Genomic DNA, 57,046 nt, shown 5'->3' on the forward strand with positions numbered 1-57,046 from the left:
ATGGACAACCTTATCGCGACGGCCCGCGAAAAGCAGTTCAGCGGTATGATGTGGCAGGTGCTCGACTGGAACGAACCGGCCATCGGCTTTTACCGCAAATACGGCGTGCAGTTCGATCCGGCCTGGGTAAACGTAAGCCTGGAGCTGTAAATTTTTTTCCGGTAAAATAATGCAGGCATAACAGAATAGCAGTATTTTAGCAGCCAACTAATATTCGTGTATGGAAGTAGAAATCAAATCGCTCGGTAAGTTCAAATTCGTCGAAGAGGGCGAAGGGGAGCCGCTTATATTACTGCACGGACTTTTTGGGGCCCTGAGCAACTTCAAGGATCTTTTCGATCACTTCAAGGCGAAATACAGGGTTATTATTCCTATGCTGCCCTTGTTCGATCTCGGCCTGGATACCGGTGTCGGCGCATTGGCCAAGTATGTTCAGAAATTTATCGAAACCCGCCAGTTTGACAAGGTGCATCTGATGGGCAATTCGCTGGGTGGCCATGTAGGCCTGATCTATACCCTGCATAACCAGGAAAAAGTAAAGACGCTGACGCTGACAGGAAGCTCCGGACTGTTTGAAAATGGTATGGGCGAAACCTATCCCAAGCGTGGCGATTATGAATATATCCGTAAGAAAACCGAGCTGACCTTTTACGATCCCAATATTGCGACCAAGGACCTGGTAGATGAAGTCTATTCCATTGTGAACAATCGCCTGAAAGCGATCAAGATCATAGCCCTCGCCAAATCGGCCATCCGGAACAACCTGAGCGAGGAGCTGCGCGATATCAAGGTACCTACCTGCCTCATATGGGGTAAGAACGATACGGTAACGCCGCCAATGGTAGCGGAAGAGTTCAAGCAGCTGTTGCCCAATTCGGAGCTGTATTGGATCGACAAATGTGGCCATGCACCCATGATGGAAGTTCCGGCCGAGTTTAACCGCCTGCTGTCTGACTTCCTGGCGCGCCATAGCCATAACTAATGCAATAATGCTATCAGTATTCCTTATGTGCTGCAATGCATCTCTGGAACGGATTTTGTCATAGCTAAAGTAAGTGGCAGAAGTACCTGTAGCGTAAAAAATGTCAATCATGTTCATTCAGCAGTTTATTTCACCGGATATACCCGTACTGCACCCCGAGGATTCGGGCGATAAAGCCCTGCAGCTGATGCAGGAGTTTCATCTGCCGCATCTGTCCCTGGTGGAAGGAGAGGAATATAAAGCCCTGATCAGGGAAGATGACCTGTTGAACTGGGAAACTCCCGAAGCGCCTTTGTCCTCAGCCGATTTCCTGCAGTTCAGGCCGGTTGTCTACGGTAACCAGCATCCTTATGAGGCCGTACGCCGTGCCGTACAGCAGCATATTACCATCGTGCCCGTGATCAATGAACAGAACAAATACCTGGGCGCCGTAAGCGGGCATGATCTGCTCGAGTACCTGGGCAATAATTCCGGCCTGGATCAGTCCGGCGGTATCGTGGTGCTGGAAATGAAGCCGGTCAATTATTCGCTTTCGGAGATCGCCCGCATCTGTGAGAACAACGATGTGATCCTGCTCAATGTGCAGGTATTTACTTATCCCGGCAGCGAGCTGATGGAAGTGGTGTTGAAAACGAATACCAAAGAGATACAATCCCTGATCGCCTCTTTCGACCGCTATGAATACACGGTGAAAGAAGTATTCGGCGATATGCCGGCTATAGAAAGCATGATCGATCGCTACCAGTCGCTAATGCACTATATCAATATGTAAGCAACACCGGCGCAATGCAACGCCTGGCATAACTGAAAAGAGCATAAGCTTTTGCTTTTTGTATAAATGCCGCACCTGCCGGTGCAGCATTTTTTTTATTTTGGCCGCCCTTCAGGACACTATCGTACTTCGCCGGCCCGCACAAATCTTTGTACATTTGTGGCAGCAGCAGGAGAACAAAACCTGCCGCGACCGCATATGGCAATCATCAGCGTGCAGGACCTGGTCAAGAAATACGGCGACTTCACCGCCGTGAACGGCTTGAGCTTTGAAGTGGAAGAAGGCGAGATATTTGGTTTGCTGGGCCCCAATGGCGCCGGGAAAACGACGACGCTCGAGATCATCGAAACGCTGAGAACGAAAACTTCGGGTACCGTGATCGTCGATGGCAAGAACCTGGATAGCCACCCCCAGGAGATCAAAAAAGTGATCGGGGTGCAGCTGCAGGCTGCCGGCTTTTATCCCAACCTGAACCTGAAGGAGCTGATCGAGCTGTTTTCGGGCTTGTACAATGCCCCTGCAGATCCGCTCGCGCTGCTGCGCAGCGTTAACCTGGAAGATAAGGCACGCAGTAAGTTCAAGGAGTTATCTGGCGGGCAGAAGCAGCGGTTCTCCATCGCCACGACGCTTATCAATAAGCCCCGCATTATTTTTCTTGACGAGCCGACCACCGGCCTCGATCCCCAGGCCCGGCGCAACCTTTGGGACCTCATCCGGCAGCTGCGGCAATCGGGCACTACTGTCGTGATCACCACGCATTATATGGATGAAGCGGAAGAGTTGTGCGACCGTGTCGCCATTGTCGACAGCGGCCGGATCGTATCCCTCAATACGCCTGACAACCTGATCGATAACCTCATCGCTTCGGGCTTTGAACGGAAAAAGAAAGTAAAGGAGGCCAACCTGGAAGATGTATTCATCGCGCTTACCGGCAAGGAGCTTCGGGAAGGCTGATTATTTGCTGCTTCATTGCAATCATGTCATCAATCACCTATACAACCATATCCTATGAGAACAATCCTGAGCTGCCTGCTGCTGCAGGCTTGCAGCCTGGCCGTAACGGCACAGCCTGTACCGGCGCCCCAGGGCGGCGGATCTTACCGCACAGAGGCTTTGCCTTGCCTGCTACCGGCCGATTACCAGCGCATCAACAGCATGCTGGAAAAGAATATTGCACAATTGAAAGCGGAAGGAAAACTGGCCGCTGACTGGGGAACATCTCAACCTGCGGATGCCAAGCCGACTGCAGGCACTTTTATCTGGCCACTGCGCCAGGAACCCGGCTTCAGCTACAACAGCTATTATGGTATCAGCAATTATGTAGACCTTGACCCTCTTTATCCCAACCAGGTAAAGGACTGGAATTGCGGCGCACGTACTTACGACCAGGCCTCGGGATACAATCACCAGGGCGTGGATATTTTTCTTTGGCCTTTTTCCCAGCAGATGCAGGAAAATCAGCAGGTGGCCATCGTCGCTGCTGCCGATGGCGTGATCATCGGGAAAGACGATGGTAATCCGGATCACAGCTGTGCGCTCAATAATGCGGCATGGAATGCGGTATACATCGGTAACAGCGACGGGACTATATGCTGGTACGGACATATGAAGACCGGCTCGCAAACGGCTAAAGGGCCAGGACAAAGTGTAGTAGCGGGCGAATTCCTGGGTTATGTTGGTAGCTCCGGCAACTCTACCGGGCCACACCTGCATTTTGAGACCCACACGGGATCAGGCGATATCCTTGATCCTTTTGTCGGGCCCTGTCGTCCCGGCGCCAGCTTATGGGCCAACCAGAAGCCTTATATTGAGCCTACGATCAATACCCTGATGACGCACGGCCATGCACCTGTATTTCCCGATTGCCCGCAGCTGGAAACGATCAATGCGCAAAGTCTTTTTCATCCCGGTGATACGCTGTTCGCAGCCGCCTATTATCACGATCAAAATCCCGCATCGCCCTCAATCTACACACTTTACCGGCCGGATAATTCCGTGTTCCAGACCTGGACGCATTCCTCACCGCAATATTACAATGCCAGCTACTGGTATTGGTACTGGAAGGTAGGAGCCAGCTGGCCTTCCGGCGACTGGCGGTTTGAAGTGAGCTATGAAGGCCATACTGTCAACCACGTCTTTAAGGTGGAAGCCGGCAGCGGTATTGCCAGGATTAATGCGGGCAGCGATGCGTTGGTTATTGTGCCTAATCCCAACCACGGTATCTTTACCATAGAAGGCCTGGCCTCTCAGCTGGAGACCCTGTCTTACCGGGTAACCAATGTAGCCGGCAGAACAGTGGCAACGGGCCATATCGCTAAGGGATCGGGCAGAGTGGCGCTGGCACAGCAGCAGCCGAAAGGTATTTACATCCTCCAGCTTGATGAAGCAAAAGGCCACAGGTCTTATCTCCGTTTCCTGATCCGTTAAAGTGACCGCTCCTGGATAGCAAAACCGGCTTCAGATACCTGCTATAAGGTTGATCTGAAGCCGGTTCTTAATAGGTACGTAAAAAAGTTAACGCGCGATCCAGTCCGAAGGGTTGACGGTAACCGGGCTGTTGTTGCTGCCTACTTTCCATACCTGGAAGTTAAGTATATTCTCGCCGTCGTCGTTTTTACCGGCGCGGCCGATCACCTGCCTGCTGCTGACCTTATCGCCTTCCCTTACCGAAGTGGAAGCCATGTTGGTGTATACCGTAAAATATTCGCCATGGCTCACCATGACCATAATACCGTTGATATTGGCTACGGTGCGCACCACGCCTTCAAACACGGTGCGTACCGGCGCACCTTCGCCGGTGGTAATGTCGATGCCGATATTGTTCTCAATCACGCTGGGGAAAAGCTTGTTGGGGTGCCGGCCGTAATTGCCCGATATAAACCCTTTCTCTACGGGCCAGGGCAGGCGTCCGCGGTTGGCCGCAAAATTGTTGGACAATGCCTGTACCTCCGGTGTAAGGCTTAGCTTGTACGACGGCTTTTCTACCGATGCGGCCGGAGGCGGTGTATAGGATGATCGTGTCGCTTCAGATGCATTGGTTGCGGGTTTCGTATTGCCTGTGGCCGGCGGTTTGGAGGCGTTGTTGCCACTTGAAGAAGGTCTACCGGTATTGAGTGTTACGGTCTGGTTGCCGGCCTGGTAAGTATTGCCGTCGTTGCGTGCTGCCTGCTGTTGTGCGGCGGCCCGGCGGCGCGCCTCTTCTTCTGCGGCCTTCTTACGGGCCAGGGCAGCTTCTTCCGCGGCTCTCCGGCGGGCTTCCTCTTCTGCTTTCTTACGCGCCAGCTCAATCTCACGCCTGATCTGGTCCTTGATAGCGGCTTCCAGCTTGCGTGCTGTCTTTTGGTTTTGCTGTATTTGCGCTACCAGTTCTTTCTCGCGACCTTTCAGCTCTGTAACCAGCTGATTGGTCTGTTGGGTTTCCGCCTGGATCTCGTTTTTCTGTATCTCTTCGGCCTGCAGCAATTTACCTTTTTGTGTCTTCTGGGTGTTGAGCACGCCGATCTTCTGTTTCAGCTGAGCCTGGGTAACACGGATTTTTTCCGCCTGCTCTTTACGGTAGTCGCGGTATTTGCGCAGGTATTGCATGCGCCGGATCGCATCATTAAAGTCATTGGCCGAGAACAGGAAGGCCATCATATTCTGGCTGGTGCGGTGCTTGTAGGCATACCGGATCGATTGCGCATAGCTGGCCTTCAGCTTTTCGAGGTTGCTGTTGAGGGTGTTAATCTCCTGCGAGGACAGCTGGATGCTGCCATCGATGCCGGAGAGCTCGGTATTGATATTGCTGATCAGCTTTTGCCGGGCCTCGAGCTTGGCCGTAAGCGCCCTCAGCTCGCCCATAGTGGCTTTTTTATCCTGTTTGGTCGCTTCAAGCTGCTGCTGGGTGCTGGCAATCTCGTTCAGCAGGTTGGCCCTGCGCTTTTCGAGATCGCTCCGGGAGGGCTGCTGCGCCCGTACGCACAGGGCGCTCAGGAGCAGGCAAAAAGAAAAAATATATAAACGCATGAAGGGTGAATCTGTTTTTAGGCCGAAGGGCAAAGCTAATAAAAGGATGCCAAAATGCACGGATAAACTATACGGCGATTGCCTGCCGGGAATATCCCGGCGCCGTATCCTCATCGCTTTCCCCATCTGATGAGCGAATTTGCAAAATTCCATAAGGGAACAGGCTTTCTTTCCTATATTTGCGCATTGCAGAGATGATCTGCTCAATGAACTATCAGATGAAAGTTGTCATTTTTGCCGGGGGGCGCGGCACCCGCATTTCAGAAGAATCCATGCTTCGTCCCAAACCGATGATCGAGATCGGGGGTAAACCTATCCTGTGGCATATCATGAAGATCTATGCCGCTTACGGACATACGGAATTTATTATTTGTCTGGGCTATAAGGGCTGGATCATCAAAGAATATTTTGCCAACTATTTCCTGCATAATGCGGATATGAAAGTGGACCTGGCCAGCAATTCCATGGAGATACTGCAAAATAACGCGGAGCCGTTTAAGATATCGCTGATCGAGACGGGGCTGGATACCATGACGGCCGGAAGGCTGAAACGGGTGTTGCCCTATACCGGCAACGAACCTTTTATGCTTACCTATGGGGATGGTGTCAGCGATGTGGACCTGGACGCGCTGCTGGCCTATCACCGTAACAGCGGTAAGGTATGCACAATGACGGCCATACAGGCAACCAGTCGTTTTGGCGTACTGAAAATGCAGGAGGACGGCACCATCGATTCTTTCGAAGAAAAGCCGGAGGACAGCGGTACCTGGATCAACGGGGGCTTCTTTGTCATCAATCCTGAAATCAGGGACTATCTGGATGGGGATATGGACGAAGTGATGTGGGAGCGGGATCCGATGGATCGCCTGGCTGCAACGGGGCAAATAGGCGCTTATAAGCATCACGATTTCTGGAAATGTATGGATACCCTGCGCGATAAAGAAGAGCTGGAGCAAATGTGGGAAGGCCGGCCGGCCTGGAAAAAGTGGTAGGACCAGAAATAGCTTAGCATATTTCAGCAAGAACAAGATCAATCAAACGAGGAATGGCCTTAGACGCGACCTTCAGAAACAAAAGAGTGTTCCTTACCGGGCATACCGGCTTTAAAGGCGCCTGGCTGTTGCAGATGCTGCACCACTTCGGCGCCGACGTGAAGGGCTATGCCCTTGCCCCGGAAGAGGAAAAAGACCTGTATAACCAGATCAACGGCGATAAGCTTTGCTATGCCTCCGTCATCGGCGATGTACGGGATAGCCAGCTGCTTAAAGGGGAGATTGTACGCTTTGAGCCCGATTATATCTTTCATCTTGCTGCACAGCCCCTGGTACGCCGGAGCTACCAGGAGCCGGTCTATACTTTCGATGTCAATGTGATGGGTACCATCAATGTGCTGGAGGCTATGCGCAGCCTGGAAAAACCCTGCACCGGCATTATGGTAACTACCGATAAGGTATACGAGAACAATGAGAAAGGCCAGCCCTTCGGCGAAGAGGAAAAGCTGGGCGGCTACGACCCTTATTCCGCCAGCAAGGCGGCTGCTGAGATCGCCATCGCTTCTTACCGGCATTCTTTTTTTAATCCCGGTCAGGTAACAGTACATCATAAATCCATTGCATCGGCACGGGCGGGCAATGTGATCGGCGGCGGCGATTATGCTGCTGACCGCATCATCCCGGACATCGTAAGGGCAATAGAACGGAATGAGCCGGTTTCGCTGCGTAATCCTAAAGCCATACGCCCCTGGCAGCATGTCCTGGAGCCACTGTTTGCTTACCTGCTGCTGGCAGAAAAAATGACGCAAGATCCTGTACGTTATGCTACGGCTTATAACATTGGTCCCAACAAAGAGGATGTACTGGATGTGGAAACCGTGACCCGGCAGTTTATCGACGCTTATGGCAAAGGCAGCTACCAGGTCGAAGGCAATGCCGGGCAGCCGCACGAAGCCCAGCTGCTGATGCTGGATAACCATAAAATTTACGAGGCCCTGGGCCAGAAACCGCACTATACCGCTGCTGAAGCCGTGCAGAAGACAGCGGCCTGGTATGCCGATAAAGAACGAAGCGCAACAGAAAAATGCCTGGAGCAGATCGAAGCCTACCTGGCACCTGTAGCGGCTGCGGATAGCCAATAGTCTTACTGTTATGAGTTCCACCGAAAACACGATCCTGGGATTGAAGCTGCCTACCGATCCGCGCTGGGTCGATATTGCAGCTATATCCCTGCAGGATATCCTCACCGATCATGCTTTTTGCGAGCAAAAGGCCGCCACGCAATTTATTTCATTGATCCAACGCTATCCCGAAAAAACGGAGCTGGTGGAGGCGCTGGCTCCCGTGGTTACAGAAGAGTGGGGGCACTTCCGCATGGTGCTGGCCGAGCTGAAGAAGCGCGGTCTCAGCCTGGGAAAGCAGCGTAAGGACGAATACGTAAACCAGCTGCTGCTGCATGAGCCGAAAAATATTTCGGGCGAAGTGCGGTTGCTGCATAAGCTGATGATCTGTGCCCTCATTGAAGCACGTAGCTGTGAACGTTTCCGCTTGCTCAGCCTCCATATTGAAGAAGAGGCCCTGCGCACCTTTTATCATAAGTTCATGGTTTCTGAAGCGGGGCATTACCGTTTGTTTCTCGACCTGGCCAAGGTTTACTTCGATGAGACCTTGGTACGGCAGACCTGGCTTGACTGGCTACAGATCGAAAAGAATATCCTTAAGGAACTGAAGCCGAGGGGTGATCGCATGCACTAATTGATGCAGCCCGTCCCTACCATATCTCAATTGATTTAAAATACCATGCAACTGAATACTTTATTCCAGCAAAAAAGCAATCCGGATCAGTTTTTCCTGATGGCCGGCCCCTGTGCTGTAGAAGGCGAGGAGATCGTAATGCAGATCGCCGAGCGCATTGTAGCCCTTACCGATAAGCTGCGTATACCGCTTGTATTTAAGGGCTCTTACCGTAAAGCCAACCGTACGCGGCTGGATAGCTTTACCGGCATCGGCGATGAGAAAGCGCTGAAAATACTGGCCAAAATAAGGGATACCTTCGGTGTGCCCGTGGTTACCGATATCCATGCCGCCAACGAAGCCGATATGGCTGCTGCTTATGTGGACGTATTGCAGATACCGGCTTTCCTGTGCCGGCAAACCGATATCCTGGTTGCTGCCGCGCAAACCGGGAAATATGTCAATGTGAAGAAAGGCCAGTTCCTGGCGCCGGAATCGATGCAGTTTGCCGTGGATAAGATACAGCAAAGCGGCAATGATCAGGTGATCCTGACCGACCGGGGAACGACCTTTGGTTACCAGGACCTGGTGGTCGATTACCGTGGAATTCCTACCATGCGGCAGATGAAGGTTCCTGTCGTAATGGATTGCACTCACTCCCTGCAGCAGCCCAACCAGACCAGCGGCGTAACGGGCGGCAATCCTGCCATGATCGAAACCATAGCCCGTGCAGCTATAGCCGTGGGTGCAGATGGCTTGTTCATAGAAACACATCCTGATCCGAAACATGCGAAATCAGATGGTGCCAATATGTTGCATCTCGATTTGCTCGAAGGCCTGATGCAGAAAATGGTAATCTTGAAAACGGCTGTAAATACGCTGTCTGGCTTATAGCCTACATTTTTAGGAATATGGATACTCGAAACGTTACAGCGCAGCCCCTGATCTCGATCTGCATACCAACGAATAAAAGCCGTGATTTTCTCAGGAGACTCCTGGATAGTATTCTCGAGCAAACATTCAAGGATTTTGAGATTATTGTTACAGACAATAGCGTGGATGATAATCTATACGAGCTGCTTCGGCAGTATGCCGACCGTTTGCCAATATTACATGTAAAGAACGTACCTCCGGTAAGTATGGGAGAAAACTGGAACCTGGGCCAGGAAAGGGCCAGGGGGGAGTGGATAAAAATAATGCATGATGATGACTGGTTTGCCACTCCCGAAGCTCTTGAAGCATTTGCCCTGGCGACAAAGAATCCCTTGCAGACCACGTTCATTGTAGGAGGCTACCAGAGTTATAATGAAACGACCGGGATTTATAAAAGTATGCTTGTCAGGGAACGGGAATTTAAGCAATTAATGACCGATCCCTTTAGGCTGGTAAAAGAAAATAAGATAGGGCCTCCCAGTGTGATCATGGTCAAGAACGGCCTTCAGGCCCGGTACGACCCACGATTGAAATGGCGCATTGATATTGACTATTACTGGGCATTGCTGCGCACGGAAAAAGCGTACTATATTCCCGAAACGCTCATCAGCTATAGCTACAATGTCGTTCAAACTACGAATGAATGCTATAATAACAGGATTGTGGAAATTCCGGAAGCCTTGATCCTTTACAGCAAATATGGCACGCGGCTAACCCGTAAACCGTTATTATATGATGTATGGTGGCGCTTGATGCGAAACCTGGAAATACGGGATGTCGCCGAATTGGAGGCACATGCGTCGGGTTATATAGTGCCGGATTTTTTCAGACGGATAGTACGCTTCCAGCAGAAATTCCCGTTAAGCATAATCAAGAACGGCTATTTTTCAAAGTGCCTTATGTTGCTTTCCTATATATTTAACCCAGCCAAAAGCTGAGCAAAAGATGCAGATCATTTATGGGCTTGGTTTTTCGACAATCTGTAAAAGCAACTGTAATTATTTTTACCGGCAATCTGATCGGCGCCCTTATAAATTATTTCAGCACCTATATCTTTAAAGACGATTTCCAGCAATTCGGCTTCGTAAGAACCTTCCTGAATATTTCCGTTATTTGCCAGACTTTCGTCCTGCTTGGTTGTGTTCCTACATTGCAAACCTTTCAGCAACGGTACACCGACCGCCAGGAAAAAGGCAGGGTGTTGATTACGATCTGCACCCTTATTCCCCTTGCAATGATGCTGCTTCTGCTGCCTCCGTACCTGCTGTTCCAGGATCACATTGTGCAATTGTTTCAGGCTGCGGACAGGCCGTACTTCAGGCAGTTTTATTTTTGGTTACCCCCATTGGTTTTGTTCTGGTGCTATATATCCCTTTACGAAGGATACATCTTGTCCCTGCAGAAGACCGCAGTTGCATTATTGACACGGGAAGTGATATTGAGGATATTCGGCTTGCTGATCCTGATGGTATTTTATTTCGGCTTTATATCCTTTTCCGGCTTTTTTATTCTTACGATCTTCAGCCACCTTTTGTCAGCGATATTGCTGCTATGGTATTCTTTCAGAGCAGGGGGGTTCGGCTTCAGCAACAACTGGCGTACTTTCACCGTTGCCGAATACAAAGAGCTCGTCCACTTTTCATGGTATCACCTGCTGATGGGATTATCTCTTTTCGTGATCGGCTTCCTGGATTCCCTGATGCTAGCCGCATTAAGCGAAGATGGCGTATCGTCGGTGCCTGTGTACACTATTGCTGTATTTATTACAACACTAATGACGATACCCTATAGGGCTATCATCAACGCAGTATTCCCCGTATTGAACCGTGCTTATATCGATCAGAAGAAAGATGAATTTTATGATCTGTTTGCCCGCTCCAGCGTCAATATACAGATCGTTGCTATTGCCATGGTTATTATAATCGGCTTCAATCTTCCTAATGCTGTGCGCGTATTGCCCAAAGGATATGAATCGGTGTTACCGGTGGTTTGGATACTAATGCTGGGCAGAATGGCGGATATGGCTACTGGGATGAATAACGAAGTGATCAGCATCTCCAGTCTATATAAATTCAATTTCAGAATTTCGGTTTTTCTTATCGCGCTCCTTGTTTTGCTTAACAGGATCTTGATCCCCATATATAGCATTTACGGTGCAGCCTGGGGCACAACGATTGCTATGATACTTTTCAATACCGCCAAAACCATTTATCTCAGGAGAAAAATGAACCTCTGGCCTTTTAGTATTCGGAGCTTGGCCATCTTGTTTGCCGGGGGACTTGCCGGGGCTGTGGCCTATTGTATGCCGTATATAGGAAACCCGGTTGCCGATGCCATCATTAGGTCGCTGGCTATATTGATCGTTTACATACTACTGTTGCTGCGGCTACGGCCCTCACCAGATTTGAATAACTTTGTAACGAAGATATTCAACAGGATAAAGACGCATTAAGAGGACTGTCTGATAAAGTTACCGGGTTAGTAGCTTTACGGCATATATCCCCTTTGTCTTTAGGGTATATAGGATAGCGAAGAGATAATAATATACGGATTTACCCTTCCGGGCGCTCATGATCCTAAGCTCGTGCCTGAGCATCGTTTTCTCCAGCTGCAGCCGCTTTCGTGTATCCGTACTGGCATTGGCTATGTGTACTACAGCAGTCGCAGCCGTAAAATAGGAGGGTATGCCCAGCTGCTGAAACTGGTAGCACCAAAGCTGATCTTCACCATACATAAAAAAACGTTCATCCAGCTTCTGTCCGGGCAGCTTTTCCAGATCCCTTCTGTAAAACATCATGAAAGCGCCGCTGACCCAGTCGCACTCTGTATCAAAATCGCCCTTGAAATACTGGTTCAGCATCAGCTGCGCCCGCTTCCGGTAAGGAAGCAGGTATAGCAGGGGCCTGCACAGGTCCAGTAGCTCGTTGCGAACACTCCTGAACTTCCGGGCATTTTTCTGGTAAACACCGTTTTCATAATTGAGCCGGCAGCTGAGGATATGACTGCCGGCAAGGCCGTTCAGTACAGAGATGCTGCGGCTCAGGCTGTCCTCCGTAAGATAAGTATCCGAATTTAGCAGTAAGACGATATCGCCGGTAGCTGCCGAAAGGCCCAGGTTGTTTCCTTTCGCAAAGCCGTTATTCAGAGGATTGCAAATTAGCTTTATGTCCGGAAACATGGCCAGAAATGCTCCTGGGGGGCACTCAGTCGAAGCATTATCAACTAGGATAATTTCATAGGCTAGCTGCCGCGTATATTTTCTGATACTGGCAATACAGTTGCAGGTAATCTGAAAGGTATTGTAATTTACGATAATGATGGATAGTAACATGAGGATTAACCTTTCTCCTTGTACGGACGGCGGTAATGCAATGTTGCAAATGTAAAGAATTCCAACGGGGCTCCGTGTGTGCCTGCCAACCGATTTCTTCAGAAATTTCTTGCCTGTAACCAAACGTATGTTTATGTTTGCTTTCTTCCGGGTACGACGAATGCCCGCTTGCTTTACCTTTTGTACGTGCAATGGCAACAATTTTAAGCGTAGCTCCATATCCGTTTCTGCCGCCTGTAAACGGTGGCCATTGGGGTATTATCAATGTAGAGAAGCTGCTCTCGGTATTCAATGAGGTGCACACAGTCACTACAGACAACAATGTCTTCGGACAGGAACGTTATCCTTTCCGGGTACACACAGTACTCAGCAGCAGCAAGCTGAGGTATCTTCCATACAGCCAGTATCGAAAAGTATATCGCCTGGCAAAGACGCTGCAGCCACAATATCTGTTCTGCCATCATCACTATATGTTTCCAATGGTGGCGAAGCTCGGGCGTAAACTGAACGTGCCGGCGTATATCCGTTGCCATAATATCGAAGCCGAACGGTTCAAAAGTACCGGCAAGTGGTGGTGGAAAGCTATGCAGTGGTTTGAGCGTTCCGCTTTTCTGCGCTCTGCTGGCGTTTTCTTTGTTACCCGGGAAGACCGGGATTGGGCTGTAGCACATTATGGTCTTCCCGAAAGTAAAGCGCTGGTCATGCCTTTCGCTATCGATCGGCAAAGCAGGCCGCCCGCGCCGGCAATATCCAAAAAGGAGCTGGCCGCCATGCTGAACCTTGATGCGGAGGTCCCCTGGCTGTTCTTTATGGGCAAGCTGGACTATGCTCCCAACGAGGAAGCAGTCACCTTCATTGTGAAGGAAATACTTCCGCGCTTAAGGCAAAAGCGGGATCGCTTTCATATTCTTATCTGTGGCAAAGGGTTGCCGGCAATCCTGCAGCAGGAGATCGCCGCTGCAGGCAGGGACATTCATTACCTGGGCTTCGTTCCCGAGATCGAGCCTTTGATCGCTGCCTGCGATCTGATGATCAATCCGGTGATATCGGGAGGCGGCGTTAAAACCAAGGTAGTGGAAAGCCTGGCCTGGAATAAGACCGTGGTGTCGGCGCACAGTGGCGCCATCGGTATAGAAAAAGCGGTTTGCGGTAACAAGCTCCTCATTGCGCCGGATAAAGACTGGCAGGCATTTACAGGCTTGATATGCGCTGTCCTGGATCATCCTGAAGCAACGATTCCTGACACTTATTTTGATCACTATTACCTCGGCAATGTCGCCAAAAGGCTTCAGCCGCATTTTAGCGGCAACAGCTTGTAGCTGCGGGCATACTTTCCACCCCATGGAAACCGTTTATCTTTGTATGATGAAACGGAGCTCAAGCCTTTGCCATGCTGTTTACTTCTTTTTTACCATTTGTATCTTGCTTGCCGGAAATGTACTGTGGGCGCAGGCTTCGGATGACAATTCCTTGTTTGGCGGCGAACGGACGTTTATCGGCGGCCTGGTGCTGGGCGGAAATATAACACAGGTGGATGGCGATTACCTTAACGGCTACCACAAGTTTGGGCTCAACGCCGGTGCCGTGGCCTACGTCAACTTTTCGCCGAAGGTGGGCACCAGCATAGAGCTGCTGTTTTCTCAGAAAGGCAGCCATAGCGTGTCGACGCTGGAGTCGCCTTATTACGGCAGCTATTTTGCCAAGTACACTATCCGGCTGAATTATGCCGAAGTCCCGGTAGTGCTGCACTATTACATCACAGAGAAAACCCATATCGGTATCGGGGCAGCATATAACCTGCTCGTCGGCTCTAAGGAGGAGTATAACGATGCCAGCTACAATACCGTGGTCGACGACAGGCAATATCCTTTTGAGCGGCACACTATCGACGGTTTGCTGAGCGCCAGCAGGGTGCTGTGGCGGGGGCTGGTCGCCAATGTCCGTTTCCAGTATTCGCTGACCACGATCCGTAAATTTTCAAATATCCCGCCAGGCCTGGGGTTCGAGAATCAGAAGAACAATATGCTTACTTTCCGGCTGATGTACCTGCTTTAGCAGCAAGGGCGCTTAAAGCGATATAGCTCATGAGGCCGGCGCCGGTTGCCAGCGCCGGCTCATCGATATCAAAACGGGAATTGTGCACCGGAAGTGTGTATCGTTCACCGTTCTGGCTGGTGCCGATACGGAAGAAGCAGCCTTTGATCCTTTGCGTATAAAAGGCGAAATCCTCGGCGCCCATGCGCAGCTCAAGATCCTTTACCTGTGCGGCGCCCAGGAAGTCCGTAGCAAAAGCGCGGGCCTGCTTCGTGGTCTCCGGATCATTGAACAGGGAAGGATAACCGTCGGGTATATCGATCAGGGCTTCGGCGCCATAAGCAGCGCAGATCTGGCTGGTGATCTGCCGTATGTAGCCAAGGGCTTCCCGCCGCCAGTCTTCGTCGAACGTGCGCAGGGTGCCTTCCAGCTCCACTGTATTGGGGATCACATTGGTGGTATGTCCGCCGGCTATTTTTCCAAAAGTAAGCACGGTAGGAGAGAGCGGGTTGCTTTTGCGCGATACGACCTGCTGCAAGCCGGTGATCACCATAGCAGCTACCGCTATAGGGTCGACCGTTTGCTGGGGTAAGGCGGCATGACCGCCTTTTCCTTTGATCGTAATATAGATCTCATCGGCGCTAGCCATATACTGACCGCCCCTGAAACCTGCTGTGCCGGCTGGCAGCTGGGGATATACATGCAGGCCGTATATCGCATCGGGAGCGGGGTTGTCGAGCACGCCGGCCTTAATGAGCAAGCTGGCACCTCCGGGATTCTTTTCTTCGCCGGGCTGGAAGATGAGCTTGATAGTACCTTCAAACCGGTCTTTGTATTCCTGCAATATAGCAGCGGCGCCCAGGAGGCAGGTAGTGTGCACATCGTGGCCACAGGCATGCATGATGCCGTCGTTGCGTGAGCGGTAGGTTGTTTCGTTATCTTCCTGTATCGGTAGGGCGTCCATATCGGCCCGCAGCGCGATACAATGTTTGTCCGGGTTACGTCCAGGGATCAATGCAACCACACCGGTATCGCATATGCCTTTTTGGTACGCAATACCGAGCTTGTCCAGCTCCGATGCTACAAATGCAGCAGTCTCATATTCGCGGAACGAAAGCTCGGGATGCTGATGCAGATGTCGGCGCATGCCGATCAGGCCGGGCAGCAACGCTGCCGCGCGTTCTTTTATAGCGTCAATCATTGTCCTCGCTGCTTTCCTTGTTTTTACGCACAGTATTGATGTTCACCACATCGGGTACCACCATGCTCGGGTTGAACTGCGCCGATAGCTTGTTGTACAGGTCCAGCGCATCTTTCCGGGAGCGGAAATCACCGACGCGCACCCTGAACTGAGGATTGTTGTACACCAGGTAGGAGCGTATGCCCGAGAACTGGCGCATAAACTCAAGCTTGATCTGGGAAGCCTTCTTCCGGTCGTTACCATTATAGATCTGTACCCGGAACCCCCTGACCTTACCGATAAAAGGCCGGTTTGCGCTGGCTGGCTTATTTACTACCAGCGCCAGTCTTGGATCGGCATGTACATTGACATAGCCGGTGTCGCTCTCCTGGGCCGCAGCACCAAGGGTGCAGCCCAGCAGCAAAACAAAGAAAAGGTATTTCATAAGCTAGGTTTTTATCAGGAACCGCCGGCGATCGTGACGCTGGCGGAGGCGCCGATACGGGTAGCGCCCGCATCGACCAGCTCCTGTGCAAAAGCAAAGGTACGAATCCCGCCCGATGCTTTGATCTGTATCTCCGGAGGCAGGTGGCTGCGCATCAGCTGCACAGCATGCACGCTGGCGCCTTGTTCGGAGTATCCGGTAGATGTTTTTACGAAATCGACCTTGTGCCTGGCGTACAAGGCGCAGCAGGCAATGATCTCGTCGTCGGTCAGCACGCCGCTTTCGATGATCACCTTAACGATGCCACGGTTGAGCCGGATAGGCTGCAGGCAGGCCGTGATCTCGCGGGACAAATAATCCCAGTCCCCGCTTTTGACAGCGCAGAGATTGATCACGATATCCAGCTCCAGAGCGCCATCGGCGATCGCTTTACGGATCTCCGCTACTTTGGCTTCAATGCAGCTGTAGCCAAAGGGGAACCCGATTACGGTAGCAGTGGCCACTGCGCTGCCGGCGGTATGCTTATGCGCCAGCGAAACATAATGCGGGGGTACGCATACGGCAGCAAACCCGTACCGGACTGCTTCTCCGCAGAGCTTTTCAATGTCGGAGGGAAGGGTAGTGGGCTTCAGTATCGTATGGTCGATATAAGAGGCTATATTCATATCTGCTGTTTAAAAAAGAGTCCGGTGGTCGATGAATTTTACCGGCTTCCGGTTATGATTGGGGAATTGTAATTGCCTGATCTCTTCCGCGCTGCAGTAATGAATATGAGGAATCACCCGCCATTTGTGCCGGAATACCGGGTGCAGCAACTCGTTGCAGGAGGCTGGATCCATATCGCTGTACAAGTAAAGCGATACCTGGTCCTGCTCATCAGCTCCTGTGCTCACTTCAACCACATACTCGCGTATGGCGGGAATGCTGTTGAGCGTATCGAAGATCGCCGGCGGATAAAGCGAAGTGCCTTTGAATTTGATCATTTGCTGCTTGCGGCCGAGTACAGGTCCCAGGCGCATCGTGTGCCTGCCGCAGCTGCAAGGCTCGTAGTAGCCGCGGCAGATATCGCCTGTGCGGTAACGCAGTAACGGCATGCCTTCCACACCGAGCGTGGTAATGGTTAGTTCGCCCTGCTCACCCGGGATTACCGGTTGTCCCGAATCATCCAGCAATTCAGCAATGATCAGCTCCGGATGATGATGGCCGCCTTTGCCGGCGCTGCATTCTGTAAAGGCCGTTTGCAGCTCGGTGGCGGCATAGGTGCCGTACAGCTGTATGTTCCAGTCACGGGTGATCTGCTGTGCCAGGGCATTGGGCCTAAGCTGGTCGTCGCGGAGGCTTTCGCCTATGGCCAGCACTTTTTTTACGGTGGTATCATTGGCCGAAAAGCCGCTGGCTTCCGCCTCGGCAATCATCTTCGGCAGGAAAGAAGGTACTGCGACCAGGCCCGTGGTATTCAGCTGCCGTATAGTATCCCATTGCATGGCCGGAAGACCAGGGCCGGTACGTACCGATGCCGCACCCAGCAACGACAGCCCGCTGTAATAAGCCACACCCGCCATGAACTGCCGGTCAAGCGTCAGCATCAGCTGGAAAATATCATGCTCTGTGGCGCCGATGCAATGGAAAGAAAGGTATTCGTTGTAAGCGAGGCGCAGCAAATCGTTCTGGGTGAGCGCTATGCTTACCGGCCGGCCCAGTGTGCCGGAAGTGGCTACATATTCCCGTATGGCCCGGGGCGCTACGCACAGAAAGTCGGTATTGTACCGCTGCAGGTCTTCTTTGGATGTTGTGGGCAGCTCATTAAAATCCTGCCAGGAGCGTAGTGCCTTCGGATCGAATTGATGCTGCCGGAATAAGCGTTTGTAAAACGGGGAATGCTGCTGCAGGTACACCAGCGCCGGACCCAGTTTTTCCCACTGGAAATCGGCCTGCTCTGACAGTTTTTTTTGTTCTATTGCCGGTATGAATGCCATCGGGCGGTGAAGATAAAGATATTTGGCTGCCCGGAGAAGAGCGCCCGCTGCCATAAGGCAGGGGCTGTATCTGGTTGGTTATGCCTGTTCCGGTTTCGACATATTGCTGGCCAGCTGGTTGATCAGGTTATACAGCTTTTCAATGTCTATTTCCAAGCGGCTGATGGTCTGCTCATACATCCTTTTTTCAAAAGAGCTGAGGCTTGGCGGGATATTGGAATGCTGGCTTTCCACACCTGTGGGATTATTGTAGAAATTATCATTGATATTGATCAGCTCCGATGGCGAAGTCTTATAGAGCTCTGCCAGCACCTCAATGCGGTCAAGCGTTATTTTGGTGGTTCCTTTCTCAATAAGGCTGTAGGCATTCTGCGATATATCGAGTACGCGGGCTACGTATTCCTGGGTATAATTATTGATCTCTCTTAATATCTTCAGTTTCTTGGAAAACTTCTGGGTAAGGTTCATCTGCCAAATGAGTTGAATACGCGAATTTATAAAAAGCTCTGCAACCGGAAAAACAACATCGTTGTTTCCCGAACCGATCATGCCCGCCAGTAATATCCTCTTTCTATTTCCTTCGTTATTATGGTTTTCTTAAAATATTTCCTGGACAAAAGTACAATATTATAGATCAAGCGAGTGAATATCTTTTTACCTGCTAAAGTATATTTCGCATCGATGGATCATCAATGGAACGTGATATGTTTTTTGCAAAAACGAAAGATTTTTGCGGAGCTAAATCATGCTTCTATATTGAATAATATATGCTTATTCTGTTTCCTTTTAATCGAATCAGAATCTATATTACTCTCTTTCAATGCTTAAAAGTCGTAAGAGATGCTGGTAAATATACTAAAATTGTATGAATAAAAAAATCATGATAATTCATAGATAAATTTAAAAAATACTTTTAATAAAAAATTCAAAATAAACAATTTATAATTTCGAAAATGTAATCAAACCAATCAAACAAATCCCTAAACTTTTATCAATGAAAAAAATTTTATGCTTTGCCTTGGCAGGATTGCTGCTGGGCGTTGCAGAGACATCGGCCCACCGGATTGAGTATTACACCACAAATGGCTGTATCAACCCGGGGCAAACGCTGAAGATCGATGCCAAAGTAGTAGCGGCCCCTTCCAACACCCGTTATGCCTGGCAATACAAAACGGCTACCGGCAGCTGGACCTGCTTTGACAACAATACCAACAACACCATTAACGGTACAGCGTTCTATGTAACCAATGCCTCCGGTTCGGGCGCCGACAATGCGCCGGAACTGAACATCGCCAATCCGACCTCGGCACTGGATAATGTGCAGATCCGTTGCCTGATGCGTGAAAATGGCAACCCTTGCGGCGCACCGCCCAATACTACTTATGGCGGCGACGATCTGAACCCTAAAGAAGCAAAAATGCTTCGCCTTCGTTACAATGCTGTCGCCGGCGCCTGTTCTATCTCCTGTGAAGACAATATGCTCAGCAATGCCAACGGCTTCTATGGCGGCTTTGAAGCAGTAACTTACAGCAGCGGCAGCTTTACGGACAAGAATTTCCTCTCCGGCGCAGGCAGCTCCGACTTTATCGCCAATGGTTCGGGCAACGGTGCTTATAAGTCCAAAAACAATCCTTACGATGCCTATGGTTTCAGCAGTGCGCGCTTTGCACCACACAGCGGCAACTACCAGATGGTAATAAAAGGTAATAGCACTGCTTCAGCCAAAGTATGGTACAAGACAGTATCGGTGCTGCCCGGCGAGGTGTATAGCTTTTCCGTATGGGTATCGAAGGTTGATGGCACCACACCCAATATACAGCTGCGCGCCGGCAACAGGGAGCTGGCCGCTATGCAGCCCGCTGCAACCATTGGCGAATGGACGCAGCTTAACGGCACTTACGGTGTACCGCCGGGTGTCACCTCGATTACCTTTGCCATCAGTGACAAGGCAGCAGGCTCCGGCGCGCACAATTATGTGCTCGACGATATCTGCCTGGTAAAGACTGCCGATCCTATTGCCATTGGTGATAAGGTATGGTTCGATATCGATCGCGACGGCCGACAGGATGCCGCAGAGCCGGGTATCGACGGTGTTACGGTAAAGCTGTTCTACGACGGCGATATGAACAACGTGGCCGACTCGGCCAATGCGGTGTATACAGCAACGACAAGCGGTGGCGGAAACTATAGCTTTAACGGCGTGATCCCGGGCAAATACTTTGTGCAGTTCACCCTGGCGGCCGGCTACAGCGGCTTTACCACACAGGACGCGGCCAACGTACCGGTTGGAGAGCATTCAACAGCTAACGTGAACACCGGCAAAACAGGTACGCACAATTTCACGGCCAATTATATGTTCAAAGATGCCGGTATGGTGAAGAATTTCACTATTTCGGGCAAAGCCTTCAACGATGTGAACGGCCTTACCGACAATACCGTCAACGGTGTGCTGATCTCCTCGCTGGGCAGTGCGCCTTTGTATGCCAACCTGTACAGGGGCAATACTTTTGTTGCCTCCACGCCCATAGCGTCAGGCAGCTATACCTTCAGCAACCTGGCGGGCAACACAGCTTACACCATAAGCATCAGTACAGTGGCTGCGACTTCCGGCAGCCCGGCATCTGTACTGTCATCCGGTTGGGTCAATACCGGTGAGTTTGTGGGTACCGGTACCGGTAGCGACGGTGCTGTGAATGGTCTTGTTGCCGTTAATCTCGGCGCCGCTTCTGTGGGCGATGTTAACTTTGGTATAGAGCAGCTGCCCACACCTGTCGGCTCAACAGCGACCAGCCAGGTCAACCCCGGTGGTAGTGTAAGCATTACCGTTCCCCCGGCTACCTTCGGCGGTACCGATCCTTCCGGCGGCACCATTACCTCCCTGCGCATTACAGCCTTTCCCGGCGGCGCTGCCAGCATCACCGTTAACGGCACAACTTATACTTCTGCCAATTTCCCTCCGGCAGGCATTACTGTGCCCGCCGGTCCTAACGGGCAGCCGGCACAAACGATTACCGTCGATCCGGCAGCTGATGGTATTACCTCTGTAACGATCGCCTTTAAAGTGACAGACAATGCAAACAAGGAGTCGACTACGACCAGCACGGCAACAGTACCTTTCTCAGCACTGACCATCAGCGGAAAGGTGTTTAACGATGCCAACGGCATGACCAATAACCTTGTTGATGGTACAGGCATCAATACCGCTTCCGCAGCGCAGCTGTATGCTTACCTGGTGCTGCCTTCAGGGATCGTTTCCGATTCGATTCCGGTTGCAGCCAACGGCAGCTTCCAGCTGGATAACGCTTCTGCCAATACGAATTACACCGTTGTGGTTACCACAACACAAGCCCTGATCGGCAGCAGCAACCCCGCGGTAACACTCCCTTCAGGATGGGTACGCACCGGCGAGCAGCTGGGAACCGGTAACGGCAGCGATGACAATGCCAACGGCCTGCTGAGCGTAGCTACAGGCAGCGGTAACGTGAGTAATGCGCTGTTCGGTATCGAGCAATTGCCTGTGGCCGGTACTGCTACGGCTGTAAGCCAGGCTAACCCCGGCGACACAGTCAACGTAACGATCCCCCCTGCGACCTTTGTGGCTACCGATGCGTCTCCCGGAACGGTTACCTCTATTAAGATCACGGCTATGCCTTCCAATGCAACCAGCCTTTCGGTGAACGGCAATAAGTACACCACTGCCAATTTCCCTTCAGGTGGTATCGTACTGCCGACCGGAACCAATGGCCAGCCGACAGTTCCCGTTGCGGTAGATCCGGTGAGCGGTACCGTTACTGTTGGTATCCCTTTCCGCGTGAACGATAACGCCAACATGCTTTCGACCAATACAGGCATGGCCAACGCTCCGGTATACGAGGTGCCAGATCTGACGCCGATCATCACTGTTGCACCTGCAACCATGTACGGCAGCACCAGCTTCACTGCAAGGGTGGATATCTGGAACCTCAGCAATGTACCCAGCAACGGAACGATCACCGTATACGTGACCAAAAGCGCCCTGATCAACTACACTTACAACAGCGCACTCTCCTCTGCGATAAGCATACCGGTGCAGAACAATGTATGGACCATGGATGCCACATCCAGCGCGAGCTATTACATTTTCACCACCAATGTATCTATTGAAGCACAGGGAAGGTCTTCGTTCGGTATTAACGGCGTGCTGACACCGGGTGCTACCAAGGGCCAGCTGACCAATACGGCGATCATCAACCCCGGCAGCGGCGGCGAATCGGTGATCACCAATAATACCGACGCCGAGATTATCCGCTATTTTCCTAACTAATCAAACCGAAACACACAACCTCCTTAAATCGAAACAATGAAAAAATCTTTAATCGTATCCGGCCTCATGCTACTTGCTGTGCCGTCTTTGTTTGCCCAGCAAAACCCCGCAGCCGCTAATCCCATACTGTCGCCCGCGCCCCTGGCCAATATCGGCTCGCAGTTCAACCTGAGCTTCGATGTGGGTAACGCCGGTACGCTGGATATCAGCGGTGCAAACGAGCCGCAGAAGATGAAGTTCACCATCAGCCTGGGTAAATGTGCGCCCAGCGTGAACGGTGTGGTTTCGGCCACAGGTACCGACGCCCTTACCGGTACTGCCCTGAATTACTTCGATGTGACCTACGATGCGGCGATCAAAATGTACTCCTTCACACAGAAGGCCAATGTGCCCCTGGGTATCGTACCCAACGGCATGCATAACATCATTGTGCACGCCCAGGTGACCGCTTTGTCTGCTCCCGGCAATACCGACGATATCGGCGCCAACCTGAACGTGCAGCCTAATGCTGCTGCTGCAGGCGCCAGCCAGCCGACCGATGATGATCGCGTGGAGATCTTTACCCATACCACGGGCGCACCGCTGCCCGTGGTGCTCAACAGCTTCCAGGCCCATGGTGCGGGTTGCAGCGTAGCGCTCGACTGGAATACCGGTAAAGAGCTTCAGTTCGATCATTTTGATATCGAGCGGGGGGCCGGTAAAAGCTTTATTGTTGTAGGCCGGGTAAAGGCTACCGGCGACAACAGCCGTTACAGCTTCACTGATAAGCAAGCTGCCAACGGACTGAATACCTATCGCCTGAAAATGGTAGATGCCGACGGCGCCGCTACCTATAGCGATATCGCCACGGCCAAAGCCGATTGCGGAACAGCAGCAACGATTGCGGTATTCCCCAATCCCACTAGTTCTTCGGTACAGGTAAGCGGCATTCCCGCCGGCGCTACGCTGCGCCTGATGGATATTACCGGTCGCCTGCTGTCGGAGACGGTTGCTAACGGCAGCACCGAACGCATCGACCTTTCTGCTTTACCTGCAGCATTATACCATGTGCAGGTGATCAAGGATCATACGCTGATCGCTACAGCTAAAGTAAGCAAGCAATAAGCAGCTTACCCACAGAACATAAAAGATCCCCGGTATTGTGCCGGGGATCTTTTTATATCGGAAATTTTTTCAGGAGGATTAAGGTTAGGACAGTAGCTTCTGACGCAGCAGGAATTCCAGCTGGCTGTTGGATATCTCCAGCTTCTCATTCATTTGCTTGATCTTTTCCCGCTCCATGAAGATCGCATAAGCCCTTTCAATTGTTTTGTCCAGCTCTTCTTCGTTCCAGGGCTTGGTCAGGTAGTGGAAGATCTTGCCTTTATTGATAGCGTCGACCACAGCGTTCATATCCGTAAAGCCGGTAAGCAATATCCGTATGGGATCAGTAAACTTTTCGATTACTTTTTCCAGGAATTCAACCCCTGTCATATTGGGCATGCGCTGATCGGTAATGATGACATGTATCAGGTTCTTTTCCAGAATTTCAATTGCTTCTGCTCCGCTAAGCGCGGTGAACACCTTATACTTCAACCTGAAAGTTGCCTTAAAGGAGATGAGGTTGTTCTCTTCATCGTCTACATAAAGAATTGAAATTTTATCATTGTTCATCACTGAGATGTTTTTGTAATTGAGTATGAATTGGCTTGGAAAAAGGCTTTGGTTAACGGTATGGTAAAGGTAAGCGATAATCTCATTATTGTATCTAAGTTACAAAATCATAGATAAATATTAATTCATGATATAAGATTATGTCGTGATTTTTAATAATCTATGAAGAAAAAGCAAGGTGGTGCTGCCTTTCAGGTCATTTTCTCTTTTGTAAATAGTATGCTTTATTTTTTTGATGCTATGGCTTGTTTTTTTAAAATGCAAAAGCTTTAACTGTTAGTTGCACCGCTTGTTTCTATAGCATTAACCGGTATCTGTAAGTGGAAGGCGCTGCCTGCTCCCAATGTTGAGGTTACAGAGATGCTGCCGTTATGCTTTTGTATGGTGTTAAAGGCAATAGACATTCCAAGGCCGGTACCCTGACCTACATCCTTGGTGGTGAAGAAGGGGTCGAAAACCTTTCTGCGGGTGTCTTCCGTCATGCCTGTTCCATTGTCGCTGATGGTTATATACACCTGGTCGTCAGTACAGCGGGTGCTTACTGTTAATTCGCCGCCCGGGGCTTCGCCGAATCGCTCGTTGATCGCGAACAACGCATTGGAAATGATATTGAGAAACACCTGGTTGAGCTTGCCGGGATAGCAATGCACCAGGGGCAGGTTGCCGTAATGCTTCGTGACCTTAATGTGGCCCAGCAGGTTGTTGACAATAACAATGGTGGATTCGAGCCCTTCGTTGATATCGGCCAGCTTCAGCTCCGCTTCATCCAGGCGCGAAAAGATACGAAGGCTCTTTACGATCTCGGCAGTGCGGGAGGCGCCCTCGTTGATCCCTTTCAGCAGGTGCCCGATTTCCATTTTCAGGTAGTCGAAGTCCTGCTCTTCCTTAAAACGGTTGGTGGCTTCGATGCGGTCCTGGTCGCTGATGTTGCTTGTATTAAGCTGATCCTGCAGCTGGATGATCTGGAGCAGGATGTCGACATCCCGTTTCAGGGGGCCTATATTGCCTGTAACAAAGTTGATGGGATTGTTGATCTCATGTGCGATACCCGCAGTAAGCTGACCCAGCGAAGCCATTTTTTCGGCTTCGACCAGCTGCATCTGGGCCTGCTGCAGGTCGGCCAGTGTGGTTGCGATCTCAAGATTCTTGCTTTCCAGCTCCTCCGTGCGTTTCTTCACCTTTTGCTCCAGCACAATATTCTGCTCTTTGATGATACGGCTGTTCTCTTTGGCAATGCGCAATGCAGCCAGCCGCGATTGTTCCTTTTCCTTCTTGAGGATGTTGATCCTGTTGGCCAGACCGAAAGACAGCAAGGCCATTTCGATGGCTGAGGCCATTTGCATGGAATAGGTCGTGGCCATGTTATAAGGCAATATGCTGAAGTCTTTCAGGATAAAGACAAGTGAACCTGCGATCAATACGGTCCATGCAACCAGGAAAAACCGTGCGGAGGAAACGGAAGGTTGCTTCCATACCACGTAGCAAGCCGTAAGAAAAAGGCCCACGGAAGAAAGCGTGGTGGCCGATTGCATGATGACGAAAGCCCTGTTGGCATCGAAGAACACGACAACCAATGCAATGAAGAACAGGACCGCCAGGAACAGCAGCATAAAATACAGCTTCCTGAAATGCTTTCGGACCTCGAGGAACCCGATGGTAAAGAAGATGGCCGATATACCGCTGATGCAAGCAAAGAGTACGACGCTGATGTTCTCAAACCAGGGCGCATCGGGCCAGAGGAACTGGTAGTTAAAGCCTTTCAGACCGATTTGCGTCAGGCCCACAAACAATACGTAAGAAACATAATAGAGGTAGGCCTTGTCTCTTATCGAAAGAAAGAGAAAGAAATTGTATACCGCCATGATGATCACTACACCGATGTACGCGCCTGAGAACAAATATTCCCAGGCGACCTCTGTCAGCTGCTGCTGCGGCTGTGTCGTGTACACCGGCAGGATTACCGGCATCTTGCTGCGGATCCTGAGATAATAGGTATTCGTTTGGCCGGTAGGGATATCCAGGTCAAAGATATAATTGGGATCCTTGAACTTTCGGTCGGAGAAGCGATGCGTTTTGCTGATAAGGATACTGTCGGTAAGCATGCCGTTATGCGTGGCGTAAAGGCACACCTCGTCAAAGGTGGCATTGGCTACTTTCAGCAGGTGATTGGCATTGGTACCCGGATTGGAAAGGCTGAACCTTGCCCATACATCATGGTCATTAACACCCAGGTTGGGTATAGCATTCCCGGCGCTTTCGAAGGATGCTTTCATCACCTGGTCCAGCGACTCATTTTGCTTTGGCTTATAGACCTCTAGCTTTTTGCCGATCAGCACCTCTGTTACAGTGTCGTTGAGATAAGCCGATTGTGCTGAGCCCCTGGCAGCCGTCAGCAGGACAAGGATGATGAGCCAGAATGGTTTTCCTTTCATTGAAATAAGCGCTATTTTATCGCAGTGGCAACGACAAGATTGATCGAGCAGGCAAAATAACGATTCCTGTCTGCATCTTCAAGCGCTTGCTTAAAAGAATTATGCTCTTCTTCAGAGATGAGTCCTTTTTCCTGCATCATCAGCAGGGCGTGGTCGGTCCGCAGCATCTGCACCACCTGGTCGAGCGATCGTAGCACGAAGGGATATACCTCGATGCCGGGTGCTCTGAAGCCGGCCTCTGTTAAATAATCCAGCAGCTTTACTGCTGCAGCGCCATTGTTGACATTGCCATTGCCCAGGTAATCCCTTAAACGGAAGCCGACGCTGGTATCACCATTGTAAAAGGCGATGCTGCTCCAGGCCGTCTCTACACATACAACAGGACTTTGGGGGCTCAGCACGCGGTAAAATTCTGAAAAGGCCGCAGGTGCATCCGTAAGGTGCTGTATCAGCCTTTCGTTGCGCAGGCCCGACAGCTCATTGTCTTTAAAAGGAAGCTGTCCGGCAGTTGCCTGGATAAAATCTGCGTTCGTTTGCTGCTTCGCTGTGCTTCTCGCCTGGGCAATCATTTCTTCGGCCGTATCTACACCGGTGACCTGTACCGTATTGCCCAGCAGTTGCGCCAGGTTGAGCACGTCGGTGCCGGTACCGCAGCCGATATCAGCGATACGGCCGGTATTGATCTTCCGGAAAGGCTCATAGGATTGTTGTTTCAGCTGCGCAAGCACCTGGGTCGTCTGCTCCAGGTAGCTGATGTTGTACAATTGGGACATGTGGTTAAATGGGATTGGTTCTGATTATTGTATATTCAAATCACGCATGTTATGTGTGCCGGGTTTGGTCCGGTTTTTATAGTCGCTCCTGACGAGGTTCTCAATCGTTTCCTCAAGACTCCATCGCTCCAGGTAAGGGATCTCCAGATCGTAATGAATAATGATCTCTTTCCTGCGCAGGGTTTCTGTTCTGATGATGCTCAGGTTGTCGCGTAAAGACAGGATAGCTGCGCGGTCGGCTTCGGTAGCAGTGCACAGGTCCTTAAGATCGGTGTAGATCATGGTCGTTGCCAGCAAGTCCAGCTTGGGATAGTAGAAGGTTCCATTGTTTCCTAATCGTGTTTCAATGCGGTAGCCCAGGTTCTCGGTCAGCTTTACCGTATACGGAGCGCATAGGGCGAACAGCGATTGCAGCCCGATCTGCTTTGTGATCGCAATAGCGGCATAAGATAAAAAAATGCTGCCGATACCATAGCCGGCGATCTCCCTCGAATTCCAGAGCCCGCAGCCCTCGCCCGTGCCCTGCATACCGTAGGTCCGTATCATATCGTAGACGTTGGGATCCATAGTGCCGGTGGCGTCCTCAATTGGCAAGGGCTCTGTACCGCCGGCTACGTGAATCCTGGCGCCGCCATAAACACGTTCACGGTTAAGCGACTCTACAATAACAACAAAAACGGCCGGGTTAGTGATCCACGCATTCTTGGATGAGGTAATGTTCTCAATGCCAAAATTGGTAAGCACCCGCATGTGACCGTCTGCAAATTTATAGCAAGTCTCGGGATCGTCGATAGCCCTGAAGGCTCTGAGCCTTACCTCGGGCTTGTCCCTGTTTAATAACGTATCCATTACTTTTAGATGCTAAGAATAACTCAAATAATTTATTGGCGAAACGGCGGTTTATGGCGCTTCAGGGGCGTTCTTCTCCCGAACTGAATTGGAACAATCAGAAAATCTATTACCGTTGCCTGCATAAATTACCGGCGCAGGAATTACTGATCAGAACTGATAGAAGTGAGTTTGGTTCAAATGCTTAAAGTGGTGGATACAGTTAAAAGCAAGCAAAGGTATAAGAATAGATATTAGGAAACACGTTTTATTTATGCAACTTAATACCATCATGCTTTACCGCAAACAAAGATCGTCCGGAAACAGCTGCAACGATCTCTGAGTTGCGAAGACCGGGACCTTGCTTGCGACGACCACAACTGTGCTGGTACCTCTGTTAAACGGCGTATGCCTTGCAGAGCCGTATTTTCAGGGAACAAGGCATCCTGTTTATGGGACGGAATAATTCATTGTGAGAGGAAGACAAACAGATACAGCATGCGAGATCATTGCAGGTGTCAACTTTGCTTTCGTATGCGGCTATAGGACACTTGTACTGCTGCTGCAATGATTATAACGCGATCTGTTATAAAGTATGAAAGTATTGCTGCCAGCGGCTTTGAAGTGTTAAGCCTAATAGAACTAAGTATAAATACCCAGTTTATCTGTAATACTTTTGGCCAATCAGGTTTGCTGATATCCCGTCTCGGATTCACTGACAAAAGAGCCTTAAAGTATATTCCTCTTGTTCCGGAAAGCATGCATCAGCTGCTCTTTCTTACCGATACCTCCAGCAGCGCCTTATCTTTCATGATCACATAACCACTGCCGCTTTTGCCCTTATGGTATTCGGTCACCTGCCTGATATTGATCAGGTGCTTGTGGTGTATACAGATGAAGCCGTACGCTTTCAGCTCTTCTTCGAAGGTAGCCAGGGTGCGCAGGACCATCTTCTCGCCCGATTTGGCGAAGTAAAGCACGGTATAATTATCTGTGGCTTCGCAGCGGATAAGGTCGTCGCTATCAGCAAGCACAATCCGTTCATCATAGGCAGCCGGAGCTTGCGCACGCTCGGCTGGCTTTGCAGCGAATCGAGCAATGCCGGCAGGTCGCCTGCGGTAGCAGGGGTGTGGCGGCACCGGTTCATCGGTTCTTGGCTTCTTTACCGCGGCGTTAAATTCCATTTCGCTGACCGGCTTCAGCACATAGCCGATCATGGATGCCTTGATTGCTTTAAGCGCATAGTGATCGAATGCGGTGATCGGATCACCTGCGCTTCGGTAGCAGGGTAGTGGCGCAAGGTGTCGAAGCCGGTACCGTCGGGCAGCTCCACATCCGGGAGCAGGATATCAGGAAGGCGGGTACCAGGGATAGCGCTTGATCTCCTGATCGGCGGGCCCTGCCGGATCGCTGATCCGCTGGAATTTTTTTCCGTCGAACCGCAGCGCCGTTCCCCGTTCCCAGCCAGATGTATCCTCTGGGATCCTGCTGTACCAGGTAACCATTGGTACCCGTGTAACCACCCGGCAAGGTGTACTGGTGCATTCCCGGCAGCAGGTATTCCGAAGCCATCTACAAAGCAGCAGAAACCAAAGTCCTGGTCTGAGATAGGCGACAGTCACTGAGCAGTATTTTGGGTTTGGTTAGGGTAATGTACAATTTAGTTCTAAGAATGTTCTTGCGATATAGCTATATTTTTTTAGCGAAGGAAAAGGATGTATTCTGTTAAGCTGCCAAAAGAAAAAACCAGCCGCTGCCGGCCGGTTTTATATATCCTTATCCATAAAGGATCAGAAATAAGTTTCCATTTCTTCACGGTATGTGGCGGCCGCTTTGGCTGCCTGGTCGGCAAAGTCCGTTCCGCTGCCGGCGAAGATAACGCCACGGCTTACATTGACCAGTATACTGACATCCTTATTCATAGCGGTACGGGCTACGGTGGCCATGTCGCCGCCCTGGGCGCCCACGCCGGGTATCAGCAGGAAGTGATCAGGAACGATCTGGCGTATCCGTTCCAGCTGCTCTTTCTGTGTGGCGCCTATGACAAACATAGTATTGTCCACACTGCCCCAGGATGCCACCGTACGCAGCACCTGCTCATATAATAAGCCATCGCCGGCCGGCTGCAGCTGGAAATCCCGGCTGCCTTCGTTGCTGGTCAGTCCAAGCACAATAGCCCACTTGCCCGGGAACTGCAGGAAAGGCGCAACGCTGTCTTTACCCATATAAGGAGCCACCGTAACGCTATCGTAGGGATAGGTATCAAAGAAAGTCTTGGCATACTGTTCGGCCGTATTGCCGATATCGCCGCGTTTGGCATCGGCTATCGTGAAAATATCCTTGGGGATATAATCGAGCGTCTTACTCATGCTGATCCAGCCTTTCAACCCTTGCGCTTCATAGAAAGCCGTATTGATCTTGTAAGCCACAGCATGTTCTTTCGTAGCATCGATAATGGCCTTGTTGAATTCAAATACCGGGTCTTCCGTGGCAAAGAGATGCTGCGGTATCTTGCTTATGTCGGTGTCCAGGCCTACGCAGAGAAAGGATTTCTTTTTCCGTATCTGGTCGATCAGTGATTGTCTGTTCATGCTTGCAAAAATAAAAAAAGCATTTGCAGGATTGATACAATTAAAAATTATGAATATAGGACAGCATGAGCCCGATGGCGAAGGTGCTGGCCGGTACCCTTACCTGTTGGCCATTCAGGAAGGTCCTGTCTTTCGGTGTATCAAAGTTGACCGGCTGCAGGTACTTCCCTGTGCGTCCGTAGCTGAGCAGCAGGCCAGCTCTTACATGCAGCCTTTGCCGGCGAAACTGTCCACCCATCTGACAGTTGTAGGTGTTCCAGGTAAGAATATAGGGCGCTTGTCCGCTATAGTCTTCTTCACCCGGCCTGCGGGGAATAAAAGTATTGTTGGTGGCCAGGGAGGCCAACAGGCTTATGTCCGAATTCAGCTGGTAGCTCCAGCCCAGCGCCAGGTTGAGCACGCTGGACCGCTCTTCCGAAAATTCAAGGAATTCCTGGGTCTGCGCGTTATTGCTGCCCGTATCGGGACGGAGAAAAGATTCATTCCGGGGCGAGACAATAAGGTAATGGCTCACTGCCGGAAAGTACTCGGCCGCCAGATAACATTGTCCTCTGCCGTAATCGAAAGCATAGCCTGCAGCTAGGCTCAGCGGCATCTTATACTTTACGGGAAGTCCCGTCTGCCTGCCGTTGGCCAGCAGGTTGGCGGTAAATCCGCCGTCAGGCAGGTGCACGTTGGAGATCAGGATGTCGCTGTTGAGAATGGCCCGGCCTTTCACTGATATCATGGGTGTGGTAAACAGCAGCCCGAAATGATGCCTGCCCGCTTCATAGGCCAGGCCCGCACGGAACCGTATGCCCACATGCCAGTAGCTCAGGTCATAATCGGCCTGGAAAGACGCAATGGGGGGAATGACGGCATCGCTATCCGTATTGAACAGCGCACGGGAGGTCGTATGCTGGTAAAGGTCCTGGCTGAGCAGCTGGCCTTCCGCCGTAATGCCTACGGCAAGTTTGGGACTGAGCTTGAAGCCCGCACCGATGCTGCCTATCGTCTGGTTCTGGTTGTTGCGGGCAGAGTATTGGCCCACATAGTATTCGTCGCCGGGGCTATAGCTGTCGTCCAGCACATTCATTCTTTTGTCCTGCCTTTGCGTGCTCTGGAAATCCAGGATAGGACGGTTGATGAGCGAATAGCCTACGGTAAGGTTGTTTTTCCGGCTCAGGAGTATGGTGCCCGATACCAGCTGGGGAATGATCCTGGCTTCGCGGCTGCGTAACGGTAATCCCTGGCCCACGGCATTCCTGATCCTCGTGTTACGGTATTGGTATACATTAGCCGATACTGCAACGGAGGTTTTGGGATGCAGGGCCATAATGGCCGGGTTGTAATAGAAAAAGCCGCTGTCGTTATCGCTGGCGATCACGGCGCCGGGCGTTACATAACCGCCGGTACCATAGTCGTTATGCCAGTAGCCGGCATCCTGTGCCGGCGCTATAAGCGCAGCAAATAGACAAAGGAGCAGCGTAAAGGTTTTCTGCATAGACAAGGTTTTGGTCAGAGGATAAAGATAATGCGGGTTGGGAAGACCTGCAAAAATTGTATCTTGGCTGCCGGAGCCTTTCTATGAATACGACTGCCCTGAAGCATTTATTAAGCTGCCTGTTTTTAGCCGTCTGCCTGGTCGGTGCAATACCTTGTGCAAAGGCGCAGCAGCTGGCCTTTCAACAGCCGGCAAAGCTTACGATACAGGCGCAAAGCGATAAAGCGCCGGTCCTCCTGCATGCTGCCGGTGCGTATCTGGCTGCCTGGAAAAGCCCCGGAGCACAAGGACACATTCAGCTGGCCACCTGGCCCGATAAAGGGCAGGTGGCGCCAACCGAGACAACCCTGGCCGACGCGATAACCGGCGAGCAACCTGCACTGGTTGCCGCCGGTGCAGACAGATACCTGTTCTGGCGGGATACTGCCGGCGCCCTGCGCTACAAGTATTGTCCGGAGCGCGGCGCCTGGGATGTCGTGCCGGTGCAAAGCCTGGATATTGCTGCCGGGGCCGGTGGCGAGGGCTTGACTGCCGCATGCGTATCCGGGAAGATCGTGCTGGTCAATCGCTGCAGGGGAAAAGACCGGCAGTGGATGGCTGTCCTGGAGATCGCGCCGGACGGGATTTTGCATACCTTATCCTTCCGGGAATTGAGCGGCAGTCGTTCTGCTGCGCTTTCCTTTATCCTGGCCGGTGAAGAGACTGTAAGGTTCTGCCGCAGCAATGGCGCCCAGCTGTACTACCGGGATTACCAGGTAGTGCAAAGCCGTTTCGGGCCGGAGCAAAGCCTGTCTGCCGGTTCGCTGATCACAGCCATGGGCGGCCTTCTTGATGGCGATCGTTCCATAAGCCTGTGGCGCAGTCGCACCGACCGGCAATGGCATTACCAGGTAACGACAGCTTCGGGTTCCGGTGCAGCAGCAGCGATTCCCGGCTTCCCGGATACGGAGCTGCCCGTAGCGCTTTGTCCGACGGAGAACGGCGGTGTACTGCTTGCCTGTACCGGCGCCGATCAACAAATCTATATCATCAACGGCGATGCCTACGATCCGGCCTCCTGGATGGGATCTGCCTTGTTTCCCGGTAAGGCGGATTATACCTTAAGAGACATTGTGCTGCCCGGCGCGCACGATGCTGGTATGTCGATCCTGAATGCAGTAGGCGGAAAAAGCACCTATACAATTAATGAATGCAATACGCTGACCCAAAAGCTGCCTGTAGCGCAACAGCTGCGCGCCGGTATCCGTATGTTCGATCTCCGTATCGACCGCTACCAGGGAGCGTTATATACCAAGCATGCGCCGTCCGACTGTATGGATGATGCGGTAGGCGGCGGATACGGCGAACGGCTCGATACAGTGCTGTATAGCGTAAAACGTTTCCTGGAGGCTTACCCGCAGGAATTCGTCTTGCTGAGCTTTTGCCATTTCTGTGACCGGTACATGACTGTAGCGGAGCAGGGCAGGGCAATCACGACGATGCTGGGCGCCGATAAGGTGTTCTATCCCGCAGGCCGGCAGCTCGGCGATATTCCCCTGAGCGAGCTGGCCGGTAAAGTGATCGTTTCTTTTGAAGAGCATGACTTTCCCCAGTCCGGTATCGTTGCCAATACGATGACCGACCGCTCGACCGCCTTCTTCAACTACAAGCGGAGGTATGCCGGTACCAACAGCCTGGATACTTTGCTGCTGTCGCAGAAGAATTTCTTTACCGGGTTGAAAGGCAAGACGGACCGCAACGATATCATCAGGGTCGACTGGCAGCTCACGCAGGCCGGTCAGGAGGCTGCTATCAGCTGCAGTCAGTTCCAGTCGGAGAATGCCAATCTGCTGCTGGACGGGGCTTTATTGCTGGTCAATGCTATCCGTAAAAACAAAAGCATCATCAGCCTGGCGCTATGGGGCAACCGCTACCTGGCGGCCCAGCTGCAGCAATGGATCGCTGAGGGCATTATCGACCGGGAGAACAAGCCTAATATCCTGTACGTCGATGCGGCCAATGGCTGGATCACGGACATCTGCGTGGGCCTGAACCGGAGCACGCTGTATCAGAAATAAACGGGCTGTCCATATCGCTCCGGATGTATACGAAGAGGGGCGCCAGGGCCGGGCAACGGCACATTTTCTTTAAAAAAATACTTCCATCCATCAACTTTTTCAGATTATTTCCTTTTTAAGAGAATATAGCTTACTTTTGCAGCCGAATTGGAAATCTCTTTATAAAAAAATTTAATTTTTGATATGCCTAACGTTGGTAAAATCAAGCAAATCATCGGCCCCGTTGTCGACGTTCATTTCTCTTCTGACAGCAAATTACCGGAAATCTACAACGCTCTTGAGCTGACCCGTGAGAACGGTGAGAAGCTGGTGTTGGAAGTGCAGCAGCACCTCGGGGAAGACAGCGTTCGTTGCGTAGCGATGGACGGTACCGAAGGTCTGGTACGTGGTCTGGCCGTAACCGATACCGGTAAAGCCATCGCCATGCCCACAGGAGACCAGATCAACGGTCGTCTGTTCAACGTAACCGGTGATGCGATTGATGGTCTGCCTCAGCCCGACCGGACAACTACCCGTCCGATCCATGCCAGGCCGCCAAAGTTTGATGAGCTGAGCACCTCTACCGAAGTGCTGTTCACAGGTATTAAAGTAATCGACCTGATCGAACCTTATGCAAAAGGTGGTAAGATCGGTCTGTTCGGCGGTGCGGGTGTAGGTAAGACCGTACTGATCCAGGAGCTGATCAACAACATCGCAAAAGGTCACGGTGGTCTGTCCGTATTTGCCGGTGTAGGCGAGCGTACCCGCGAAGGTAATGACCTGATGCGTGAAATGATCGAAGCCGGTATCGTAAAATACGGCGAGAAATTTGCACACAGCATGGAAGAAGGCGGATGGGATCTGAGCGCTGTGGATATGGAAGGCCTGAAAGATTCAAAAGCGACCTTCGTATTCGGACAGATGAACGAACCCCCCGGCGCCCGTGCCCGTGTGGCCCTTTCCGGTCTGACCATGGCGGAATATTTCCGCGACGGCGACGGCAAAGGAAAAGGTAAAGACATCCTCTTCTTCGTAGACAATATCTTCCGTTTCACCCAGGCCGGCTCCGAAGTATCGGCGCTGCTGGGCCGTATGCCCTCTGCGGTAGGTTACCAGCCGACCCTGGCTACAGAAATGGGCCTGATGCAGGAACGTATCACCTCTACCAAATCCGGTTCTATTACTTCTGTACAGGCGGTTTATGTACCTGCGGATGACTTGACCGATCCGGCTCCGGCAACTACCTTCGCCCACCTGGATGCCACTACCGTACTGTCCCGTAAGATTGCGGATCTTGGTATCTATCCCGCGGTAGATCCCCTGGATTCTACTTCCCGTATCCTGACCGCTGCTGTAGTAGGCGAAGCCCACTACAACTGCGCCAACCGCGTGAAGCTGATCCTCCAGCGCTACAAGGAGCTGCAGGATATCATCGCGATCCTGGGTATGGACGAGCTGAGCGAAGAAGACAAGCTGACCGTAAGCCGCGCCCGTCGTGTGCAGCGCTTCCTGTCACAGCCCTTCCACGTAGCAGAGCAGTTCACCGGTCTGGCCGGTGTGCTGGTACCCATCGAAGAAACTATCCGTGGCTTCAACATGATCATGGACGGTGAAGTGGATGAGTATCCTGAAGCCGCTTTCAACCTGGTAGGTACCATCGACGATGCGATTGCCAAGGGTAAGAAGCTGATGGAACAAGCCAAAAATTAATTTTGGATTTTGAAATTTGAATTCCGGATCCCGGGATTTGAATTTTGATCTTGGGATTTGAATTTTTGAATTTTTAATTTTGAATTTGCTGTATGCAATTAGAAATATTAACACCCGAGCATAAGGTTTTCAGCGGTAGCGTATACGGTGTTCAGCTGCCCGGTGTGGAAGGCTCCTTTGAGATCCTGCAAAACCACGCACCCATGGTGGCTGCGCTGGGCGAAGGCAAGATGAAGATCCTGAAAGACAAGAACAGCAACGAAACCTACAACATCACCGGCGGCTTTGTGGAAACACTCAACAACAAGACCACCGTGCTGCTGGAAGGAGCGGAATCCGTTTCCTACTAAGCTGTTCCCTCAGCAAAAAAATATAAGGTCCCGGTTCGTCGGGACTTTTTTTTATGGCTAAATTAGCCGGCCTGTCCTATTTTACGATTCCCGATTGTTATTTGTTTTTAACCACTATAAAAACACAGATCATGCAAAATTTTCTTTTATTGTTCCGCAGGGAAGGCGGCGTATCGCCCCAGGGCTCTCCTGAAGAAATGCAGGCCCTAACCCAGAAATGGATGGACTGGATCGGCAGCATTGCCGCGCGCGACCAATTGGCCGACCGTGGCAACCGCCTGGCCGAAACCGGCAAAGTTGTGAGATCGGGTATGGTAACCGACGGCCCTTTCAGCGAGATCAAAGAGGTGCTGGGCGGCTATACGATGATCAAGGCTGCCTCTTATGATGATGCCGTGGCCATAGCCCGGGGCTGTCCCATCCTGCCTTTGGGCGGCAGTGTCGAAGTCCGGAGCCTGAATCCGGTAATGTAATGGTGCAACGGATAAAATTTGTTCCAGGCCCTGCCTTTACCGGCAGGGCCTGCTTGTGTTATAAAGAATGTGGTGTTAAAGTATTCCCTAATCAGGCAGGACACACGCTGTATTGCTGCAGGGCAATTATTTTTACAGCCTGTTCAACAACCCTTTCAGAAAATGAAAAACGGATTATTTTGTATGGCTTTTGCCTTGCTGGCCGCCTCCTGTGGCCAGCGCGGACCGAAGGAAAGCGCCGCTTCGAAAATTTCTTTAGCAGAAGCCCGTAAAGGCTTTGCGACCAAACCGCTGAAGCAGGCCGGTGTCAAAGGCGCTGTGGAGCCGCCGCCACCGGAACTGCTCAGTGTAGTATCCTATCCTACGCCTATTGGCAACATGTCGGCCTACCTGAGCAAGGCGCCTGAGGACGGCAAGCGTCATCCCGCCATGATCTGGATCATCGGTGGCTGGGGCAATGATATCGGCGATGTATGGAGCCCGCAGGGTCCGGAGAACGATCAGTCGGCCGCCGTGCTGCGGGAGGCTGGTATTGTCATGATGTATCCCGCGCAGAGAGGCGGGAACGAAAATCCGGGTACCGACGAAACCTGCTACGGCGAGATCGATGATATTGTTGCCGCGGCAAAATACCTGGCGCAGCAACCCGGTGTGGACCCGAAGCGGATCTACCTGGGCGGGCACAGCACCGGGGGTACCAAGGTTATCCTGGCAGCGGAATACAGCGATCTGTTCCGCGCCACTTTCGCCTTTGGTCCGGCTGCTTCTATTGATAACTATGATCCGGGCGATCTCAACTTCGATCCGCAAAATGAACAGGAGCTGAAGCTGCGCAGCCCGGTGCTGTGGCTGCATTCCCTTAAAGCGCCGCTGTTCGTATTCGAAGGTGTGCAGGGCAATTACGATGCCTTAAAAGTGCTGGAACAGGCCGGTAAAGAAGATTCGCGCCTGGCGCACTTCTTCGCCCTGAAAGGCAAAGACCATTTTGCAACCTTACAGCCCACGGGCCGCATCATCGCCGCAAAAATACTGGCCGATACAGGCAGCACCTGCAGCATCACCTTCAGCAAAGGGGAGCTGCAGGCCGAATGACCTGTTCCGTTCCCCCAGGTATCGTGCGTCCTGTTGAAGGAAGAAGAAGATCCAGGCCCGGCTAGCGGACTTAGGATTTAATCTCTACTTTTGCGCCACAAGCCGGATCATTTTGGGCAGGATACTTTTAATCGACGACGAGAAAAAATTACGTTTGCTGATGGCACGCATCATCGGCCTGGAAGGCTTTGATGTGGTGCAGGCCGATAATGTAAAAACAGCGCAGAAGCTGCTTGCTGCGGGAGACTTCGACGTGATCATCAGCGATGTGCGCCTGCCCGATGGCGATGGGGTAGCCTTTGTGCAGACGGTCAAGGAAAAGCAGCCCCTGGCTGAGATCATCCTGCTGACCGCTTACGGCAATATTCCCGACAGTGTACAAGCTATCAAGAACGGGGCCTTCGACTATATCGTTAAAGGCGATGACAACAACAAGCTGATCCCGCTGCTGCATAAAGCCATGGACAAGGTAAAGCTGGCCCGGCGCGTATCCCAGCTGGAAAAACAGGTCGGCAAAAAATATGCCTTCGATACCATCCTCGGTACTTCAAAAGGCGTACAGCAGGCCATAGCTCTGGGCCGCAAGGTCGCCCAGACCGATACGTCGGTGCTGCTGCTGGGCGAAACCGGCACCGGCAAAGAAGTCTTTGCGCAGGCCATACACCACGAAAGCAAGCGAAGCAAAAATCCCTTCGTTGCGCTTAACTGTTCGGCCTTCAGCAAAGAGCTGCTGGAGAGCGAGCTGTTTGGCCACCTGGCAGGGGCCTTTACCGGTGCGGTGAAGGACAAGAAAGGCTTATTTGAAGAAGCGCATACCGGCACCGTATTCCTGGATGAGATCGGTGAAATGGCGATTGAATTGCAAGCTAAGCTGCTGCGGGTACTGGAGACCGGCGAGTTCCTTAAAGTAGGCGCTACACAACCAGTCAAGGTAAATGTGCGCATCATCGCCGCCACCAACCGCGACCTGGAAGCGGAGATGGCGCAGTCGCATTTTCGCAGCGACTTGTTTTACCGGCTTTCCGTATTCCAGATCGTGCTGCCGCCCCTGCGCGAGCGGGTACAGGATATTCCCCTGTTGGCCGAATACTTTGCGCAGGATGCTGCGCTCAAGATGAACAAGAAGATCGGCGGCATTGCTCCTGCTTACCTGAAATCCCTGCAGCAACAGCCCTGGAAAGGAAATATCCGAGAGCTGAAGAATGTGATCGAACGCAGCGTGATCCTCAACGATAACGGTACCCTGGACACTGATGATCTTCCTTATGAGCTGCGCAGTGTACCGGCGCCTGCTGATAAGATCATATCGGCCTTCTCGCTTGAAGGCGTGGAAAAGCTGCATATCCAGAAAGTGCTTAACTATACCGAGGGCAATAAGGCGGAAGCCGCCAGGCTATTGGGCATCGGTATTGCCACCCTTTACCGCAAGATCGACGAGTATAAACTTTCCTGATCCTTTTAGGGCTTTCGCAGCGGCGCCTTTGCGCAGGCGCGATTCTATTAAGGCTTAATGCCTTTGCCTCCACGAGAAAATAAAGAAGATTAAATACATTCACTGTATCTCCGTGCCACAGCGAGATTCTATTAATGCTTAATGTCCTGGCGCCTCCGTGAGAAAAAATCAGGCATCCTGCCCGTCCCATTCGTCGTAAAATCGCTTCAGGAAATCTTCCAGGTACTGGTGCCGACCGGCAGCAATGGTCTTCGCCGAAGGGGTATGCATCATGTCTTTCAGCAAGAGCAGCTTATCATAGAAATGCTGTATGGAAGTGTGCTCCGGGTCTCCAGGGTTCCATATTTCGCGATTCCGGCTGCCACCATAAGCAAAGACCCGCGCCAGGCCGATAGCACCTAAAGCATCCAGCCGGTCGGCGTCCTGCACGATCTTCGCTTCCAGGCTTTCCGCCTTTTTGCCTTTGCTGAAAGAGACCTGCGACACGATAGCAATTACCCGCGCGATCAGCTCCGGCGTTGCATTAAGCTGCTGCAGCAAGGCCGTGATCTGTTCTTCCGAACGGTCTACACCGTCGTTCAGTTTATGATCGCCTACGTCGTGCAGCCAGGCCGCCAGCTCCACCAGGAACACATCAGCTCCGGCTTCCGCAGCCGTAATGCGCCGGGCATTGCGAACCACCCGTTCGATATGAAAATAGTCGTGCCCGGTACCTTCTCTGGAAAACTGGTCGTAGATGTGCTGCTGTACCGCATCGAGCATAGGTTGCCTGGTCATAGCCGGCAAAGATAAGATGATGAGCTATACCCTCAGCGATCCGCGGAAACCGCGGGCAGCATAATAAGAATCGGCGCCGTTATGATAGGTGAACACGGTATCGTAGCGGCGGTCGCCGAAGAGCGCGCCACCCAGCTTGCGGATCTTATCCGGTGTAACGATCCAGCTGGAGGTCTTAAGGTCGAAAGTACCCAGCTGCTGCAGTCCGGCGTACTGTTCTTCCGTCAGCAGCGCAATGCCCATATCAGCCGCCATATTGATGGCGCTGTCCTTCGGTTTGTGCTCTTTACGGGCATGCAGCGCCTCATGATCGTAGCATACGCTTCTGCGGTCCTTGGGACTTTCGGCCGAACAGTCGAAGAAGATATATTCGCCGGTCTTTTTATCCAGGCCCACCACATCCGGTTCGCCGCCGCTCATCTCCATCTCGTTGAGCGACCATAGCTTCGCCGGATGGGCTTCCAGCCGGGCCTGCACATTGGCCCAGTCGAGGCCTTTATGGCGACTCTTGTTTTTTTCGAAACGGGCTTTCAATATGCCCATCAGCTCTTCGGCCTGCGAAGGGGGTAATTGCTTTTTAAGATGCTTCATTGTGCGGTGTATTTTGGTTCAGAAGATTTAGCCAGCAGGTAAATCATCCCTGGCGGCGCACCATTTCGTTGATCCATATGGGTGCAAAAGGCGAGGTGCAGCCTTTGGATACCGGGTAATCGCGGTAGATGCCCAGCCGTTCGCCAATGGCCAGGGCCCTTGCTCTATGCTCAGGATGGCAGATGCCGGCCTGGGCAAGGGCCGAGTTCATGGTCCATTGCACCTCGGGCGGCGCGCCCGCCATTTCTTTTTCAATACGGTCGAGCAGCGCGGGAATGTCGACCAGCTCCGGGTTGCGGACGATGCAGCCGCTGGTGAGGCTCCAGCCCGCGCGGGCACACATCTTGTCCTTTGTCTTCATCCACTTGAGCCGCAGCGCTTCCCGGTCGGGATGTATCTTCACCACATTGGTGTACAGCCAGTCGGCCACCGGGATAAAGGTAGCCGCCTTCACCATATCCTGCACAGCAGCGGCAGACAGCTGCTTCATGTCGATGATCTGCATGGCCAGCAGCCGCGCATCGATATTGTCTGTTTCCCACAGCGCCATCGCCAGCGCGTGATCTTTTTTGATCTTAGCCGCCAGGTTCCGGATATCGCCCAGCTTCACGCCGTACTGGTTGTCGCCGGCGCCGTGCTTGCGGTTATGGGCCAGCATCTTTTCATTGCTCAGGGCCTTAAGCGCCGCCAGTGCTTCTTTCAGGGTCATAAGCCATCGGTTTGAAATTTTTTCCTGTGCTGTCCTGGGATAAAGGATAAAAGCAGGCAGTAAAAGAAGCTAGTCGTCCAGCCCTTTGCCGGCCAGTATCTTCGGTATATACTTTTCTACCCTTGCCGCGCGGGTCCTGGATTGTTTGGCCTGTGCAAAGTGAAAGAGGTAAGCCCGCTGCCTTCCCGGCGTCAAGGCCCCGAAGGCTTCCTTCAATGCGGGCGAGTGGTCCAGCCGTTGCTGAAATTCTTCCGGCACGGCAAAGTCCTCTGTCTTTTTCATCGGCACCGACAGGCCTGCTTCTTCTACCGCGATCGCCTGGTAAATATAGGTCTTCAGCGCCGATTGCTGTGCCACCACCTCCTTCACATCGGTAAAGCGGATCTGCCGCGCCGACTGCACATTTTCCGTCTGCTGCACCAGGATGCCATGCGTATCCGCCAGCAGCGCCCCTTTGAACAGCAGCAGCGCGCAGTATTCCTTAAACACATGGATGAGCACAATGTTGGCGCCCTGGTGCGTGTAGCAGGGGCAACCCCATTTCAGCGCTTCGGTAAGGCCGCAATCCAGCACAATGTTCCGTAGCTGTTCGGTGGCCGCCTGCCACTGGCCCGCTTTATCAAAATACCAATCTACTTCGGGATTCATGTTGTTCATTGCTGTTGCATTGAAATCGTAAATGCTATACTTAGTCGAATTGATCTTCAATGTTGGCCAGCACTTCGCAGTCGCGTCTATGATCACAGCAGGCTGATCCGGCAATTGATGGCTTAAATTTACTGCAAAATGTGCTTTATACAAGTCCGCACCCTGTGCCGATACTTGTGGCTCAGGAATAGACCGGTTTACGGCTTGCCGGCCTGAAATACCAGGAGACGGCCGTCAGCACCAGCAGCAGGGTAGGGCCGAACAGCTCACCTGCCGGATTACCTACGGCCAGGTGCGAATAGATAGCGCCCAGCATGGCAAAGAAGAAGCCCGCATAAGCCCATTCTTTTAGCACAGGAAAGCGTGGCGTCAATACAGCGATCACGCCGAGTATCTTTAAGATGCCGATGAGCGTAAGGAAGTAAAGCGGGTAGCCCAGCTTGGTGATCTTGGCTGCTTCGTCCGGCATATGGATCAGCTGTACGATAGCCGTAGACAGCATGCCCAGGGCCAGCCAGGCCGTGGCGATCCAGTAGATAATACGATTACGTTTGGTCATGATGGTTTGTTTTTGAGTTGAGTGTAAGCGTGCACCTAATTGGCTATTATGGACATGCGCTATATTATACTCTTGTTCTTTTGCCTTGATGCAAAAGAACCAAAAGATCAAGGCCTGTAGAAAAATGGCTAAAAATGGACTTCGTCGCTGAAAATTTTTAAACTCGCTTTGGCTCAGGCAGTAAAAATTTCTTTACCGCTCCGCAGTCCATTTTCTTAACGCCCTTTTTCTAAGGGCCGATAGATAATATCGGCAGTTACTTAGTCAACTGGTGCAAAATCTCTTCCAGGCGATTGTGCGCCCAGTTGAGACCTTGGGCAAAAGGCATCTTCAGCTGCTGGTCGCGGAGCGCCACGGAGCGGAAGATCGTCTGCATCGTGAGCTTGCTCGTCTCTTCGTCCAGCGCTTCAAACTCGAGATATTCCAGCTGCACCTCGAAAGGCCCGTTCTCCATCTCGAAGGTGCGGATGATCTTCTGGTTGGGAATAAACGTATGGACAGTACCATTGGCCGCGAAGACCACCTTGCCTTCTTTATCCTTCGTTTCAAAGCGGTAATTGCCCTGCGGCGCATTGTTCATGGCCAGCACCTGCGTGCCCATCCACTGCGCCACCAGCTCGGGCTCGGCATAAGCCTTGAATAAGAGCTCCAGGGGCAGGTCAAATTCCCTGGTGATCATAATGTCTTGTTTGCCCTCTTCGGCGTGGATCTGTGTTTTGCGTTCCATGTTGTTTTATTTTTTGTTTTTGTAGTTTTTCATTACCGCCTCCAGCTTGTTGAAGCGGTCGTCCCAAAAGGCGCGGAAAGGTTCGATAAAATCGGCGATGGTTTTCATGTTCTGTGCATTTAAGTGATAATAGATCTCCCTGCCGTTCTGTTCCTGGCGCAGCAGCTCGCATTCGGTCAGCACCTGGATATGGCGGGATATGGTTTGGCGTGTCGCATTGAATTCTTCGGCTATAGCGCCGGGTGTCATGGCCTGCAGCGCCACCAGGGTGAGGATGGCCCTGCGGGTAGGATCGGCAATGGCCTGAAAAACATCTCGTCTGAGTTCCATATATGCAGCTATTTGACTGCAAATATAAACGCAGCTATTTAGCTGCGCAAATTTTTCTTTGGATTTTGGGAAAAAATTTAGAGATGGTGAGAAAGGGAAAGGTGATGGCAAACAGAGTATAGCCTAAGAAGGTAAATGCGTATCAATTATGCACTTCAAGCAGCACCTCTTAAAAAGCGTTATGTTACCTTTGGCTTCACCAATAAGCCTAGTATCAACAGTGAAAAATCCAAAATGGCATCGGGATGAGATCATCCTGGCCCTAGCCTTATATTTTCAAGCTGATCGTGGTAGTATCGATGCCCGTAATCATAATATCATTCAGCTATCCGAAGAGCTGAACCTTTTACCCATATTTACCGAGCGCCCTGATGCGGAGCGCTTTCGCAATCCCAATGGAGTCAGTCTAAAGCTGTCTAACTTCTTAGCCATCGATCCCAGCTATCCTGGTAAAGGCATGGCATCCTATAGCCAATTAGACAAAGCGATATTTGAAGAATTTGCAGATGATAAGGAACGGCTGTTTGCCCTTGCTCAGCAGATCCGGTCTATAGTGCATGACGACGCTAAGGCGAGCCCTTAGCCACATTGAAGACGATGAAACCACTACTCAGGATTCCGTAAATGAAGGCCAAGTGCTGTATAAGCTGCACAAATACCGGGAGCGCAACAGGAAGATCGTAGAGGATAAAAAGAAAGCCGTGATGAAAGCTACAGGACGCCTAGCTTGCGAGGTTTGCGGCTTTGACTTTTTCCAGACTTATGGCCCGCTTGGAGCAGACTTTATAGAATGCCACCATACAAAACCTTTAGCCACTTATAAAGCGGGTGAAAAAACGAAACTGGCGGACTTAGCTGTGGTGTGCTCTAATTGTCATAGGATGACAGATGCACGATTCATTTCTTAATCTGTTAAACGTCTTATTATGACACAACGACAAGAGAACATACTGTCTATGTGGAACACCGCAGAGACAGTATTGTCAGCCAATGAAGAAGTATGGAGCAGCCTGAATGCCTTTGCTGCTGCGGCAGAGCGCTTTCGCAACATTCACCTGGAGATCGATCCCAATGCCCGCATACAGAAAACAGCCACTACCGGTATCGCGCTCGATAAGCAGCTGGTGCGTCGCCGGCTTACGGCGCAGGTGGCCCAGCTGGCGGCCAACCTGCAGGCTTTTGCTACCGTAGCGCAAAACAATACGCTGCTCGACCAGGTAAGTTTTCGCCCTACGCACTTCGACCGGCTGCGCGATAGTATGCTGCCTATCGTAGTACGGTCGCTGCTGGAAAAAGCCCGGCAGTACAGCGCCGCGCTGCCCGACTATGGTGTAACCGGTGCTACGGTGGAACAGGTAGAGCTGGCGCTGAAGGAGTACGAAAGTATGAATACAGCGCCCAGGGTAGCGATAGGTACCCGCAAGACGGCCAGGGCCGACATTATGCAACAGCTCAGGGACGGCAATGCGCAGCTGGAGCTGATGGACAAGCTGGTGGGTAACTTTAGCGCGGCGCATCCCGACTTTGTAGCAGCCTTTCGCAATGCCCGCAACGTGATCCATCTCGGTGGTCACAAAACACCAAAAGAAGATAAAGACAAACCTGCGGCATAGCCCGCGCCCGGTCCTGCCGGCATAGATTGCCTGGCAAACGCCGGATGCCCGTTGGCTTCTGGCAACAGGACCAAGTGCTGCTGATTATGGCCCCGGCCCTGGTAATAGCCAAGGCCGGGGCTTCTTTATGTAATGTCATTAATACATCGTCCAGAAGTATGGGCAGCGATTAAGGTCCTTACATTCCGCTCTTCTGTTTATCTTTGGCTCAGAACAACATGCAGGCTTTAGTAGAACATATAGAGAAGGTAACCGGCAGTGGGAATATCGGCGGGGAGCAGCTTTTGCCGTACTTCGAAGAACGCAGTTATGCGAAGAAGGCGATGCTGCAGGAAGAGGGAAAAGCCTGCCTCTGGTATTTCTTCGTGGTAAAAGGCTGCCTGCGCCTGTTCTTTACCGATGATAACGGGGTGGAGCAAACGATACAGTTTGCACCGGAGCAATGGTGGCTCACCGACCTGGATGCTTTTCGCAACGGGCGCCGCTCGGCGTATAGCATACAGGCACTGGAGGCGACGGAAGTGCTGGCGATCGATGCGCACCGTTATGCCTTGCTGCCCGAGGAGCAGCCGCTGATGCAGAAATATTTCCGCCTGGTATATGAGCGGGCCTTTGCGGCCACGCTGCTGCGGGTGCAGATGATCTCCCGCATGTCCAAAAATGATTTCTACGAGCTGTTCGCGTCTAAGTACCCGGAGTTTATGCAGCGTATCCCGCAAAAGGTGCTGGCTTCGTTCCTGGGCTTTACGCCGGAATATCTGAGCGAGCTGCGCAAAAAGAAAATGGAAAAGAAAAGCTGATGACGGAAAGTCTTTACCAACATATGCAGCAATTGCTGCCCGGCCAGGAGCTGCCGCCGGCAGCGGCGCTGGCGCCCTTCCTCGAGACGCGTAGTGTGGCCAAAGACGAAGTATTGCTGGAAGAAGGCATGCCCTGCGAACGCATCTACTTTGTAAACACAGGCTGCCTGTATCTGTACTATACCGATAGGGATAAAAAAGAAGTGATCCACTTCGCGCTGGAAAACTGGTGGCTGACGGATTATAAGACCTTTGCCACTACCGCGCCGGCAGTATATGCGCTTGCCGCCCTGGAAGCAGGCGAGATAAGCAGCATGAGCAGGCGCCAATATGAAGCGGTACAAGCACAATACCCGCTGCTGGGTGTATATTTCAATAAGATACACGAACGGGCCTACGGGGCGGCACTGCTGAAGCAAAAAACCTATGCCACTTTATCGAAGGCCGATTTCTACGGCTACTTCCGCAGGACATACCCCGCAGTGCTGCAGCGTATCCCTCCCGGTATCTTCGCTTCCTATATGGGCGTAACGCCCGAAGCTTTGCTGGCGCTGGAAGCCAATTTCGTTTCTTAAACCAGCTTAAGTTTTCCCGGCGGGGCGCGCTTCATCTTTGCAGTATCAATAACCCCAAAATATTGCAAGATGAAAATTGTTGTTATCGGCGGTACCGGCCTTATCGGTAGCCAGCTCGTTACTTTATTAAAAGGCAGCGGCCACGAAGTGCTTGCCGCTTCTCCCAACACTGGCGTGAACACCCTTACCGGCGAAGGCCTGGCGCAAGCCTTGCAGGGCGCCGAAGTGGTTGTGGATGTATCCAACTCGCCTTCGTTTGACGATGAGCCCGTGATGCATTTCTTCAAAACCTCCAATGGCAACCTGCTGCCGGCCGAGCAGGCAGCGGGTGTGCGGCACCATGTGGCGCTGTCGGTGGTGGGCACGCAGGAATTGCAATCCAGCGGCTATTTTCGTGCCAAGCAGGTACAGGAAGATATGATCCGGGCTTCGGGTATTCCCTACACATTGGTACATGCTACGCAGTTCTTCGAATTTGCGGGCGGTATCCTGCACATGAGCCTGGTGGAAGATCAGGTACGGCTGCCCGATGCCAATATACAGCCCATCGCCAGCCGGGATGTAGCTGCCTTTATGGCCCGGGTGACCGTGGCTCCCCCGGCGAATAAGATCCTCGAGATCGGCGGACCGGAAAAATTTCCCATGGCAGCCTGGATCGGGCAGTATGCTAAGGCTACAGGCAGAGCACAGGAGATCGTAACCGATACAAAGGCTTTATACTCCGGCGCAGCGATCGAAGCCGATACCCTGGCGCCCAAAGCAGCAGTGTACCTGGGGGCTACAAAATATGCCGATTGGATCGCACAACCGGAAAACCGGCGGTAAGCTTTTTTCCTGCAGCCGGCGCACGTGCCCTTGCGTGTGCCTGTTAAGTAGAAATGTATTTGGTCCACGCGGGGGCGCGTGAACCAGCAGTATTTATCCTGCAGCGGCGCCATACCGCTGCAGGATTTTTTATTGTCATCCTGAATGCCACATGCTGCGCAAGCTGCATTCAGGGTCTTGATCGCACTATCATACGGAAGTGTTCTACACAGAAAAGAGATCTTTCGGTGGCGCCCGCAGCCCTCAGGATGAGCATGGTGTGTTGATACTTGGGCGCTGCTTCATCTGTAAAACTCCCCATTGTCATCCTGAATGCAGCTTGCGCAGCATGTGAAGTGAAGGATCATGATCGCTCTATCGGTGCTACACAGAAAAAGAGATCTTTCGGTGGCGCCCGCAGACCTCAGGATGACAATGGGGAATTGATACCTGGGTGCTGCCTCATCTGTACAACTCCCATTATCATCCTGAATGCAGCTTGCGCAGCATGCGAAATGAAGGATCTGATCGCTCTATCGGTGCTATATAGAAAAGAAATCCTTCGGTGGCGCCCGCAGCCCTCAGGATGACCATAGTGTGCTGATACCTGGGCGCTGCTTCATCTGTAAAACTCCCCATTGTCATCCTGAATGCAGCTTGCGCAGCATGTGGCATTCAGGATCTTGATCGCTCTATCGGTGCTATACAGAAAAGAGAGCCTTCGGTGACGCCTGCAGACTTTAGTGAAGGAATGAACAGGCTGTTCCTCCCTTCTTATTTTGAGAAAAGCCTATCATTTTGATAGGATCATTATAGGCTTCTTAAAGGGTTGATTTTTATTAATCAATTCATCTTCATTAGATTAGACAAAATGGAATCGTCATGGAACGGCTTTTGGTACAGAGGGCGTGTACCAACAAACGTTGCAATGAATCATTTTGAAGCGGCCGATATGATCGCCACAGAGATCCCCGAAGTCAGGAAAGAAATTGCTGCGGTAATGACCCGCAAAAACCCTTTCCAGCTCATCACCATCTTTACCCGGCATACCCGTAAGATGATCGATCAGCACAATATGTCTATGATCGACAAATGCATGAAGCTGATGGACCGCCTTTACTATAAGGGCGACCAACTGGTGCGCACGGCCATTGAAAACATCTTTGTCTATCGCCTGGGTAGCATGGTCGCCACTTGCGACACCGCCGAAAGGCGCAATATTATGGCCAGCATCCCCGGCAATCTTTACTCCGTATACGTGCGTCAATTCTATCGTTCGGGCATCTAAAAATTCTTTCTTATGCTTACTGCTTTATTGGTCCTGGCAGGCCTGGCCTGCTTCGGACTCTTCTTCAAGTCTATCGGTTTTTTTGAAAAAATCTAATCTCAGCACAATGATCGCCCTGTTTATAATCGCCCTCCTGGTATTCGGCTATATGTGCTATGTGCTGCTGAAGCCGGAAAAATTCTAAGCCTGTTTTAAAATCTTATGGAATCAATGAATACGGAAATACTGGGCATACTTGCCATGTTCCTCATCACCCTGCTGCTGGCCCTGCCACTGGGTAAGTATATCGCCCGGATCTATGACGGCCAGCGCACTTTTCTCGATCCCGTACTGGGGCCGGTAGAGCGCCTGTTCTTCCGGATCAGTGGTATCGACCCCAACGAAGGCTGGAGCTGGCAGAAGAACCTGGTGGCGCTGCTGGTGATCAACGGGGTATGGTTCCTGCTGGGCATGTTTATCCTGATGAACATGAACTGGCTGCCGCTCAATCCCGACCACAACCCCAGCCAGGGCGCGCACCTGGCCTTCAATACCACAATCTCTTTCCTGGTCAACTGTAACCTCCAGCACTACTCCGGCGAATCGGGCATAAGCTACCTGGGACAGCTTTACCTCATGTTCCTCCAGTTTACGACGGCCGCCACAGGTATGGCCGGCGCGGCGCTGCTGTTCCGTGCGCTGCGCAAGGGAACGCACAAGACCTATGGTAACTTTTTCAGCGACTACTTAAAGACCTGCACCCGCATCCTGCTGCCGCTGTGCCTGGTTATGGGCGTAATGCTGCTCTTTTGCGGCACGCCCATGACAATGGAAGGCAAGCAGCAAATGACCGGCCTGCAGGGCGATACGCTACAGGTATCTACCGGCCCGGTAGCCGCCTTCGTTCCGATCAAGCACCTGGGTACCAACGGCGGCGGCTTTTTCGGCGCCAACAGCGCGCATCCCCTGGAGAATCCCGGCTATGGCAGCAATATGATCGAAATGGTGGCGCAAATGCTCATCCCTTTTGCCATGATCTTCGCCTTCGGCATCTTTATCCGTCGCAGGCGCATGGCCTGGGTGATCTTCGGCGTCATGACGCTGGGCTTCCTCGCGCTGGCTGTTCCCAATACGTATATGGAAGCGAAAGGCAACCCGGCCATAGCACATATGGGTATCGGCAATCAGCTTGGCAATATGGAAGGTAAGGAAGTAAGGCTGGGCGCCGCTGCAGCCGGCTACTGGAGCATTGCCACTACCGTGATCTCCACCGGTTCCATCAATTCCATGCACGACAGCCATATGCCCCTTTCGGGTATGAACGAGCTGCTGGCGATGATGATCAACTGCTTTTACGGCGGCTGCGGGGTGGGGATACTCAACTATTTTATCTTCATTATCCTTGCTGTATTTATCAGCGGGCTGATGGTGGGGCGCACGCCCGAGTTCCTCGGTAAGAAGATCGAAGCGCGGGAAATGAAGATCGCGATGATCATCGCCTTGCTGCATCCGCTGCTGATTCTTGCCGGAACCGCACTGGCAGCCGCTTTCCCGCAATACACTACGGGAACGCTGAACAATCCCGGCTTCCATGGCTTCAGCGAAATGCTGTATGAATATACCTCCAGCGCGGCCAACAATGGCAGCGGCTTCGAAGGCCTTGGCGATAACACACCCTGGTGGAACATTACCACCGGCTTTGTCCTGATCCTGGGACGCTTCCTGCCGATCATAGGGCCTGTGGCCATTGCCGGTATCCTGGGCAGCAAGAAGTATATCCCGGAAAGCGCGGGTACCCTGCAGACCGATACCCCCACTTTCGGCTTCATGACCCTGGCGGTAATTGCGATCGTAGCGGCGCTAGCCTTTTTCCCGGCGTTAACCCTTGGTCCGATAGCCGAATTCTTCTCTTCCAAATAAACAAGCATTGTAATGAAACCCCAGCATAAATCTTTATTTCAAAAGGAACTGGTAGGCGAGGCTTTGCGGCAATCCTTCGTGAAGCTGAACCCCAGGACCCTTTTCCGCAACCCGGTAATGTTTACCGTATGGATCGGAACCCTTATTATGTTCTTTGTATGCCTGTGGATACTGGCAGGAGAAAAAGGGCAGGGTAGCTTCGGCTATAACCTTATCGTATTCCTGGTGCTGCTGCTCACGTTGCTGTTCGCCAATTTTGCCGAAGCTATCGCCGAGGCCAGGGGTAAAGCCCAGGCCGACAGCCTGCGGAAGACGAGGGAAGAAACACCTGCCCGCCTGGCCACTGGTAAGACAGTATCTTCCGCTGAGCTGCGCAAAGGCGATATGTTTATCTGCGAAGCCGGCGATATTATCCCCGCCGACGGCGAGATCGTAGAAGGCCTGGCCACCATCGATGAAAGCGCTATTACCGGCGAATCGGCGCCGGTGATCCGTGAGGCCGGCGGCGACAAAAGCAGCGTGACCGGCGGCACCAAAGTGCTGTCCGATAAGATCAAAGTACAGGTAACCACCCAGCCCGGCGAGAGCTTCCTCGACAAGATGATCGCGCTGGTAGAAGGCGCCAGCAGACAGAAAACACCCAACGAGATCGCCCTTACCATTCTCCTCGCCGGCTTTACGCTGGTGTTCGTGATCGTATGCACCACGCTGAAGCCTTTCGGCGACTTTGCCAACATTACCATCACTATCGCTTCCTTCATCGCCTTATTCGTATGCCTTATCCCGACCACGATCGGCGGCTTGCTGTCTGCCATCGGCATCGCCGGTATGGATCGTGCGCTCAGGGCCAATGTGATCACCAAGAGCGGTAAGGCTGTAGAAACAGCGGGCGACATCGATGTGCTGCTGCTGGATAAGACCGGCACCATTACCATCGGCAACCGCAGAGCCACACATTTTTACCCGGCGGCCGGAATAGAAGAAAAACGCTTTGTCCGCGCCTCAGTGCTCAGCTCTATGGCCGATGAGACACCCGAAGGCAAGTCCATCATCGAATTGGCCAAGACAGATCCGCTCAGCTATGCTGCCCCCGAACCCCGCTTCGTTAAGTTCACTGCAGAGACCCGTTGCTCCGGCATCGACTTTGGCGATACCCGTATCCGTAAGGGCGCTACCGACGCTATACGCAACATCGTTACCCGTGCGGGCAATGTTTTCCCGGCCGGTATTGAAGAGCAGGTAAAGCAGATCTCCGGCAACGGCGGTACTCCCCTGGTCGTATCGGAAAATGAGCAGGCTATCGGCGTGATCGAACTGCAGGACATTATCAAGCCCGGTATCCAGGAACGTTTTCAGCGCTTGCGTAAAATGGGGATCAAAACGGTTATGGTTACGGGCGACAACCCGCTTACCGCAAAATACATTGCTGAAAAGGCCGGTGTGGACGACTTCATCGCCGAGGCCAAACCGGAAGACAAGATGAACTATATCCGTCGTGAACAATCGGAAGGCCGCCTGGTGGCCATGATGGGCGATGGTACCAACGATGCGCCGGCACTGGCCCAGGCCGATGTGGGCGTGGCTATGAACAGCGGTACCCAGGCAGCCAAGGAAGCCGGTAATATGGTGGATCTCGACAACGACCCGACCAAGCTGATCGAAGTCGTGGAGATTGGCAAGCAGCTCCTGATGACCCGGGGCACGCTCACCACCTTTTCGATAGCCAACGACGTGGCCAAGTACTTTGCGATCATCCCGGCCTTGTTCATTACCGCCGTTCCGGCATTGCAGGGGCTCAACATTATGGCCCTGCACAGCCCGCAGAGCGCCATTCTTTCAGCTGTGATCTTTAATGCAGTGATCATTCCTTTGCTGATCCCGCTGGCCCTCAAAGGTGTGGCCTATAAGCCTATCGGCGCTTCGGCCCTGCTGCGTCGCAATCTTTTCCTCTATGGCCTGGGCGGCATCATCGTTCCTTTTATCGGGATCAAGCTGATCGATATGATCGTAAGCCTGTTCCTCTGAGTCTTTTTTTCTTACTCATAAGCATTCAACAATGAAACAATTCCTCTGGCCTTCCATCAAGCTTACTTTATTAAGCCTCCTCCTGCTCTCCGGCGTCTATACGCTTATCCTGCTGGGCGTCGCACAACTGGCGCCCGGCAAGGGAAAGGGCGAGCTGATCGCATGGAAAGGAAAGACGTATTACGCCAATATCGGCCAATCCTTTACCGACGACCGCTACTTCTGGTCCCGGCCTTCGGCTGTGGGTTACAATGCATCGGGCAGTGGCGGCAGCAATAAAGGGCCCAATAATCCCGAATACCTGCAGACCGTAAAAGACCGTATCGACAGCTTCCTGGTGCACAACCCGGATATCGGCCGGGCGCAGATCCCGGTGGACCTGGTAACTGCCAGCGGCAGTGGGCTCGATCCCGATATCTCCCTGCAGGCCGCCAAAGTGCAGGCGCCCCGTATCGCCCGCCTGCGCGGCATTCCCGAGACCAGTCTGCTGGCGCTCATCGACAAACAGACGGAGCAACCCCTGCTGGGACTGTTCGGGCCGGCAAAGCTAAATGTGCTCCGGCTCAACATGGCCCTGGACAACCTGAAATAAAGCGATTCCTAAGATCAACGACCAACAATGAAAAGAACCTTTTTTAATCTTATCCTGATAGGCTGCTGCCAGGCGGCTTCCGCCCAGCTGGTAGAATTTGCGCCCACCGGCGATACCGACCAGGCCAAAGTAACGCTGGAAGGCTATATCGACGCCTATTTTGCTTTCGATGGCGCGCAGCCCAGCGATGCCAACCGTTCCTACTTCGTATCCCAGTCACGGCACAATGAGTTCAACATTAATATGGCTTACATCAGCCTTAAGTTCAGCTCCGAAAGAGTACGTGCTACCTTTACACCAGGCTTCGGCACTTATATGAATGCCAACTACGCGGCGGAAAGAATGACGCTGAAGAATATTATCGAGGCCAATGTCGGCGTGCGCCTGTTGAAGCATAAAGACATCTGGCTCGATGCCGGTGTGCTGCCTTCGCCTTATACCAACGAGACCGCAATCTCTTTCGATCAGCTTACTTACAGCCGCTCTTTCGCACCGGAATATGTGCCTTATTACCTCAGCGGCGCCCGGCTGACGCTGCCCTTATCGGCAAAGATCAACCTCTACCTGTACCTGCTCAACGGCTGGCAGACCATAGAGGATAGCAACACCCCGCTGGCCTTCGGCAGCCAGCTGGAATACAAGCCCGGCAATAAGCTGAGCCTCTACCTGAATACTTATTACGGCAACGAGCATTCAGCCGCCGCTCCGGCCAACCGCGAGCGGTATTTCATCGACGGCTATGCCTTGTACAATCCCACTTCCCGGCTCAACCTCAGCTTCTCGGCCTATGCCGGTAACCAGGTAAGAAAAGACGATGGGCGCGACAACCGCAGCGACAATCTTTGGTGGCAGGTCAATGCAGCCGCACGTTATATCTTTGCACCACGGCAATCGTTCTCGGCAAGGGTAGAATATTTCAGCGATCCTAAAGAGGTGATGATCGTGCCGGTTACGGGCGTAAAAGGCTTTGATGCCGCCAGCGGCTCCCTGGGCTATAACTTGTCTGTAACCCGCAATGTGCTGTTCCGGCTGGAAGGACGCTATTTCCTTTCCTCCAGGGAAGTATTCGGCAGCCCGGGCGACGGACCGGGCAAAAAGGACAATTACCTGCTCATTAGTGGTCTCACTGTTAAATTCTGATCCCGTAAATCTTATTTCTTTAAAGCATTTTTCTTAAAAATGAAACGTCATTTCCTTAGCTCCCTTTGTTTGACCCTTGCCCTGTCGGCCCCTGTACTGGCCCAGGAGGATACCACTGCACCTGCGCCCAAGATACCTTTCGACGGTTATGACCTGAGCTGGATCAACGGCCAGAACCGGCAAACCGATTTTCCCCTGACGCTGAAAGACGGCAAAGGAGAAACGATACTGACCGCAGTCGCTTATGTCGATGCTTATTTCAATTACGACTTCAACCGTCCCCAGGACAATACACACACCATCTCCTCGGCGATCGGCCGCAGCAACGAGTTTACCATCAATATGGCCAGCCTCGGCGTGGAAACCAATTATAAGAACATTATCGGAAGGCTCTGGCTGCAGGTAGGACAAATGGGCGCCATTGTGCAGGACCTGGACGGCACCGTGAGCCATGGCCGCAATACCAGCCTCGCCAACCTGAAATACATCAGGGAAGCAGCCGCCGGCTACCACTTCAATAAGTGGTACGGCATCAATGTGGAGATGGGTATCTTTATGAGCTATATCGGGCTGGAAAGCTATGTGCTGGGCGAGAACTGGAGCTACCAGCGCAGCCTGGCCTGCGATTTCACGCCCTTTTATTTCCAGGGCGCCAGGCTGCAGGTCTATCCTTCCAAAAAGTACAAAACAGAGCTGTGGCTGCTGAACGGCTGGCAAAGCTATAACGGCTGGAATTCGGGCATCGGTATCGGCAACTCCAACTATTACCGCCCCAATGAGAACATACAGCTGGTGGCCAATTTTTACCTGAACGGACAAGACACCCGCAACAATCCCAGGGTGCGCCGCTTTCATCACGACAACAGCATAGTAGCCCGTTATTACAAGCGTAAGGATAGCAAGGGCATATCCCAGGCGGCTTTCAGCATCAACAATCACTATGGTTTCCAGAGCGGCGGCGGGGTAAAGGCCAGCGAGAATTATATGCTGGGTACCTCGATCGCCAACCGCGTCTGGTTTTGCCGGAACAAGCTGGCCGTAACCCTGCGCGGCGATGTGGTAACCAATCCCGGCGCCTACCTGGCGTTTTCGCCTTCGCCGGTAGCGGACAATGATTTCAACGACGCCCTGGCTGCCGGTAAAGACCTGCGCATGTTCCAGGGAACAGTGACCTTTGATGTGATGCCCAGCCAGTTTATGACCTTCAGGCTGGAATACGGCTACCGGAGCAGCAATATACCATATTTCGCGGGCCGGGGCGGCACTACCAGTCCCGACGGCTGGGTGGATACCCCCGTGGGTACCTGGCGCCCCGACCTGCAGAAGACCGACAGCCGATTAACGTTGTCGATGAACTTTAGATTATAATCCTCGTCACCCTGAGCGAAGTCGAGGGGTGAGCGGGCAGGCTGGGCTACATTTTTTGTCGTACTTTGACTGTACTCAGTAAAACAAAACTTTTGTTCCGGGTTTCCATCCCGGCTATGTCCACATAATAAAAAAACCTGCAGCCATGTCCGAAGACAGGAAAACGGCAGAGCATTTTTTGAACCTCATCAAGCGGTCGAGGAGGGGCAAATTCAAGATCTATATCGGCATGAGCGCCGGTGTGGGCAAGACCTTCAGGATGCTGCAGGAAGCAAAAGCCCTGCTGAAAAACGGAATAGATGTCAAGATCGGCTATATCGAAACGCATAATCGTGCCGAGACGGCGGCTCTGCTGGAAGGCCTGCCGGTGATCCCGCGGCGGAAGCTGTTTTACAAAGGTAAGGCGCTGGAAGAGCTGGACCTTCCGGCCATCATCAACCTCAGGCCCGAAGTAGTGATCGTCGACGAGCTGGCGCACAGCAATATCGAAGGCAGCAAGAATGAAAAGCGCTGGCAGGATGTGATGGAAGTGCTTGATGCAGGTATTAATGTCATCAGCGCTGTAAACATACAGCATATCGAAAGCCTGCATGAAGAAGTAAAGAACATAACCGGCGTCGATGTTACCGAGCGTATACCGGATAAGGTGCTGGGCATGGCCGATGAAGTGGTCAATATCGACCTTACGGCCGAAGAGCTGATCGACCGGCTGAGAGAAGGCAAGATCTACCCGGCGGATAAGGTACAGACTGCACTCAACAACTTCTTCCGCAACGAGCACATCCTGCAGCTGAGGGAGCTGGCTTTGAAAGAAGTGGCCGGGCAGGTGGTGCGGCAGGTTGAGACGACTGTGCTGAAGCATCCCGGTATAAAGCGGGAGCGCTTCCTGGCCTGCATCGGCAGCAACAGCAGCAAAGCCAAGCGGGTGATCCGCAAAACAGCCCGCCTGGCCGGCTATTATAATGGGGAATGGCGAGTGCTGTATGTACAGACACCACGTGAAAATCCGGATAAGATCGCGTTGGACAAGCAGCGGATGC

58 protein-coding genes (2 of these 58 only partly in view) are annotated in these 57,046 nt (G+C 52.1%); 35 read left to right on the forward strand and 23 right to left on the reverse strand.

Annotated features, from left to right (window positions below):
• The 5 genes from DZC79_RS17755 to DZC79_RS21780 all read left to right on the forward strand — a co-directional run.
• Positions 1-150, forward strand: the 3' end of a protein-coding gene (locus DZC79_RS17755) for a GNAT family N-acetyltransferase (protein WP_118952954.1). The gene continues 330 nt to the left of window position 1, outside the view; 150 of the gene's 480 nt are visible here — the last part of the coding sequence; its start codon lies beyond the left edge, outside the window; the stop codon is at positions 148-150.
• 70 nt (positions 151-220) lie between these two features.
• On the forward strand, positions 221-982 hold the full coding sequence (locus tag DZC79_RS17760) for an alpha/beta fold hydrolase (protein ID WP_118952955.1): 762 nt from the start codon (positions 221-223) through the stop codon (positions 980-982).
• Positions 983-1,091: 109 nt separating this feature from the next.
• Positions 1,092-1,754 carry a CBS domain-containing protein gene (locus DZC79_RS17765; RefSeq protein ID WP_157977248.1) on the forward strand — a complete coding sequence of 221 codons (663 nt, stop codon included), beginning with the start codon at positions 1,092-1,094 and terminating at the stop codon, positions 1,752-1,754.
• A 198-nt stretch (positions 1,755-1,952) separates the two neighbouring features.
• On the forward strand, positions 1,953-2,708 hold the full coding sequence (locus DZC79_RS17770) for an ABC transporter ATP-binding protein (protein ID WP_118953017.1): 756 nt from the start codon (positions 1,953-1,955) through the stop codon (positions 2,706-2,708).
• 54 nt (positions 2,709-2,762) lie between these two features.
• A complete protein-coding gene (locus tag DZC79_RS21780) occupies positions 2,763-4,181 on the forward strand; it encodes a peptidoglycan DD-metalloendopeptidase family protein (RefSeq protein ID WP_118952957.1) in 1,419 nt (472 codons plus the stop codon).
• Positions 4,182-4,268: 87 nt separating this feature from the next.
• Here DZC79_RS21780 and DZC79_RS17780 read toward each other — a convergent pair whose 3' ends face one another.
• Positions 4,269-5,759: a murein hydrolase activator EnvC family protein gene (locus DZC79_RS17780; RefSeq protein WP_157977249.1), complete on the reverse strand. Its 1,491-nt coding sequence runs from the start codon at positions 5,757-5,759 to the stop codon at positions 4,269-4,271.
• Between the two features lie 218 nt (positions 5,760-5,977).
• Between DZC79_RS17780 and rfbF the strand changes: the two genes are divergently transcribed.
• The 5 genes from rfbF to DZC79_RS17805 are packed head-to-tail and all read left to right on the forward strand — an operon-like array spanning position 5,978 to position 10,356.
• On the forward strand, positions 5,978-6,751 hold the full coding sequence (gene rfbF / locus DZC79_RS17785; protein WP_118953018.1) for a glucose-1-phosphate cytidylyltransferase: 774 nt from the start codon (positions 5,978-5,980) through the stop codon (positions 6,749-6,751).
• Positions 6,752-6,804: 53 nt separating this feature from the next.
• The gene (gene rfbG, locus DZC79_RS17790) at positions 6,805-7,893 is read left to right on the forward strand and encodes a CDP-glucose 4,6-dehydratase (protein ID WP_118952959.1); all 1,089 of its coding nucleotides are present in this window, start codon (positions 6,805-6,807) and stop codon (positions 7,891-7,893) included.
• Positions 7,894-7,903: 10 nt separating this feature from the next.
• Positions 7,904-8,506: a tRNA-(ms[2]io[6]A)-hydroxylase gene (miaE, locus tag DZC79_RS17795; protein WP_118952960.1), complete on the forward strand. Its 603-nt coding sequence runs from the start codon at positions 7,904-7,906 to the stop codon at positions 8,504-8,506.
• A 45-nt stretch (positions 8,507-8,551) separates the two neighbouring features.
• Complete coding sequence (gene kdsA / locus DZC79_RS17800) at positions 8,552-9,379, forward strand: 3-deoxy-8-phosphooctulonate synthase (RefSeq protein WP_118952961.1); 828 nt, start codon at positions 8,552-8,554, stop codon at positions 9,377-9,379.
• A gap of 17 nt (positions 9,380-9,396) precedes the next feature.
• A complete protein-coding gene (locus DZC79_RS17805; RefSeq protein ID WP_118952962.1) occupies positions 9,397-10,356 on the forward strand; it encodes a glycosyltransferase family 2 protein in 960 nt (319 codons plus the stop codon).
• 14 nt (positions 10,357-10,370) lie between these two features.
• Here DZC79_RS17805 and DZC79_RS21705 read toward each other — a convergent pair whose 3' ends face one another.
• Positions 10,371-10,697, reverse strand: coding sequence for a hypothetical protein (locus tag DZC79_RS21705; RefSeq protein ID WP_232831872.1), 327 nt, complete (start codon positions 10,695-10,697; stop codon positions 10,371-10,373).
• Positions 10,698-10,850: 153 nt separating this feature from the next.
• Between DZC79_RS21705 and DZC79_RS17810 the strand changes: the two genes are divergently transcribed.
• Positions 10,851-11,870 carry a lipopolysaccharide biosynthesis protein gene (locus DZC79_RS17810; RefSeq protein ID WP_232831873.1) on the forward strand — a complete coding sequence of 340 codons (1,020 nt, stop codon included), beginning with the start codon at positions 10,851-10,853 and terminating at the stop codon, positions 11,868-11,870.
• Positions 11,871-11,888: 18 nt separating this feature from the next.
• Here the strand turns inward: DZC79_RS17810 and DZC79_RS17815 are convergent, their stop codons facing one another.
• Positions 11,889-12,968 (reverse strand): glycosyltransferase, encoded by a 1,080-nt coding sequence (locus DZC79_RS17815; protein WP_118953019.1) that lies wholly within the window; start codon positions 12,966-12,968, stop codon positions 11,889-11,891.
• On the opposite strand from DZC79_RS17815, the gene DZC79_RS17820 reads away from it, so the two are divergent.
• Both DZC79_RS17820 and DZC79_RS17825 read left to right on the forward strand, forming a co-directional pair.
• On the forward strand, positions 12,941-14,068 hold the full coding sequence (locus tag DZC79_RS17820; protein WP_118952964.1) for a glycosyltransferase family 4 protein: 1,128 nt from the start codon (positions 12,941-12,943) through the stop codon (positions 14,066-14,068). The two genes, DZC79_RS17815 and DZC79_RS17820, sit on opposite strands and share 28 nt — an antisense overlap.
• A 46-nt stretch (positions 14,069-14,114) precedes the next feature.
• Positions 14,115-14,804, forward strand: a complete 690-nt coding sequence (locus DZC79_RS17825; RefSeq protein ID WP_157977251.1) for an outer membrane beta-barrel protein — start codon at positions 14,115-14,117, stop codon at positions 14,802-14,804.
• Here DZC79_RS17825 and DZC79_RS17830 read toward each other — a convergent pair.
• The 5 genes from DZC79_RS17830 to DZC79_RS17850 all read right to left on the reverse strand — a co-directional run bounded on the left by DZC79_RS17830 (position 14,776) and on the right by DZC79_RS17850 (position 18,852).
• A complete protein-coding gene (locus tag DZC79_RS17830) occupies positions 14,776-15,984 on the reverse strand; it encodes a M20 metallopeptidase family protein (RefSeq protein WP_118952966.1) in 1,209 nt (402 codons plus the stop codon). The two genes, DZC79_RS17825 and DZC79_RS17830, sit on opposite strands and share 29 nt — an antisense overlap.
• Entirely contained in the window at positions 15,977-16,408 is a 432-nt protein-coding gene (locus tag DZC79_RS17835) for an SPOR domain-containing protein (protein WP_118952967.1), read from the reverse strand. Before DZC79_RS17835 ends, DZC79_RS17830 begins: the two co-directional genes overlap by 8 nt.
• A gap of 14 nt (positions 16,409-16,422) precedes the next feature.
• Entirely contained in the window at positions 16,423-17,073 is a 651-nt protein-coding gene (deoC, locus tag DZC79_RS17840; RefSeq protein WP_118952968.1) for a deoxyribose-phosphate aldolase, read from the reverse strand.
• 9 nt (positions 17,074-17,082) lie between these two features.
• Positions 17,083-18,384, reverse strand: a complete 1,302-nt coding sequence (locus DZC79_RS17845; RefSeq protein ID WP_118952969.1) for a phenylacetate--CoA ligase family protein — start codon at positions 18,382-18,384, stop codon at positions 17,083-17,085.
• A 78-nt stretch (positions 18,385-18,462) separates the two neighbouring features.
• A complete protein-coding gene (locus DZC79_RS17850) occupies positions 18,463-18,852 on the reverse strand; it encodes a helix-turn-helix domain-containing protein (RefSeq protein ID WP_157977252.1) in 390 nt (129 codons plus the stop codon).
• 526 nt (positions 18,853-19,378) lie between these two features.
• Between DZC79_RS17850 and DZC79_RS17855 the strand changes: the two genes are divergently transcribed.
• Both DZC79_RS17855 and DZC79_RS17860 read left to right on the forward strand, forming a co-directional pair.
• A complete protein-coding gene (locus DZC79_RS17855; protein WP_118952971.1) occupies positions 19,379-22,687 on the forward strand; it encodes an SdrD B-like domain-containing protein in 3,309 nt (1,102 codons plus the stop codon).
• Between the two features lie 36 nt (positions 22,688-22,723).
• On the forward strand, positions 22,724-23,791 hold the full coding sequence (locus tag DZC79_RS17860; RefSeq protein ID WP_118952972.1) for a T9SS type A sorting domain-containing protein: 1,068 nt from the start codon (positions 22,724-22,726) through the stop codon (positions 23,789-23,791).
• 84 nt (positions 23,792-23,875) lie between these two features.
• On the opposite strand, the gene DZC79_RS17865 is transcribed toward DZC79_RS17860, so the two are convergent.
• From DZC79_RS17865 to DZC79_RS17895, 8 genes are all read right to left on the reverse strand, one after another.
• Positions 23,876-24,340: a response regulator gene (locus DZC79_RS17865; protein WP_198666936.1), complete on the reverse strand. Its 465-nt coding sequence runs from the start codon at positions 24,338-24,340 to the stop codon at positions 23,876-23,878.
• A gap of 269 nt (positions 24,341-24,609) precedes the next feature.
• A complete protein-coding gene (locus DZC79_RS17870; protein ID WP_118952974.1) occupies positions 24,610-26,772 on the reverse strand; it encodes a sensor histidine kinase in 2,163 nt (720 codons plus the stop codon).
• Between the two features lie 11 nt (positions 26,773-26,783).
• Positions 26,784-27,545: a methyltransferase domain-containing protein gene (locus DZC79_RS17875; RefSeq protein WP_118952975.1), complete on the reverse strand. Its 762-nt coding sequence runs from the start codon at positions 27,543-27,545 to the stop codon at positions 26,784-26,786.
• A gap of 24 nt (positions 27,546-27,569) precedes the next feature.
• Complete coding sequence (locus DZC79_RS17880; RefSeq protein WP_118952976.1) at positions 27,570-28,394, reverse strand: hypothetical protein; 825 nt, start codon at positions 28,392-28,394, stop codon at positions 27,570-27,572.
• Positions 28,395-29,137: 743 nt separating this feature from the next.
• On the reverse strand, positions 29,138-29,590 hold the full coding sequence (locus DZC79_RS17885; protein WP_118952977.1) for a LytR/AlgR family response regulator transcription factor: 453 nt from the start codon (positions 29,588-29,590) through the stop codon (positions 29,138-29,140).
• A gap of 132 nt (positions 29,591-29,722) precedes the next feature.
• Positions 29,723-29,878, reverse strand: coding sequence for a hypothetical protein (locus tag DZC79_RS21525; RefSeq protein ID WP_198666937.1), 156 nt, complete (start codon positions 29,876-29,878; stop codon positions 29,723-29,725).
• Positions 29,879-30,163: 285 nt separating this feature from the next.
• Positions 30,164-30,964 (reverse strand): orotidine-5'-phosphate decarboxylase, encoded by an 801-nt coding sequence (pyrF, locus tag DZC79_RS17890; protein WP_118952978.1) that lies wholly within the window; start codon positions 30,962-30,964, stop codon positions 30,164-30,166.
• 40 nt (positions 30,965-31,004) lie between these two features.
• On the reverse strand, positions 31,005-32,447 hold the full coding sequence (locus DZC79_RS17895) for a hypothetical protein (RefSeq protein WP_118952979.1): 1,443 nt from the start codon (positions 32,445-32,447) through the stop codon (positions 31,005-31,007).
• Between the two features lie 83 nt (positions 32,448-32,530).
• Here DZC79_RS17895 and DZC79_RS17900 point away from each other — a divergent pair, with 83 nt between their 5' ends.
• The 6 genes from DZC79_RS17900 (at position 32,531) to DZC79_RS17925 (ending at position 39,561) form a co-directional block, all read left to right on the forward strand.
• On the forward strand, positions 32,531-34,504 hold the full coding sequence (locus tag DZC79_RS17900; protein WP_118952980.1) for a PI-PLC domain-containing protein: 1,974 nt from the start codon (positions 32,531-32,533) through the stop codon (positions 34,502-34,504).
• A gap of 183 nt (positions 34,505-34,687) precedes the next feature.
• Positions 34,688-36,193, forward strand: coding sequence for a F0F1 ATP synthase subunit beta (gene atpD / locus DZC79_RS17905; RefSeq protein WP_118952981.1), 1,506 nt, complete (start codon positions 34,688-34,690; stop codon positions 36,191-36,193).
• Between the two features lie 92 nt (positions 36,194-36,285).
• Positions 36,286-36,543, forward strand: coding sequence for an ATP synthase F1 subunit epsilon (gene atpC, locus DZC79_RS17910; RefSeq protein ID WP_118952982.1), 258 nt, complete (start codon positions 36,286-36,288; stop codon positions 36,541-36,543).
• A 131-nt stretch (positions 36,544-36,674) separates the two neighbouring features.
• Complete coding sequence (locus DZC79_RS17915) at positions 36,675-37,016, forward strand: YciI family protein (protein WP_118953020.1); 342 nt, start codon at positions 36,675-36,677, stop codon at positions 37,014-37,016.
• 162 nt (positions 37,017-37,178) lie between these two features.
• Positions 37,179-38,108, forward strand: coding sequence for an alpha/beta hydrolase family protein (locus DZC79_RS17920; RefSeq protein WP_198666938.1), 930 nt, complete (start codon positions 37,179-37,181; stop codon positions 38,106-38,108).
• Between the two features lie 112 nt (positions 38,109-38,220).
• Positions 38,221-39,561 (forward strand): sigma-54-dependent transcriptional regulator, encoded by a 1,341-nt coding sequence (locus DZC79_RS17925; RefSeq protein ID WP_118952983.1) that lies wholly within the window; start codon positions 38,221-38,223, stop codon positions 39,559-39,561.
• A 168-nt stretch (positions 39,562-39,729) separates the two neighbouring features.
• Here DZC79_RS17925 and DZC79_RS17930 read toward each other — a convergent pair whose 3' ends face one another.
• The 7 genes from DZC79_RS17930 to DZC79_RS17960 all read right to left on the reverse strand — a co-directional run bounded on the left by DZC79_RS17930 (position 39,730) and on the right by DZC79_RS17960 (position 43,902).
• Positions 39,730-40,338, reverse strand: coding sequence for an HD domain-containing protein (locus DZC79_RS17930; protein WP_118952984.1), 609 nt, complete (start codon positions 40,336-40,338; stop codon positions 39,730-39,732).
• 24 nt (positions 40,339-40,362) lie between these two features.
• Positions 40,363-40,929: a DUF4256 domain-containing protein gene (locus DZC79_RS17935; RefSeq protein ID WP_118952985.1), complete on the reverse strand. Its 567-nt coding sequence runs from the start codon at positions 40,927-40,929 to the stop codon at positions 40,363-40,365.
• Between the two features lie 43 nt (positions 40,930-40,972).
• Positions 40,973-41,638 carry a DNA alkylation repair protein gene (locus DZC79_RS17940; RefSeq protein WP_118952986.1) on the reverse strand — a complete coding sequence of 222 codons (666 nt, stop codon included), beginning with the start codon at positions 41,636-41,638 and terminating at the stop codon, positions 40,973-40,975.
• A 69-nt stretch (positions 41,639-41,707) separates the two neighbouring features.
• Positions 41,708-42,400 (reverse strand): YdeI/OmpD-associated family protein, encoded by a 693-nt coding sequence (locus tag DZC79_RS17945; RefSeq protein WP_317124963.1) that lies wholly within the window; start codon positions 42,398-42,400, stop codon positions 41,708-41,710.
• Positions 42,401-42,467: 67 nt separating this feature from the next.
• Positions 42,468-42,845 carry a DoxX family protein gene (locus DZC79_RS17950; RefSeq protein WP_118952987.1) on the reverse strand — a complete coding sequence of 126 codons (378 nt, stop codon included), beginning with the start codon at positions 42,843-42,845 and terminating at the stop codon, positions 42,468-42,470.
• A gap of 256 nt (positions 42,846-43,101) precedes the next feature.
• Complete coding sequence (locus DZC79_RS17955) at positions 43,102-43,572, reverse strand: SRPBCC domain-containing protein (protein WP_118952988.1); 471 nt, start codon at positions 43,570-43,572, stop codon at positions 43,102-43,104.
• Between the two features lie 6 nt (positions 43,573-43,578).
• Entirely contained in the window at positions 43,579-43,902 is a 324-nt protein-coding gene (locus tag DZC79_RS17960) for an ArsR/SmtB family transcription factor (protein ID WP_118952989.1), read from the reverse strand.
• 148 nt (positions 43,903-44,050) lie between these two features.
• On the opposite strand from DZC79_RS17960, the gene DZC79_RS17965 reads away from it, so the two are divergent.
• The 14 genes from DZC79_RS17965 to DZC79_RS18035 all read left to right on the forward strand — a co-directional run.
• Entirely contained in the window at positions 44,051-44,485 is a 435-nt protein-coding gene (locus DZC79_RS17965; protein ID WP_232831874.1) for a restriction endonuclease, read from the forward strand.
• 121 nt (positions 44,486-44,606) lie between these two features.
• Positions 44,607-44,810, forward strand: a complete 204-nt coding sequence (locus tag DZC79_RS21915) for an HNH endonuclease (protein ID WP_394342507.1) — start codon at positions 44,607-44,609, stop codon at positions 44,808-44,810.
• 18 nt (positions 44,811-44,828) lie between these two features.
• On the forward strand, positions 44,829-45,515 hold the full coding sequence (locus tag DZC79_RS17975; RefSeq protein WP_157977253.1) for a hypothetical protein: 687 nt from the start codon (positions 44,829-44,831) through the stop codon (positions 45,513-45,515).
• Between the two features lie 203 nt (positions 45,516-45,718).
• On the forward strand, positions 45,719-46,315 hold the full coding sequence (locus DZC79_RS17980; protein WP_198666939.1) for a Crp/Fnr family transcriptional regulator: 597 nt from the start codon (positions 45,719-45,721) through the stop codon (positions 46,313-46,315).
• On the forward strand, positions 46,315-46,890 hold the full coding sequence (locus tag DZC79_RS17985) for a Crp/Fnr family transcriptional regulator (protein WP_118952993.1): 576 nt from the start codon (positions 46,315-46,317) through the stop codon (positions 46,888-46,890). The genes DZC79_RS17980 and DZC79_RS17985 overlap by 1 nt, the downstream gene beginning before the upstream one ends.
• A 69-nt stretch (positions 46,891-46,959) precedes the next feature.
• On the forward strand, positions 46,960-47,715 hold the full coding sequence (locus DZC79_RS17990; protein ID WP_118952994.1) for an SDR family oxidoreductase: 756 nt from the start codon (positions 46,960-46,962) through the stop codon (positions 47,713-47,715).
• 907 nt (positions 47,716-48,622) lie between these two features.
• Positions 48,623-48,982 (forward strand): DUF7674 family protein, encoded by a 360-nt coding sequence (locus DZC79_RS18000; protein ID WP_118952996.1) that lies wholly within the window; start codon positions 48,623-48,625, stop codon positions 48,980-48,982.
• Between the two features lie 82 nt (positions 48,983-49,064).
• Positions 49,065-49,166: a potassium-transporting ATPase subunit F gene (locus DZC79_RS18005; RefSeq protein ID WP_232831875.1), complete on the forward strand. Its 102-nt coding sequence runs from the start codon at positions 49,065-49,067 to the stop codon at positions 49,164-49,166.
• A 26-nt stretch (positions 49,167-49,192) separates the two neighbouring features.
• Positions 49,193-50,881, forward strand: a complete 1,689-nt coding sequence (gene kdpA / locus DZC79_RS18010) for a potassium-transporting ATPase subunit KdpA (RefSeq protein ID WP_118952997.1) — start codon at positions 49,193-49,195, stop codon at positions 50,879-50,881.
• A 12-nt stretch (positions 50,882-50,893) separates the two neighbouring features.
• The gene (gene kdpB / locus DZC79_RS18015; RefSeq protein ID WP_118952998.1) at positions 50,894-52,906 is read left to right on the forward strand and encodes a potassium-transporting ATPase subunit KdpB; all 2,013 of its coding nucleotides are present in this window, start codon (positions 50,894-50,896) and stop codon (positions 52,904-52,906) included.
• A 31-nt stretch (positions 52,907-52,937) separates the two neighbouring features.
• Entirely contained in the window at positions 52,938-53,498 is a 561-nt protein-coding gene (locus DZC79_RS18020) for a K(+)-transporting ATPase subunit C (RefSeq protein WP_118952999.1), read from the forward strand.
• 27 nt (positions 53,499-53,525) lie between these two features.
• The gene (locus DZC79_RS18025; RefSeq protein ID WP_118953000.1) at positions 53,526-54,638 is read left to right on the forward strand and encodes an outer membrane beta-barrel protein; all 1,113 of its coding nucleotides are present in this window, start codon (positions 53,526-53,528) and stop codon (positions 54,636-54,638) included.
• Positions 54,639-54,677: 39 nt separating this feature from the next.
• Complete coding sequence (locus tag DZC79_RS18030; protein ID WP_118953001.1) at positions 54,678-56,006, forward strand: outer membrane beta-barrel protein; 1,329 nt, start codon at positions 54,678-54,680, stop codon at positions 56,004-56,006.
• 145 nt (positions 56,007-56,151) lie between these two features.
• Positions 56,152-57,046: the 5' portion of a sensor protein KdpD gene (locus DZC79_RS18035; RefSeq protein ID WP_118953002.1), read on the forward strand. 230 nt of this gene lie beyond the right edge of the window; the window shows 895 of its 1,125 coding nt (coding positions 1-895); it begins with the start codon at positions 56,152-56,154; the stop codon falls past the right edge of the window.

Origin of the sequence: Taibaiella helva (assembly GCF_003545695.1) — a bacterium.
Lineage (GTDB): Bacteria > Bacteroidota > Bacteroidia > Chitinophagales > Chitinophagaceae > Taibaiella > Taibaiella helva.

Coding starts and splice junctions, on each gene's coding strand:
- DZC79_RS18025 (WP_118953000.1), top strand. CDS start 53,526: ATGAAAAGAACCTTTTTTAATCTTATCCTGATAGGCTGCTGCCAGGCG.
- DZC79_RS17845 (WP_118952969.1), bottom strand. CDS start 18,384: ATGGCATTCATACCGGCAATAGAACAAAAAAAACTGTCAGAGCAGGCC.
- DZC79_RS17855 (WP_118952971.1), top strand. CDS start 19,379: ATGAAAAAAATTTTATGCTTTGCCTTGGCAGGATTGCTGCTGGGCGTT.
- DZC79_RS17860 (WP_118952972.1), top strand. CDS start 22,724: ATGAAAAAATCTTTAATCGTATCCGGCCTCATGCTACTTGCTGTGCCG.
- atpC (WP_118952982.1), top strand. CDS start 36,286: ATGCAATTAGAAATATTAACACCCGAGCATAAGGTTTTCAGCGGTAGC.
- DZC79_RS17880 (WP_118952976.1), bottom strand. CDS start 28,394: ATGGATACGTTATTAAACAGGGACAAGCCCGAGGTAAGGCTCAGAGCC.
- rfbG (WP_118952959.1), top strand. CDS start 6,805: ATGGCCTTAGACGCGACCTTCAGAAACAAAAGAGTGTTCCTTACCGGG.
- kdpB (WP_118952998.1), top strand. CDS start 50,894: ATGAAACCCCAGCATAAATCTTTATTTCAAAAGGAACTGGTAGGCGAG.
- DZC79_RS17985 (WP_118952993.1), top strand. CDS start 46,315: ATGACGGAAAGTCTTTACCAACATATGCAGCAATTGCTGCCCGGCCAG.
- DZC79_RS17870 (WP_118952974.1), bottom strand. CDS start 26,772: ATGAAAGGAAAACCATTCTGGCTCATCATCCTTGTCCTGCTGACGGCT.
- deoC (WP_118952968.1), bottom strand. CDS start 17,073: ATGAATATAGCCTCTTATATCGACCATACGATACTGAAGCCCACTACC.
- DZC79_RS17825 (WP_157977251.1), top strand. CDS start 14,115: ATGAAACGGAGCTCAAGCCTTTGCCATGCTGTTTACTTCTTTTTTACC.
- DZC79_RS17780 (WP_157977249.1), bottom strand. CDS start 5,759: ATGCGTTTATATATTTTTTCTTTTTGCCTGCTCCTGAGCGCCCTGTGC.
- DZC79_RS17765 (WP_157977248.1), top strand. CDS start 1,092: ATGTTCATTCAGCAGTTTATTTCACCGGATATACCCGTACTGCACCCC.
- pyrF (WP_118952978.1), bottom strand. CDS start 30,964: ATGAACAGACAATCACTGATCGACCAGATACGGAAAAAGAAATCCTTT.
- DZC79_RS17820 (WP_118952964.1), top strand. CDS start 12,941: ATGGCAACAATTTTAAGCGTAGCTCCATATCCGTTTCTGCCGCCTGTA.
- kdpA (WP_118952997.1), top strand. CDS start 49,193: ATGAATACGGAAATACTGGGCATACTTGCCATGTTCCTCATCACCCTG.
- DZC79_RS17935 (WP_118952985.1), bottom strand. CDS start 40,929: ATGAAGCATCTTAAAAAGCAATTACCCCCTTCGCAGGCCGAAGAGCTG.
- DZC79_RS17865 (WP_198666936.1), bottom strand. CDS start 24,340: ATGAACAATGATAAAATTTCAATTCTTTATGTAGACGATGAAGAGAAC.
- DZC79_RS17930 (WP_118952984.1), bottom strand. CDS start 40,338: ATGACCAGGCAACCTATGCTCGATGCGGTACAGCAGCACATCTACGAC.
- DZC79_RS17760 (WP_118952955.1), top strand. CDS start 221: ATGGAAGTAGAAATCAAATCGCTCGGTAAGTTCAAATTCGTCGAAGAG.
- miaE (WP_118952960.1), top strand. CDS start 7,904: ATGAGTTCCACCGAAAACACGATCCTGGGATTGAAGCTGCCTACCGAT.
- DZC79_RS17875 (WP_118952975.1), bottom strand. CDS start 27,545: ATGTCCCAATTGTACAACATCAGCTACCTGGAGCAGACGACCCAGGTG.
- DZC79_RS17885 (WP_118952977.1), bottom strand. CDS start 29,590: ATGATCGGCTATGTGCTGAAGCCGGTCAGCGAAATGGAATTTAACGCC.
- DZC79_RS17895 (WP_118952979.1), bottom strand. CDS start 32,447: ATGCAGAAAACCTTTACGCTGCTCCTTTGTCTATTTGCTGCGCTTATA.
- DZC79_RS17830 (WP_118952966.1), bottom strand. CDS start 15,984: ATGATTGACGCTATAAAAGAACGCGCGGCAGCGTTGCTGCCCGGCCTG.
- DZC79_RS21780 (WP_118952957.1), top strand. CDS start 2,763: ATGAGAACAATCCTGAGCTGCCTGCTGCTGCAGGCTTGCAGCCTGGCC.
- DZC79_RS18030 (WP_118953001.1), top strand. CDS start 54,678: ATGAAACGTCATTTCCTTAGCTCCCTTTGTTTGACCCTTGCCCTGTCG.
- DZC79_RS17940 (WP_118952986.1), bottom strand. CDS start 41,638: ATGACCCTGAAAGAAGCACTGGCGGCGCTTAAGGCCCTGAGCAATGAA.
- kdsA (WP_118952961.1), top strand. CDS start 8,552: ATGCAACTGAATACTTTATTCCAGCAAAAAAGCAATCCGGATCAGTTT.
- DZC79_RS21525 (WP_198666937.1), bottom strand. CDS start 29,878: ATGGTTACCTGGTACAGCAGGATCCCAGAGGATACATCTGGCTGGGAA.
- DZC79_RS17955 (WP_118952988.1), bottom strand. CDS start 43,572: ATGGAACGCAAAACACAGATCCACGCCGAAGAGGGCAAACAAGACATT.
- DZC79_RS17850 (WP_157977252.1), bottom strand. CDS start 18,852: ATGAACCTTACCCAGAAGTTTTCCAAGAAACTGAAGATATTAAGAGAG.
- DZC79_RS21915 (WP_394342507.1), top strand. CDS start 44,607: ATGAAAGCTACAGGACGCCTAGCTTGCGAGGTTTGCGGCTTTGACTTT.
- DZC79_RS17920 (WP_198666938.1), top strand. CDS start 37,179: ATGAAAAACGGATTATTTTGTATGGCTTTTGCCTTGCTGGCCGCCTCC.
- DZC79_RS17965 (WP_232831874.1), top strand. CDS start 44,051: ATGCACTTCAAGCAGCACCTCTTAAAAAGCGTTATGTTACCTTTGGCT.
- DZC79_RS18000 (WP_118952996.1), top strand. CDS start 48,623: ATGAATCATTTTGAAGCGGCCGATATGATCGCCACAGAGATCCCCGAA.
- DZC79_RS17975 (WP_157977253.1), top strand. CDS start 44,829: ATGACACAACGACAAGAGAACATACTGTCTATGTGGAACACCGCAGAG.
- rfbF (WP_118953018.1), top strand. CDS start 5,978: ATGAAAGTTGTCATTTTTGCCGGGGGGCGCGGCACCCGCATTTCAGAA.
- DZC79_RS17835 (WP_118952967.1), bottom strand. CDS start 16,408: ATGAAATACCTTTTCTTTGTTTTGCTGCTGGGCTGCACCCTTGGTGCT.
- DZC79_RS17915 (WP_118953020.1), top strand. CDS start 36,675: ATGCAAAATTTTCTTTTATTGTTCCGCAGGGAAGGCGGCGTATCGCCC.
- DZC79_RS17900 (WP_118952980.1), top strand. CDS start 32,531: ATGAATACGACTGCCCTGAAGCATTTATTAAGCTGCCTGTTTTTAGCC.
- DZC79_RS17990 (WP_118952994.1), top strand. CDS start 46,960: ATGAAAATTGTTGTTATCGGCGGTACCGGCCTTATCGGTAGCCAGCTC.
- DZC79_RS17770 (WP_118953017.1), top strand. CDS start 1,953: ATGGCAATCATCAGCGTGCAGGACCTGGTCAAGAAATACGGCGACTTC.
- DZC79_RS18020 (WP_118952999.1), top strand. CDS start 52,938: ATGAAACAATTCCTCTGGCCTTCCATCAAGCTTACTTTATTAAGCCTC.
- DZC79_RS17815 (WP_118953019.1), bottom strand. CDS start 12,968: ATGGAGCTACGCTTAAAATTGTTGCCATTGCACGTACAAAAGGTAAAG.
- DZC79_RS17950 (WP_118952987.1), bottom strand. CDS start 42,845: ATGACCAAACGTAATCGTATTATCTACTGGATCGCCACGGCCTGGCTG.
- DZC79_RS17960 (WP_118952989.1), bottom strand. CDS start 43,902: ATGGAACTCAGACGAGATGTTTTTCAGGCCATTGCCGATCCTACCCGC.
- DZC79_RS17805 (WP_118952962.1), top strand. CDS start 9,397: ATGGATACTCGAAACGTTACAGCGCAGCCCCTGATCTCGATCTGCATA.
- atpD (WP_118952981.1), top strand. CDS start 34,688: ATGCCTAACGTTGGTAAAATCAAGCAAATCATCGGCCCCGTTGTCGAC.